Genomic DNA, 56,215 nt, shown 5'->3' on the forward strand with positions numbered 1-56,215 from the left:
GGACGGCAACAACCAATCAACCGAATAAAACATCCGGTATCAACAAACATGGCACACTATTGAGTTCTCAAACAACAGACCAGCAACCAGGCACCACACCCGGAAACCGTGTTGGAATTTTCGGTGCCCTCCGCGTTGGAACTTCGTTCCCCGCCTCAGGCAGCTCGACCATCCTACGCAGTCCGTTCTCGGCGTGTCAACTTGCGTTGTTCCGGGTTCGGACCGACCTGAACGGTCGCTCCCGCATGAACTAGGCAGCACCTCTCGGTCCTGCTGCTCTTTGCGGTGTCGTCGCCCGCCGGCCTCTCGGCCCTGCCTGACGACTCGATGAACACTACACCCCCGCCCAGGGGCCTGCAAGCTCGGCTCCCGGACGGGGGTGGTGGGCGGATCGGGCCCGGATCAGGCCTCCACGGTGACGGCGGCGAGGTGCTTCTTGCCGCGGCGCAGCAGCGCCCATCGGCCGTGCAGGAGCTGGTCGGGCCCGAGCTCGGCGTCCTCACCGACGACCTTTTCGTTGTTGACGTACGCCCCGCCCTCCTTGAGGGTTCGGCGCGCGGCGGACTTCGACTCGGACAGCCCGGTGGCCACGAGGAGGTCGGCGACCTGCAGCGCTCCGGCGGACACGCTCGCGCCGGGCAGCTCCCGGGCGACCGAGTCCAGGGTCTCGGCGTCGAGCTCCGTGAGCTCGCCGCGTCCGAAGACGGCGGCCGAGGCCGCGATCGCCTTCTCGGTCGCCGCCTCCCCGTGCACCAGCGAGTTGACCTCCCAGGCGAGGACCTTCTGGGCCTGCCTCTTGTAGGGCTCCTCCTCGACGGAGCGCGCCAGCTCCTCGATCTCGGCCCGGGTCTTGAAGGTGAAGACCTTGAGCCGGTCGACCACGTCCGCGTCGGCCGTGTTGAGCCAGAACTGGTAGAAGGCGTAGGGCGAGGTGAGCTCCGGGTCCAGCCACACCGCGTTGCCCTCGGACTTGCCGAACTTCGTGCCGTCCGAGTTGGTGATCAGCGGGGTGCCGACGGCGTGCACGGACACGCCCTCGACCTTGCGGATCAGGTCGGTCCCGGAGGTCAGGTTCCCCCACTGGTCGGAGCCCCCGGTCTGCAGGGTGCACCCGTGGTCGCGGTAGAGGTTCAGGTAGTCCAGTCCCTGCAGGATCTGGTAGCTGAACTCGGTGTAGGAGATGCCCTCCTCCGAGTTGAGCCGCTTGGCCACGATGTCCTTCTTGATCATCGTGCCGACCCGGAAGTGCTTGCCGATGTCGCGGAGGAAGTCGATGGCGGAGAGCTGGGAGGTCCAGTCCAGGTTGTTGACCATGACGGCCCGGTTCTCGCCCTCGAAGGAGAGGAAGCGCTCGACCTGGGCGCGCAGCAGGTCCACCCACTGCGCGACGGTCTCCCGGGAGTTCAGGACCCGCTCGGAGCTCTGCCGCGGGTCCCCGATCAGACCGGTGGACCCGCCCACGAGCCCGATCGGGTGGTGACCGGCGAGCTGGAGCCGGCGCATCAGCAGCAGCTGCACCAAGTGCCCGAGGTGCAGGGACGCCGCGGTGGGGTCGAACCCGCAGTAGTAGGTGACCTTCTCCTCCGCGAGCGACCGCTCGAGGGCCGCCTCGTCGGTCGACACGTGCACGAGGCCGCGCCACTGCAGCTCCTGCCACACGTTGGCGAAGGACGGATCGTTGTGCTGGAGGTCCAGGTCTATTGCGTTCGACACGGCTTCCAAGGTACCAGGACGCGGAGGGGGTTCCCCTCCGCGTCCCGGTGTCCCCGGCGGCCCGGGTTCAGAACCGGTCGAGGCCGGCCGGCAGCGGCCGGGCGGCGACGACGCGCAGCCGCTGGGTGGGCCGGGTCATGGCCACGTACAGGTTGCCGACCCCGCCGCCGACCTCCTCGACGAGCGCCTGCGGCTCGACGACCACCACCGAGTCGAACTCCAGTCCCTTGGCGTCCCACGCGGAGAGGACCACGACCTGCCGGTCCAGCCGGCGGACCCCGGCACCCACGAGCCCGGGCAGGGCCCCGGCGAGTGCCGTGCCGATCTCCTGCACGCGGTCCTCGGGCACGACCACGGCCACGAGCCCGCCGCTGACCAGGTCGAGCTCGGTGCGCACCTGCTCGAGGACGCCCTCGACCACGTCCGCGGCGCCGACCCGCTGCACGATCGGCGGCTCGCCCTCCCGGACGGCCCGCGGGGCGGAGATGTCCAGGCCGGCGGCCCGGGCGACGTCGACCGCGGCCTCGGCGATCTCGGCGGGGGTGCGGTAGTTGACCGTGAGCTCGTCGAGGACGAACCGCTCCCCCACGAAGGGCTCGAGGGCGTCCTGCCAGCTGCGGGCGGCGGTGGCCGAGCCCGCCTGGGCGATGTCGCCGACCACGGTGAACGACTTCATGGGGCACCGGCGCATGAGCACGCGCCACTGCATCGGCGAGAGCTCCTGGGCCTCGTCGACCACGACGTGCCCGTAGGCCCACGTGCGGTCCGCGGTCGCGGCCTCGGCGGCGGTCATCCGGTGCTGGGTGACCGCGTTGAAGTCCGTGAGCTGGGCCGCGGTCACGATGCCGTCCGCGCCGACGTCCTCGAGGCTCTGGTGCATGTTCGCCAGCGCGTGCTCGGCGTTGTCCGTTGCCTTGCGGTGCTCCCGGTCCGCCTCGGCCCGCCGGCGCACCCCGGCCTCGTCGAGGTCGCCCAGCAGCTCGGCGGCCTCGTCCAGCAGCGGCACGTCGGCCACGGTGAAGGGGGCGTCGGCCGGGCGCAGCAGGGCCTCGACCTGGGCGGCGCTCAGGTGCGGGGCTGCGGACTCGAGGTAGTGCCGCTTGCTGAACAGCTGCGCGACGAGGGTCTGGGGCGACAGCGGCATCCACGCGAGGTTGAGCGCGATCCGCACGTCCCGGGACTGCCGGATGTCCTCCGCGAGGTAGGAGCGGTCCATGACGTTGCCGCTGGTGGTGTTGAGGTGCTCGCCGAGCTGCTCGGTGAGCTCGCGCAGGACGATCTTCACGAACGTGTTGCGCGCCTCGTTGTGCGGCTTCCCCGTGGCACGGGCCTTGTCCCGGGCACGCTTGACGGTGCGCGGGGTCAGCGTCACGCGGTGGGAGTCGACGCGCAGGACCTGGTCCGCCGCCGGGACCTTCTGCCGGTCCCGCACGGCGCGGGCCACGACCTCGGCCATGTCGAGGCCGGACTTGAGCCGGGCGGTCCGGGGGTCGCGCTCGGGGACGGCCGCCACGCCGGGGAACAGCTCGGAGAGGGAGGACATCACGACGCCGGTCTCCCCGAGCGCCGGCAGCACCCGTTCGATGTACCACATGAACGACGACGACGGGCCGACGATCAGCACTCCCGCCTTGCGCAGCCGCTCCCGGTGCTCGTAGAGCAGGTACGCCGCCCGGTGCAGCGCCACGGCGGTCTTGCCGGTGCCGGGCCCGCCCTGCACCACGCGGACGCCGGGCAGCGGGGCGCGGATGATCTTGTCCTGCTCGGCCTGGATGGTCGCGACGATGTCCGACATCCGTCCGGTGCGCTTCTGGTTCAGCGCCGCGAGCAGAGCGCCCTCGCCGTGGAGCACGCCCTCGTCCTCGAGCATGTCCGGGTCGAGGACGTCGTCCTCGAGGGCGGCGACGTCGCGGCCCTCCAGGATGAGGTGGCGGCGGCGCCGGATGCCCATGGGGTTCTGCGCGGTGGCCTGGTAGAAGGCCGCGGCCTCGCGGGCGCGCCAGTCCACCATGAGCCGCTGGTGGTCCGCGGTGGCCAGGCCGATGCGCCCGACGTAGCGGCGGTCGCCGTCCTGGCCGTCCAGGCGGCCGAAGACGAGCCGGTGGTCCACGGCCTCGAGCTGGGCGAGCCGGTCCTCGTAGTGGGAGGCGAACGCGTCACGCTCCGCGCGGTTCTGGTGGTTGCCGAAGGACTCGCTGCGGCGCACGGCCGCGAGCTCGGCGGTCTTCTCGGCCCGCAGCTCGTCGAGCCGGTCGTAGAGCATCGCGACGTACGCGCGTTCGACAGCAAGTTGCTCGGCCGCCATCGTGGCGACGGTCTCTGCCATGGGTGGACACCTCGTTCCGGATCGAACAGACCATCGATTCTACCGGTCCGCGGGCGTTCCGACGGCGATCCGGCGGCGCGGTGCGTCACAGTGCTTCGCCGGGGTGCTTCGCCCCTGGTCAGACCCGGTACAGTGCCCGCACCCGGTGGCCGCCGAGCTGGCTGCGGCCCCGCAGGTCGGTGAGCTCCATGATCAGCCCGAACCCGGCGACGTGCAGCCCGGCCCGGTGCAGCAGCTGCGCCGTGGCCCCGAGGGTGCCGCCGGTCGCGAGGATGTCGTCGAGCACGAGCACGCGGGCCCCGCGCGGGACGTCGTCGGTGTGGATCTCCAGCACCGCCGAGCCGTACTCCAGGACGTACTCCTCGCGGAAGGTCTCCCGGGGGAGCTTCCCGGCCTTGCGCACCGGGATGAGGCCCACGCCCGTCGCGTAGGCCACGGCCCCCGCCATGAGGAAGCCCCGGGCCTCGACGCCGGCCACGTGGTCGAACTGACCGCGGAAGGCGTCGGCCAGGGCGTCGACGGTCCGCCGGAAGCCGGGACCGTCCGCGAACAGGGGCGTCAGGTCGCGGAAGAGGACCCCCGGCTCCGGGTAGTCGGGGATCTTCACGCACAGGCGCTCGATCATCTGCTCAACGGATTCAGTCACACCGCTCATGCTATCCGTCCGGGTCCCGCGGACTCAGCGGCGCCGGCGCGGGACCGCGGCGCGGTACGGGGACACGGAGGCCTCGCCGGGCAGCCACCAGCGCCAGGGGAACTCGGGGGTCCCGCCGGGTCCGGACACCCCCGTGCGGGGCCCGCGGCCGGCGGCGGGGGCGTCCCCGGGGCCGGGCAGCCGCAGGAAGAAGCCCGGCGCCGCGGCGTCCCCCGCGGTGAGCGGTGCGCCGTCGTGGGTCAGGTCGATGCCCAGGGCCTTGGCGAGGTTGCCGGGGCCACGTGCCAGCGCGGCGTCGGGCACCGGGCCGGAGCGTCCGGCGGCCCGGCGGGCGCGGGCCAGCGGCACGCCCTCGACGACCTCGCCCGCGCGGAGCAGGCACCCGCCGGCGGTGCCCTCGGGGCGGCAGACCAGGTTCACGGCGTGGTGCATGCCGTAGGTGAAGTACACGTAGACGTGGCCCGGCGGACCGAACATCGAGGCGTTGCGCGCCGTCCGCCCGCGCCACGTGTGCGCCCCCGGGTCCGGCAGGTCGGAGCCGTCCGGCCCGCCGTAGGCCTCGACCTCCGTGATCCGCAGGACCACGGAGCCCTCGGCGGTCCGGTGGCCGAACAGGCTCCCGAGCAGCCAGGGGGCCACCTCGGGAGCCGGCCGGGACAGCAGCTCGAGCAGCGCCGGCCCGGTGACGGGCCCGTTCACGCTCATCCTGCGACGATCGGCGCCCGCCGCGAGAACTCCGCGGCCTCGGCCACCTGGCGCTCGAGCTCGCCGATCTGCGCGGCCACGGCCGACGGCGCCGTGCCGCCCTGGGCGCTGCGCGAGGCCAGCGAACCCGCCACGGTGAGCACCTCGCGCACGCCGGGGGTGAGCCGGTCTGAGATGGCGGCGAAGTCCTCGTCGGAGAGGTCCCACAGCTCGATCCCGCGCTGCTCGCAGACGCGCACCGCGTCCCCGGCGACCTCGTGCGCGTCCCGGAAGGGCACGCCCTGGCGCACGAGCCACTCGGCCACGTCCGTGGCGAGGGCGAAGCCCTGCGGGGCGAGCTCGGCCATCCGCCCGGTGTTGAAGTCGAGGGTGGCGATCATCCCCGCGACCGCGGGCAGCAGCACCTCGAGCTGGTCGATCGCGTCGAAGACGGGCTCCTTGTCCTCCTGGAGGTCCCGGTTGTAGGCCAGCGGCAGGCCCTTGAGCGTGGCCAGCAGCCCGGTGAGGTCGCCGATCAGCCGGCCGGCCTTGCCGCGGGCGAGCTCGGCGATGTCCGGGTTCTTCTTCTGCGGCATGATCGAGGACCCGGTGGAGAAGGCGTCGTCGAGGGTGACGAAGGAGAACTCCTTGGTGGCCCACGTGGTGATCTCCTCGGAGATCCGGGACATGTCCACGGCGATCATCGCGGTGACCCAGGAGAACTCGGCGTAGACGTCCCGGGCCGCGGTGCCGTCGATGGAGTTGTGCACGGCGGAGTCGAAGCCCAGCTCGGCGGCGACGGCCCCCGGGTCCAGTCCGAGCGAGGACCCGGCGAGCGCCCCCGAGCCGTACGGGGAGACCGCCGCGCGGGCGTCCCAGTCCACGAGGCGCTGCACGTCCCGCAGCATCGCCCACGCGTGGGCGAGCAGGTGGTGGGACAGCAGCACCGGCTGGGCGTGCTGGAGGTGGGTGCGCCCGGGCATCGGGGCCTCCGGGTGGGCCTTCGCCTGGTCCAGGAGGGCCTGCACGACGTCGAGCACGTTGCGGGCGATGATCGCGGCGTGGTCGCGCAGGTACATCCGCCCGAGGGTGGCGATCTGGTCGTTGCGGGACCGGCCGGCGCGCAGCTTGCCGCCGAGCTCGGGCCCGGCCCGCTCGATGAGGCCCTTCTCGAGGGAGCCGTGGACGTCCTCGTCGGAGGGGGCGGGCGCGTAGGCCCCGGAGCGGACGTCGGCCTCGAGCCGGTCGAGGGCGTCGAGCATGCCCCCGAGCTCGTCGTCGGTCAGCAGCCCCGCGGTGCGCAGGACCCGGGCGTGGGCCCGGGAGCCCGCGATGTCGTAGGGGGCCAGGCGCCAGTCGAAGTGCGTCGACCGGCTCAGCGCCGCGAGGGCGTCGGCCGGTCCCCCGGCGAAGCGCCCGCCCCAGAGCGCGCCCTCGTTGGTGCCGTGCTTGTCCTGCTGCGCCATGTCTCTCCTCGTGGGTTCCGCCGGGGCCGGGGCCGCCGGGGGTCGGGTCGGCCGGGCGTGGGCGGAGGGCCCCACCGCCGGGATGGGGCCCTCCGTCGTCGTGCCCGTTCCTGCTGGGGACGAGCCTACGTGCTCGGGGGCTACTTGCCCTCGGCCGCGATCCGCTGCTCGCGGGACGCCGCGACCTTAGAGGACATGCCGAACAGCTCGATGAACCCGCGGGCCTGGGACTGGTCGAACGCGTCGCCCTCGTCGTAGGTGGCGAGGTTGAAGTCGTACAGGGAGGTGTTCGAGCGGCGGCCGGTGACCGTGGCCTGGCCGGCGTGCAGGGTCATCCGGATGTCGCCGTCCACGTACTTCTGGGTGTCCTGGATGAACGCGTCGAGGGACTGCTTGAGCGGGGAGAACCACTGGCCGTCGTAGACGAGCTCGGTCCAGCGCTGGGTGGCCATCCGCTTGAAGCGGGCCTGCTCGCGCTCGACCGTCACGTTCTCCAGCTCGCGGTGCGCGGCGATCAGGGCCATGGCGCCGGGGGCCTCGTAGACCTCGCGGGACTTGATGCCCACGAGCCGGTCCTCGACGATGTCGATCCGGCCCACGCCCTGGGCGCCGGCGCGGCGGTTCATCTCCTGGATCGCCTGCAGCGGGCTGACGGGCTGGCCGTCGAGGGCCACGGGGATGCCGCCCTTGAAGCTGATCACGACCTCGTCGGCCGGCGGCGGGAACGTGGGGTCGTCCGTGTAGTCGTAGACGTCCTTGGTGGGGGCGTTCCAGATGTCCTCGAGGAACCCGGTCTCCACGGCGCGGCCCCAGACGTTCTGGTCGATCGAGAAGGGGTTCTTCTTGGTCGTGGCGATCGGCAGGTGGTGCTTCTCGGCGTAGTTGATGGCCTTGTCGCGAGTGAGGGCGAGGTCGCGGACCGGGGCGATGCACTTGAGCTCGGGGCCCAGCGTCTGGATGCCCACCTCGAAGCGGACCTGGTCGTTGCCCTTGCCCGTGCAGCCGTGGGCCACGGTGGAGGCGCCGAAGCGCTTGGCGGCGGCCACGAGGTGCTTGACGATGACCGGGCGGGACAGCGCGGAGACCACGGGGTAGGCGTCCATGTAGAGGGCGTTCGCCTGCAGCGCCGGCATGCAGTACTCCGCGGCGAACTCGTCGCGGGCGTCGGCCACGTAGGCCTCGACGGCCCCGCAGTCGAGGGCGCGCCGGCGGATGGTCTCGAGGTCCTCGCCGCCCTGCCCCACGTCGACGGCGACGGCGATGACCTCGGCCCCCGTCGCCTCGCCGATCCAGCCGATGGCCACGGAGGTGTCGAGACCCCCGGAGTAGGCCAGCACAACACGCTCGGTCACGGTGTTCTCCTTCGTCGGTGGTCCGGGCGCCACGGCGTGGCCCCGCCTTCTGTGCATGACTATACACGTCGACTTGTATTTATGCATACTCTGCGGACCGTCCCGCGCACTCCCCCGCCGGGCCGCGCCCGCCCTCCGACCTGCGGAGGTGCCGTGCGCCACTCCGCAATTATGAATAGCTAGCAATAGCCCGGCCCTTCCGACATACTGGGGACCGGGTGTGATCCAGACCGACCGACCGCACCCCACCACGGCGGGGGCCACGCGCCCCGGCCGTCCTGCACACCCGGTCCCTACCCCGAGAGGAACCCCATGACGAACGTTCCCGAGCAGACCCTCACCACGCGTCAGGGCCACCCGGTCCACGACAACCAGAACACCCGCACCATCGGCTCCCGCGGGCCCGCGACCCTCGAGAACTACGCGTTCCTCGAGAAGATGAGCCACTTCGACCGCGAGCGCATCCCCGAGCGCGTGGTGCACGCCCGCGGCACCACCGCCTTCGGCTACTTCGAGGCCTACGGCGCCTACGGCGACGAGCCCATCGCGAAGTTCACCCGCGCCAAGGTCTTCGCCGAGGCCGGCAAGCGCACCGACGTGGCCGTGCGGTTCTCCACCGTGGCCGGCGGCCGGGACTCCTCCGAGGTGGCCCGCGACCCGCGCGGCTTCGCCGTGAAGATGTACACGGAGGAGGGCAACTGGGACCTCGTCGGCAACAACCTGGGCGTGTTCTTCATCCGGGACGCCATCAAGTTCCCCGACTTCATCCACTCCCAGAAGCCGGACCCCGTGAACTTCGAGGCCGGCGTGGCCAACCGCGCCTTCGACTTCTTCAGCCAGTCGCCCGAGGCGATGCACATGATCACGATCCTGTTCTCCCCGCGCGGGATCCCGGCGGACTACCGCCACCAGCAGGGCTTCGGCGTGAACACCTACAAGTGGGTCAACGCCGCCGGTGAGTCCCTCCTGGTGAAGTACCACTGGATCCCGAAGCAGGGCGTGAAGTCCCTCACCTCGGCCGACGCCGCGAACATCCAGGCCCAGACCCTCGGCTCGCACACCAAGGACCTCTACGACGCGATCGAGGCCGGCGACTACCCCGAGTGGGAGCTGCAGGTCCAGGTCATGGAGGACCACGACCACCCCGAGCTGGACTTCGACCCGCTGGACGACACCAAGGTGTGGCCGGAGGAGCTGTTCCCGCCGAAGCCGGTCGGGCGCATGGTGCTGAACCGCAACCCGCAGAACTTCTTCGCGGAGAACGAGCAGATCGCCTTCGGCACCGGCGTGCTGGTGGACGGCCTGGAGTTCTCCGACGACAAGATGCTCGTGGGCCGCACCTTCTCCTACTCGGACACCCAGCGCTACCGCGTGGGCCCGAACTACCTGCAGCTGCCGGTCAACGCGCCGAAGGCGCCGGTGGCCACCAACCAGCGCGACGGCCAGATGGCCTACGCCGTGGACCACGCCCCGGGCCAGAACCCGCACGTGAACTACGAGCCGTCCATCATCGGAGGCGTGCAGGAGACTCCGAAGCCCGAGGGGTACCAGCCCGAGGTCGGCCCGGAGATCAGCGCGCGCCTGACCCGCGCCCGGATCGAGCGGACCAACGACTACAAGCAGGCCGGCGAGCGCTTCCAGCTCCAGGAGGAGTGGGAGAAGGAGGAGCTCATCGACAACCTGGTCGGTGCGCTGTCCCAGTGCGACCGCCCGATCCAGGAGCGCATGGTCTGGCACTTCTACATGGTCGAGGACGAGATGGGCCGCCGCGTGGGCGACGGCATCGGCGTCTCCCTCGAGGACGTCAAGGACCTGGGCCCCCTGGCCACCCAGCGTCTCTCCGAGGAGGAGCTGCAGCGCGTGGCCAACCTCGGCAACAACGGCCCGCGCAGCGTGGCGGGTCTTACCATGACCCACTGCGTGCCCAACGAGCACGTGGCCGTGGAGCGCGAGCCCCAGCAGGCGAGCCCCGCGATGATGTCCAGCTGACCCGTCCGGGAGGCGCCCCGTCCGGGGCGCCTCCCCCGGTGTCCGTGCGGACCCATCGTGCAGGAGGGGCCGGCCGCGTCCAGCGGCCGGCCCCTTCCGTGTGCGGGCTCAGCCGCGGTGCCCGGCGCCCGCGAGGTCGAGGGAGCGCTTGAGGATCTTGCCGGTCGGGCCCTTCGGCAGCTCGTCGACCACCTTGTAGTAGCGCGGGTGCTTGTACTTGGCCACGCGCTCGCGGACGAAGGCGTCCAGCTCGTCGACCTTCGCGTCCCGCTCCGCCTCGGGCACGCCGCGGAAGGCGACGACGGCGGCGACCTCCTCGCCCATCGCCTCGTCCGGCACCCCGACCACCGCGGCCTCGGCGATGCCGGGGAACTGGTAGATCACTTCCTCGACCTCGCGGGGGTAGACGTTGTAGCCGCCGCGCAGGACCATGTCCTTCTTGCGGTCCACGATGTAGTAGAAGCCGTCCTCGTCCACCCGGGCGAGGTCCCCCGTGGCGAACCAGCCGTCACGGATCGCGGCCTCGGTGGCCTCGGGGTTGCGCCAGTAGCCGGCCATCACGTACTCCCCGGCCACCACGAGCTCGCCGATCTCCCCGACGGGGACCTCCGCGCCGAGGTCGTCCACGACCTTCAGCTGCGCGCCCCGCACCACCGTGCCGATCGAGCCCGGGCGGCGTCCCCGGTCCTTCTGGTTGAAGCACACCACCGGGGAGGTCTCGGACAGGCCGTAGCCCTCGTAGATGGGGGCGCCGAAGACCTCCTCGAAGCGCTCCAGGACCTCGACCGGCAGCGGGGAACCGCCCGAGACCCCGGCCCGCAGGTGCGGCAGCTCGACCGTCCCGCCGTCCGCGGCGGCGAGCAGCGCCACGTACATGCTCGGCACCCCGGCGAAGACCGTGACCTCGTCCCGGGCCAGGATCTCCAGCGCCTTGGCCGGGTCGAAGCGCGGCAGCAGCGTGACGGTCGCCCCCGCGTGGACGACGCCGTTGAGCGCCACGGTCTGGCCGAAGACGTGGAAGAACGGCAGGGCCCCGAACATGACGTCCCCGGGCGCCAGGTCGAAGAGGCCCGCGGACAGCGCCGCGTTGGCCCGGAGGTTGTGGTGCGTCAGGACGGCGCCCTTGGGCCGGCCCGTGGTCCCGGAGGTGTAGAGCAGGACGGCGGGCTCGTCGTCGTCGCGCTCGGCGACCCCGGGCCGCGGCGGGACGTCCGCGAGCGCCTGCAGCGTGCCGGCGGCCGAGACCTCGACCACCCGGACGTCCCGGTCCAGGTTCGCGACCGCGGCGCGGGTCGCCTCGGCCATCGCCTCCCAGACGAGCACCAGGGACACCTCGGCGTTGTCGAAGTGGTACGCCAGCTCCCGGGGGCTGAGGAGGGGGTTGAGGGGCACGACCACCCCGCCCGCGCGCAGGATCCCGTAGTAGGCGATCGGCATGTGGGGGACGTTGGGCAGGATCAGGGCCACCCGGTCGCCCTGTCCGACGCCGGCCGCGGCGAGCATCGACGCGACCCGCGCGGACAGGTCGTCGAGGGCCCCGTAGGTCAGGACCTTGTCGTCGAGGACCACCGCCCGGGACTCCGGGGAGGCCGCGGCCGTGTCGGTGAGCAGGGTGGCGAGATTCGTCATGGGGGAACTCCGGATCCCCGGTGCACGGGCACCGGCGCGAGGAACGGGCACGAGGTGAGCTGTGTCACACGAGCGTGCCAGTCGGTTACTGCAACGTCAAGACCCGGGTACTTGGGGGTGGCGCGTGTCGCGGTCCCCGCCCCCGATAAACTGGCCGGCAGGAGCTGCATCCGACCGACCGCGAAGGACCACCCGTGACCGAGAACCCCCAGCCGACCGACCAGCCGCAGGACCCGGCGGCCCCCCAGCTGACCGAGGAGGAGATGGCCTACGTGCTCTCCCTGTTCGAGATGGCCCGGACGGGGGACACGGAGAACCTCCTGCCGGCCGTGCGCGCCGGCGTCCCGGTGAACCTCACCAACGGCAAGGGCGACACCCTGCTGGTCCTCGCGGCCTACCACCAGCGCGAGGAGACCGTCGCGGCGCTGCTCGAGGCCGGGGCGGACCCGGACCGGGTCAACGACAACGGTCAGACGGCGCTGATGAGCGCGGTCTTCCGGGGCAACGAGACGATCGTGCGGACGCTGCTCGCGGCCGGGGCCTCGCAGACGGCCGGCGCCCACTCCGCCCTGGACTTCGCCCGGGTCTTCGAGCGCACGGAGCTCGTCCCGGTCCTGGAGGAGTACGCGGCCCGCTGAGCGCGCGGCGCACGGCCGGCACGGGGCGGCGCCGGGACCTCTACTCGGCGAGCTCCAGGAAGCGGCGGGCCACGGCGTGGCCGCCGTCCGCCGCCCGGCACACCACCATGATGGTGTCGTCGCCGGCGATGGTGCCGAGGACGGCGGGGAGCACGGACGTGTCGATGGCGGAGGCGAAGTACTGGGCGGCCCCCGGCGGGGTCCGCAGGACCACGAGGTTCGCGCTCGCCTCGGCGGTGACCAGAAGCTCGCGGCACAGGCTGGCCAGGCGCGCGTCGAGCACCTCCTGGGTGATCCCGGAGGCGGGCGAGCGGTCGGCCCCGGCCTGCGGGACGGCGTAGACGAGGGCGCCGGAGCCCTCGCGCACCCGGACGGCCCCGAGCTCCACGAGGTCGCGGGAGAGCGTGGCCTGGGTGACCTGCACGCCGTCCTCGGCCAGCCGGGCGGCCAGCTCGGCCTGCGAGTGGATCGCCCCTCCGGTCACGAGGGCCACGATCCGGGCCTGCCGGGCGGTCTTGGTGGCGGGGATGCTCATGCGGGTACGGCGGAGGCGTCGGCGGCGCCCAGGTCGTAGCGCCCGGAGCGCGCCATGAGCCAGACGAGCAGGGCCTTCTGGGCGTGCAGGCGGTTCTCCGCCTCGTCCCACACCACGGACTGCGGGCCGTCGATGACCTCGGCCGCGACCTCGGAGCCGCGGAAGGCGGGCAGGCAGTGCAGGAACAGCGCCCCGGGCGCGGCCTGGGCCATCGCCGCGGCGTCCACGGAGTACGCCCGGAAGACCTCCGCCCGCGCCTCGGTCTCCGCCTCCTGGCCCATGGACACCCAGGTGTCGGTGCAGACCACGTCCGCCCCGGCGAGCGCCTCGGCCGGGTCGGTGGTCACGCGCACGGATCCTCCGGTCTGCTCCGCGCGCTCCTCGGCGGCCCGCACCACCGCCGGGTCCGGGAGGTGGCTCGCCGGGCCGGCGACGCGCACGTGCATGCCGGCGGTGGCCCCGCCCAGCAGGTAGGAGTGGGCCATGTTGTTGGCGGCGTCCCCGAGGTAGGCGAAGGTGAGCCCGGCGAGACCGCCCCGGTGCTCCCGGACGGTGAGCAGGTCCGCGAGGATCTGGCAGGGGTGGTAGTCGTCGGAGAGCCCGTTGACGACGGGCACGGTGGCGGCCGCGGCCATCTCCTCCAGCCCGGACTGGGCGTAGGTGCGCCACACGATGGTCGAGGCCATGCGGGAGAAGACGCGCGCGGTGTCGGCCACGCTCTCCTTGCCCAGCTGCGACTCGCCCGGGTTGATCATCAGCGGGTTGCCGCCGAGATCGGCGATCCCGGCGGAGAAGGAGACCCGGGTGCGGGTCGACGTCTTGTCGAAGATCACGGCCACGGTCTGGGGCCCCGCGTAGGGCCGGTGGGCCCAGCGGTCGGCCTTGAGGCGGGCGGCGAGCTCGAGCACCTCGGTCTGCTCCTGCTGGGAGAGGTCGGTGTCGACGAGGAAGTGGCGGGGGGTCATGGACGGGTTCATGCTTCTTTCGGCGGGGAGTCGGGCGAGGTCGCGGCGGGGGCCGTGACCGCGGCGGCGGCGGTGCGCAGGATCTCGGGGAGCGCGTCGAGGAAGGTGCGCGCCTGCTCGGGGGTCAGGATCAGGGGCGGGGCCAGGCGCAGGGTCCCGGGGCCGGTCGCGTTGACGATGAATCCGGCGTCCCGGGCGGCCTCGACCACGGCGGGGCCGAACGGGGCGGTGGCCCCCTCGGGGACCTCGAGGTCGGCGCCGATCAGCAGTCCGTGCTGGCGCACGTCGCCGATCCCGGGGACCGCGCGCAGCCCCTCGCCGAGCACGGCGCCCACGGTGCGCGCGTGCTCCAGCAGGCCGTCCTCCTCGATGACGGTGACGGTGGCGAGGCCCGCGGCGGTGGCCGGCGGGTTGCCGCCGAACGTGGTGCCGTGCTGGCCGGCCCCGAGCAGCGCGGAGACCTCCGGGCCGACGGTCAGCATCGCGCCGATCGGGAAGCCGCCGCCGAGGCCCTTGGCCAGGGTGATCGCGTCCGGCAGGTCGTCGCCGGTGAGCTCGGCGGAGGAGGCGAACCAGCGGCCGGTGCGGCCCATCCCGGTCTGCACCTCGTCCACGACCAGCAGCGCGCCGTGCCGGCGGGTCAGCTCCCGGGCGGCCCGGAGGTAGCCCTCGGGCAGCTCGCGCACGCCGGCCTCGCCCTGCACGGGTTCCACGATGAGCGCCGCGACCGTCCCGTCGAGGTGCTCCGCGAGGGCCTCGACGGTCGCGGGGATGTGCCGGACCCCGCCCGGGAGGGGCTCGAAGGGCGCCCGGTAGGCCTCCTTGGCGGTCAGGGCGAGGGCGCCCATGGTGCGGCCGTGGAAGGCGGACTCGAGGGCGAGGACGGTGCCGCGGGGCCGGCCGTCCGGGCCGGGGTGCTCGTGGCCGTGGCGGCGGGCGAGCTTGAAGGCGGCCTCGTTGGCCTCGGTGCCGGAGTTCGCGAAGAAGACGTGGGAGCCCGCGGGCGCGCCGGCCAGGGACAGCAGCTTCCCGGCGAGGGCGATCTGCTGGGGGGAGGTGAAGAAGTTGGAGACGTGCCCGAGGGTGGCGAGCTGGCGGGAGACGATCTCCACCCAGCGCGGGTGGGCGTGGCCGAGGGCGTTGACGGCGATCCCCGCGAGCAGGTCGAGGTAGTCCCGGCCGTCGGCGTCGGTGACCACGGCGCCCCTGCCGTGGGTCAGCACGAGGGACGGGCTGCCGAAGACGCCGAGCAGCGAGTCGGCGTACTCGCCGAGCAGGGCGGTCTGGGCCGAGTAGCGGGAGGCGGTGTGCTGGGCGGTCATGACGATGCTCCGTGGTCGGGGACGAGCTGGGTACCGATGCCGGTGTCGGTGAAGATCTCGAGCAGGCACGTGTGCGGGCTGCGCCCGTCGACGATGGACGCCCGGCGCGCCCCGCCCTCCACGGCCCGCAGGGCCGCCTCCATCTTGGGGATCATCCCGGCCTGCAGGCTCGGGAGCATCGCGCGCAGCTCCGAGGCGGACAGGGACGCGATGAGGGAGTCCTTGTCCGGCCAGTTCGCGTAGAGCCCCTCGACGTCGGTGAGGGCCACGAACTTCTCGGCGCGCAGGGCCACCGCCACGGCGGCGGCGGCGGTGTCCGCGTTGACGTTGAGGATCTCCCCCGTGGGGCGGCCGTGCGCGTCGACCTCCGGCGCCACGGAGGAGATGACGGGGATCCGCCCGGCCTCGAGGAGCTGGGTGACGGGCTCGGGGTTGACGCCGACGACCTCGCCCACGTGGCCGAGGTCCACCTCCTCGCCGTCCACGACGGTGCCCCGGCGGACCGCGCGGAACAGCTCGGCGTCCTCCCCCGAGAGCCCGACGGCGTACGGGCCGGTGGCGTTGAGCAGGGAGACGAGCTCCCGCTGGACCTGCCCGGTCAGCACCATGCGGATGGCGTCCACGGCCTCCTTGGAGGTGACGCGCAGCCCGCCGCGGAACTGGGACTCGATGCCCAGCCGCTCCAGCATGCGGTTGATCTGGGGGCCGCCGCCGTGCACCACGACCGGTTTGATCCCGACGTGGCGCAGGAACACCATGTCCTCCGCGAAGGCCTGCCGCAGCGGCTCGGACACCATGGCGTTGCCGCCGTACTTGAAGACCATCACGGACCCGGCGTAGCGCTGGATCCAGGGCAGGGCCTCCATCAGGGTGCCGGCCTTCAGCTGGGCGGTCTCGTAGCGGGTCGGGTCACTCGGGTCGGTCATGGTTCTCCTGCGCCGTGGGTCGGTGCTGTGCTGGTGGGCGGGCGGGTCAGCTGGAGTAGGCGCTGTTCTCCTCGACGTAGTCGTGGGTCAGGTCGTTGGTCCAGACGGTGGCGTCGGCGTCCCCGGCCTTGAGGTCGACCAGGACGGTGACCCTGCGGTCGGCGGCCAGGTCCACGCCCTCGCGCGGGTCCCCGATCATGCCGTTGCGGCAGACCACGACGCCGTTGATGGCGACGTCGAGCCGGTCGGGGTCGAACGCGGCGTCGGTGGTGCCGACCGCGGACAGGACGCGGCCCCAGTTGGGGTCGTTGCCGTAGATCGCGGCCTTGAAGAGGTTGGAGCGGGCCACGGAGCGGCTCACGTCCTCAGCCTGCCGCTCGGTCGCGGCGTTGACGGTGGTGATCTCGATGTCGTGGGACGCGCCCTCGGCGTCCGTGATGAGCTGCTGGGCCAGCGAGTGGCACACCGCGGTCACGGCCTGGCTGAACTCGAACTCGTCCGGCGTGATCCCGGAGGCGCCCGAGCCGAGCAGCACCACGGTGTCGTTGGTCGACATGCAGCCGTCGGAGTCGGTGCGGTTGAACGTGACCTTCACCGCGTCCTCGAGCGCCCACTGCAGGGCGTCGGAGGAGAGCTCCGCGTCGGTCGTGAGCACCACGAGCATCGTGGCCAGCCCCGGGGCGAGCATGCCCGCGCCCTTGGCCATGCCGCCGACCGTCCACCCGTCGCGGACGTAGGCGGCCTGCTTGGAGACGGAGTCGGTGGTCATGATGGCCCGGGCCGCGGCGGCCCCGGCGGCGTCGTCGTCCCCGAGGGCCTCGACGACCCCGGGGAGGCCGCGCTCCATGACGTCCATGGGCAGCTGGATGCCGATCAGCCCGGTGGAGCACACCACCACGTCCCCGGCCCCGACCCCGAGCGCCTCGCCGACGAGCTCGGCGGTCCGGTGGGAGGCCTGGAAGCCCTGCGGTCCGGTGCAGGCGTTGGCGCCGCCGGAGTTGAGGACCACGGCGGCGGCCCGGCCGTCCGCGGTCGCGGCCTTGGACCACTGGACGGGCGCGGCGGTGATCCGGTTGGTCGTGTACACGGCCCCCACGTGGTGCTGGGGCCCGTCGTTGACGACGAGGGCGAGGTCCGGCCCGCCGGAGTCCTTGAAGCCGGCCTCGGTGCCGGCGGCGCGGAAGCCCTGGGCGGCGGCCACGCCGCGGGCGGTGTCGACCTGCAGGGTGCCGGCGGGCTGCTGGGAGGGGTACGTTCTCACGGTGCGACTCCTTGGAGTGTCAGGCCGGTGTCCTCCGGCAGGCCGAGGGCGAGGTTCATGGACTGGACGGCACCGCCGGCGGTGCCCTTGACGAGGTTGTCGATCACGCACGTGACGATGACCCGCCCTGCCCGGGCGTCGTGGGCGAGCTGGAGCTGGGCGTGGTTGGAGCCGGCCACCGACTTCGTCGAGGGCCACCGTCCCTCGGGCAGGACGGTGACGAACGGCTCGGCCGCGTAGGCGGTCTCCCAGGCCTCCCGCAGCTGCGCGGCGGTCACGCCCTCGGGGACCCGCGCGGTGGCGGTGGTGAGGATGCCCCGCGGCATGGGGGCGAGCGTCGGGGTGAAGGAGATCCGCACGCGGCGCCCGGCGGCCTTCGAGAGGCCCTGCTCGATCTCGGGGGTGTGCCGGTGGGCGCCGCCCACCCCGTACGGGCTCATCGAGCCCATGACCTCCGAGCCGAGCAGGTGCGCCTTGACGGCCTTGCCGGCGCCGGAAGTGCCCGAGGCCGCGACGATCACGACGTCCTCCGGCTCCAGGAGACCGGCCGCGAAGCCGGGACCCAGGGCGAGCAGGGCACTGGTCGGGTAGCACCCCGGCACCGCGATGCGGGTGGCGCCGCGGAGCTGCTCGCGCTGGCGGGTGCCCTCGGCGTCCACGACGAGCTCCGGCAGCCCGTACGGCCAGGTCCCGGCGTGCGGGGACCCGTAGAACTGGTCCCACTCCTCGGCGGAGTCGAGCCGGTGGTCGGCGCCGGCGTCGATCACGACGGTCTCCGCCGGCAGCTGCGCGGCGATCGAGGCCGAGGCGCCGTGCGGCAGGGCGAGGAAGACGACGTCGTGGCCGGCGAGGTTCTCCACCGTGGTGTCGACGAGCACCCGGTCGGCGAGGGAGTGCAGGTGCGGCTGCAGCTCCCCCAGCCGCTGGCCCGCGTTGGAATGGGCCCCCACGGCCCCGATCTCGATCTGCGGGTGACCGGCGAGGATCCTCAGGACCTCGCCACCGGCGTAGCCGGATGCCCCCGACACTGCTGCGCTGAACGTCATAGAACCCACTCTAGCTCAAAGTTATGCATGGTCTTCAATATTTATGCACGCTACGGGGGGAGGACCGGCGGAGCGGGGCGCGGGTGCGCCTCGTCGGAGCACGCCAGGATCCCCCCGCTCTGATCGACCACGGCCGCTCTCGCGCTCCCCCCGGGAACGGCTCTGCCCCCGAATCTACGCTTCCCGTCTGCAAATCTCGATGATTACGGGGGCTTTCCCGTGCCCCCTCTTGTGCACACGCTACCCCTGGGCGACCCCTGCGGGGAGGGCGCGGCGGGACTCCGTGCCTACCATGGCAGGGTTCCCGTCCGCGATGTCCAGGAGGTACCCGTCATGGTCCGTTGCGTCATGGTCGAGCGAGCCGGAGGCCCCGAGGTCCTGACCCTCGGCGAGCGTCCGGACCTCGAACCCGGTCCGCGCCAGCTGCTCGTCGAGACCCGCGCGGCGGGGGTGAACTTCATCGAGGTGTACCAGCGCGAGGGCGTCTACCCCGTGGAGCACCCCTTCACCCCGGGCTCCGAGGGCATGGGCGTGGTGACGGGCGTGGGCTCCGAGGTGCGCCACTTCGCCCTGGGCGACCGGATCACCACCTCGCAGGCGTCCCGGACCTACGCCGACGCCTTCCTCGTGGACGCCGACAAGGCCCTGCGCGTGCCCTCCGGCGTGTCCGACGAGGTCGCCGCGGCCGTCCCGCTGCAGGGTCTCACCGCGCACTACCTGGTCCGCTCGACGTACCCGGTCCAGGAGGGCGACGTCGCCGTCGTCACCGCGGGCGCGGGCGGGGTCGGAGGTCTCGCCGTGCAGCTGCTGAAGTCGCTCGGGGCCACGGTGGTCGCCCTGGTGGGCTCGCAGGCCAAGGCGGAGACCGCGCGCTCCCTGGGGGCCGACTTCGCCCTGGTGGGCTACGAGGGCTTCGCCGAGCACGTCCGGGAGGTCACCGGCGGCCGCGGCGCCGACGTCGTCTACGACTCGGTGGGCAAGGACACCTTCGACGAGTCGCTCCGGGCGCTGCGCCGGCGCGGGATGCTGGTGCTCTTCGGCGGCTCCTCCGGCCAGGTGCCCCCGCTCGACCCGCAGCGGCTCGCCCAGCACGGCTCCCTGTTCCTCACCCGCCCCACCCTCAACGACTACCTGCTCGACGAGAAGGAGCGGAACTGGCGCGCGGGCGAGCTGTTCGACGCGGTGCTCGACGGGTCGCTGACCCTCCGCGTCGCCGAGACGTTCCCGCTCGACCGGGCACGGCAGGCCCACGAGCTGCTCCAGTCCCGCGCCGCCCAGGGCAAGCTGCTGCTGGTCCCGTGAGCGCCGCACCGATGATGCACCGCTTCCTCGGCGCCGACGGCGCACGGGATCCCTACACCCCGTTCGTGGGGTGCTGCGCGGCCACCGTGGAGCACTACGACCTGGACCTCGACTACGACGTCGAGGACAACGGCCTCGAGGCGCGCGCCATCCTGTCCTGCCGCGCGCTGCACGACACGGACCGGATCGAGCTGGACCTCACCGAGCTCGCCGTGACCGACGTCAGGTTCGGCACCGGCGGACTCGGCGGTCTGCTCGGCGGCCGCCGCGTCCGCGCCGACCACCGCGGGAGCCGCCTCGTGCTGACCCTGCCGCGCGTCGTCGCCGCCGGGGAGGCGTTCACGCTCACCGTGGCCTACGAGGGGTACCCCGAGTCCCTGGACGGGCCCTGGGGCGAGATCGGCTGGGCCGAGCTCGACGACGGCGTGCTCGTCGCCGGGCAGCCCACCGGTTCGTCCACCTGGTTCCCGTGCGTGGACCACCCCTCCCACAAGGCCACCTACCGGGTCGCCGTGCACGCGGACGCCGACTACGAGGTGGTGGTCCACGGCGAGCTGGAGTCCGTGGTGGAGCGCGACGGCGAGCGCCACTGGGTGTACACGTCCCGGGTGCCGCTGCCGCCCTACCTGGCCACCGTGCAGATCGGCCCGTACGAGCGGCACGAGCTCTCGGGCTCGCGCGTCCCCCAGTACCTGGTGTGCTCCAGGAAGCGGCGCAAGAAGGCGGAGAAGACCTTCGCGGAGCAGGGCCGGATGATCGAGGTGTTCAACGACTGGTTCGGCCCCTACCCCTTCCCGAGCTACACGGTGGTGGTCGTCGACGAGTCGCTGGAGGACCCGTTCGAGTGCTACGCGTGCTCCGTGTTCGGGAAGAACCAGCTGGGCACGGACTGGGAGGAGCAGCGGCTCGTGGCGCACGAGCTGGCCCACCAGTGGTTCGGCAACAGCCTGGTCCTCTCCGCGTGGCAGGACATCTGGCTCAACGAGGGGTTCGCGTCCTACGCGGAGTGGATCTGGTCGGAGGCCTCCGGCGACAGGTCTGCCCGCTGGCACGCGGAGAAGGCGCACCGGACCCTGTCCAAGATGCGCCAGGACCTCGTCATCGGGGACCCCGGGCAGGTGCGGCTCTTCGACGACGTGGTGTACGTCCGGGGCGCCCTCACCGTCCACGCGATCCGGGAGACCGTGGGCGAGGACGCCTTCCGGGCCCTGCTGCGCGGCTGGGCCACCGCCAACCGGGACGGGTGGGTGAGCACGGCGGGCTTCCGGGAGCACCTGCGGGGCTTCGTGCCCCGGGACCGGTGGGCGGAGGTCGACGGCCTGCTCGACGCGTGGCTGCTCCGCCGGGAGCTGCCCGCCCTGCCCTGACCCGCGCCGGCCCCCGGCACCGACGGCAACGGGCCCCTGCCGGACGCTGTGCGTCCGGCAGGGGCCCGTTGCGCCGCGCGGGCGGCCGGCCGGCCGGTCAGTGCTCCCGGCGGTAGAGCCGGCGGGCGAACCAGACCCCGCCCCCGGCCGCGGCGAGACCGGCGAGCAGCAGCAGGGCCGCCTGGACGCGCTGCCACGCGATGGTGCCCGCGGTGACGCCGTCCCCGAACTCGCCCGCCTCGGCGGTCTCGACCACCTGGAGGGTGCCGTCCTCGACGGCGAGCAGCGCGTCGGCCTCCTGGTGGAAGTCGTCCTCGCCGGAGCCCGTCTGCGTGCCGCGGAAGACGATCTCCTCCCCCGCCTCCGGGACGCGCGGGTCGGCGAGGCCCGAGTCGAAGGGCTGCTCGGCGACCGCCTCGTCCGCGGGCAGCACCCCGCGGTAGATGGGGTTCCAGGTCTTGGTCTGCAGGTCGTTGGTGAGGTCCTGGTACTGCCCGGAGATCACCCACGACCGGTCCGCGTAGCCGGCCAGTCTGCGGGAGTCGTCCCAGGCGAGGGCCGCGCTCACCGCGAGGACCAGGCCCAGGAGCAGCCCCAGCAGGCCCACGGCCGTCGGCTTCCAGGCGATCGACCGGCGGGCGCGCCCGTCCTGCTCGTCCTGCTCGTCGTCGAAGGCGAAGAACGGCTCCTGGCGGTCGGTGGTCTCCTCGGTCATGCTGCGCTCCTGGAACGGGGTCGGGGAAGGGGGGTCGGTCGCGAACGCCGGGGTCGCGGCCGGGGACCCGGTGCCACAGTACCGAAGTCGACGGCGCACTCCGCGGCGTTCGCGAGTGTTACCGCCCGGGCGGGGCGGGGACGACGGACGGCCCGCCCCCCGGAGGGGGCGGGCCGTCCGGGCGGGGCCGCTCAGCCGCGGAGCACGGCGCCGTGGCGCTCGGCGGCGACGGCGACGGCCGCCTCGCGGGCGGCGGAGGCCTCGTCCGCGGTCAGCGTGCGGTCCGGGGCCCGGAAGCGCAGCGCGAAGGCGACCGACTTCCGGCCCTCCTCGATGCCGGGGCCCTGGTAGACGTCGAAGACGCGGACGTCCTCGAGCAGCTCCCCGGCGCCCTCCTCGAGCGCGGCCCGCAGCTCGGCGGCCGGCACGGAGGCGTCCACCACGAGTGCGACGTCCTGCGTGGCGGCCGGGTAGCCGGAGATCGCGCGCGCCTGGACGACCCCGGACTCGGCCGCGGTGAGCGAGCTGAGGTTCAGCTCCATCGCCACGGTCCGCTCGGGGAGGTCCTGCGCGGCGACGAGCTGCGGGTGCAGCTCGCCCGCGTAGCCCAGCGGGGTGCCGTCGGCGGTGGCGAGCACCGCGGTGCGGCCCGGGTGGAACGCCTGGTGGGTGCCCTGGCGGACGGTCAGCTCGACCCCCAGCACCTCGGCGGCCAGCCGGGCGGCGTCGAGGGCGTCCTGCCAGTCGAACGCGCGCGGCGCGGTCCACGGCCCCTCGGCCGCGTCCTTGCCGGCGAGGACCGCGGCGAGGTGGCGCGGCTGGGCGGGCAGGCCGGCCTCGAGCTCCTCGAGCACCGCCGGGTCCGGGCGCGCCCCCAGCGGCGGGATGCTCGCGCTGCCGAGCTGCTCGCCGGGGCGGAAGACGCGCCCGACCTCGTAGAGCGCCAGGTCGCGGAAGCCGCGGGAGGTGTTGCGCCGCAGCACCTCGAGCAGGCCCGGGAGCAGGGACACGCGCAGCATCCCCTGGGCCTCGCTGATCGGGTTGGCCAGCTTCACCGACGGCACGGGCACCCCGGGCTCGGGGGCGCCCCACAGCTCGTTGTCCGCCTGCGCGACGAACGGGTAGGCGAGCACCTCGGTCAGCCCGGCGGCCGCGAGCGCGTCGGCCACCCGCTTGCGGGCCTGTTGCTCAGCGGTCAGGCCGCGCCCGGGGGGCGCCACGGGCAGCCGCGAGGGGATCGCGTCGTAGCCCACGAGGCGGGCGATCTCCTCGACCAGGTCCTCCTTCTCGACCAGGTCGGGCCGCCACGACGGGGGCACGACGCGCCAGCCGTCGTCGGTGGCCTCGACCTGCGCGCCGAGCTCGGTGAGGGTCGCGACGACCTGCTCCGCCGTGTACTCCACGCCCGTGCGGCGGCTCGGGTGGTCCCAGGGCAGCTCGATGGGCGCGGGGGCGGTGGTGGCATCCACGTCGGTGACCCCGGGCCCGGCCGTGCCGCCGGCCAGATCCACGAGCAACTCCACGGCGCGCTGGGCGGCCACCGGGGCGATCTGCGGGTCCACGCCACGCTCGAAGCGCTTGGACGCCTCGGAGGGCAGCCGGTGCCGGCGGGTGGTGCGGGCGATCGAGACCTCGTCGAAGCGGGCCGCCTCCACGAGGACGTCGACGGTGGCGTCCGAGACCTCGGTGGCCGCCCCGCCCATGACCCCGGCCAGGCCGATGGGCCCGGACCCGTCGGTGATCAGCAGGTCCTCGGGGTCGAGCGTGCGCCGCTTGCCGTCCAGGGTGGTCAGGGTCTCGCCCGGCGCCGCCCGGCGGACCCCGATGCCGCCGGTCAGCGTCCCGAGGTCGTAGAAGTGCAGCGGCTGGCCGAGCTCGAGCATCACGTAGTTGGAGACGTCCACCGGCAGGGAGATCGAGCGGATCCCCGCCAGGCGCAGCCGCGCCGACATCCACGGGGGTGTGGGGGCGCTCGCGTCGATGCCGGTCACCGTGCGGGCGACGAAGCGGGTGCACCCGGGGTTGCCGTGGATCGGGGCGTCGTCCTCGACGGCCACGGGGAAGCCGTCCGCGGTGGGGGCGGGCACCCGGGGCGCCACGGTCCCGGCCGGGTCGGTGAAGAGTTCGTGCACGGCGTGGCAGTACTCGCGGGCCACGCCGCGGATCGAGAACGCGTAGCCGCGGTCCGGAGTCACGTTGATCTCGGCGGCCTCGTCGTGGAGGCCGAGCAGCTCGAGGGCGTCCGTGCCGAGCTCCGGGTCCAGGCCGAGGGTCGAGAGCACCAGGATGCCGTCGTGGTCCTCGCCGATGCCGAGCTCCCGGACGGAGGCGATCATCCCGGCGGAGGTGTGGCCGTAGGTCCTGCGCGCCGAGATCCTGAAGTCCCCGGGCAGGACGGCGCCGGGCAGGGTCACGACGACCTTGTCCCCGACCTCGAAGTTGTGGGCCCCGCAGATCACGCCCTGCACGCCGGAGGGGTCGATGCCCTCGCCGGTCAGGGTCTGCTCCTGGCCCTCGGGGACCACGCGGACGGTGCACCAGTTGACGGTCTTGCCGTTGGAGTGGGTCTCCGGCTCCTTGGACAGCACCTGGCCGACCACGACCGGGCCCTTCAGGTGGTCCGCGGGACGGTGCACGTCCTCCTCCTCGAGGCCCACCGTCACCAGGGCGGCCAGGACGTCCTCGGCGGTCGCGTCCGCCGGGACGGGGGCGTGCTCGCGCAGCCATGACAAAGGAACTCGCATGTCTTAGATCTCCATCCCGAAGTGCTCGCTGAAGCGGACGTCGCCCTCGACCATGTCGCGCATGTCGGGGACGTTGTTGCGGAACATCAGGGTCCGCTCGATGCCCATGCCGAACGCGAAGCCCGAGTACACCTCGGGGTCGATGCCGGCCGCGCGCAGCACGTTCGGGTGGACCATGCCGCAGCCACCCCACTCGATCCACTGCGGCCCGCCCTTGGCGTTCGGGTGCCACACGTCCAGCTCGGCGGACGGCTCGGTGAAGGGGAAGTAGTTGGGCCGCAGCCGGATCTTCGCCTCCGGGCCGAACATCTGCCGGGCGAAGTGCTCGAGCGTGCCCTTGAGGTCGGCCATCGACAGCCCCTTGTCCACGGCCAGCCCCTCGACCTGGTGGAAGACCGGGGTGTGCGTGGCGTCGAGCTCGTCGGTGCGGTAGGTGCGCCCCGGGACGACCACATAGACCGGCAGCTCGCGGCTGAGCAGCGTGCGCATCTGCACCGGCGAGGTGTGCGTGCGCAGCACGAGGTGCGCCCCGGGCGGGTCCACGAAGAACGTGTCCTGCAGCTCCCGGGCGGGGTGGTCCGGCTTGAAGTTGAGGGAGTCGAAGTTGTACCACTCGGACTCGACCTCGGGGCCGTCGGCGACCTCCCAGCCCATGGCCACGAACGTCTCGCCGACGCGCTCCATGAGGTTGGTCAGCGGGTGCCGCCCGCCCAGGCGCCGGCGCCGGCCGGCGGCGGTGACGTCCACGGCCTCCTCGACGAGGATCCGGGCGTCCCGCTCCTCCTCCAGCACCGTGGTGCGGGCGGCGACCGCCTGGTTGACGCGGCCGCGGGCCTGGCCGACCAGCTTGCCGGCCGCGGACTTCTGCGACTTGTCCAGGGAGCCGATCTGCCGGTTGGCCAGCGCCAGGGGGGACCGGTCCCCCGCGTGGGCGAGGCGGACCTCCTTGAGCTCGTCGAGGTCCTGGGCGTTTCCGACGGCGGCCAGGGCCGCCTCCACGGCCGCGGCGACCGCGGCCTCGTCGGTCGGGTCGACCGCGCCGCTCGGGGCGGTCTCGGGTGGCAGTTCAGACATCAGCTGGCGACTTCTTCGGCTCGGGGACGGTGTCGTCCGCGCACGCCGTCCCACGGTCCGTGGGACATGGAGCACGGGAAAGCCCGGATCGGCACGGATCGCGGGCGTGTTCCAGTCTATGGCACGGGCCGCAGGGTCCGCCCACCGCTTCTCCGGCACGTCGACGACCCGGTGGTACCGGAGCGCGGCGCGGTCCGGCGCGGAGGAGTGCCGGCGCTGCCCCGCTGCTTCCGTGCCCGGGTGATCACAGGCGTGGCGATCGTCGACCCGGACGGGGTGCCGAGCGGATCTAGGCTGGTGCCATGACACCCGAACCGAGCCGGGCGGCGCGCCTGCGGCAGGTGTGGAACATGGCGAACCTGTCCACCCCGCTGGGGCTGCTGGTCGCCGCGGCCTCCCGGACCAAGGTGGTCCACGGCCCGGAGGGGCTGCTCCTGGGCTTCGGCTACCGGCCCCGGCTGCCCCGGGCCGGGGCGTTCACCGTGGGCAACGTGGTCCTGTTCCGCGCCGGGATCGACGACGTCGCGGCCCGCCCCCGGCTCGTGGCCCACGAGTCCCGCCACGCGACCCAGTGGGCGCAGTGGCTGGGCCTGCCCTTCCTGCCGGCCTACCTCCTGGCCGCGGGGTGGTCGGTGCTGCGCTGCGGGCACCCGGCGCACCGCAACCCCTTCGAGATCGGGGCCGGTCTCGCCGACGGCGGCTACGCCCCCGCCCCCCGGCACCACGGCTGACCCGAGCGCCGCCGCCTGACCCGCTCCGGCCGGCACGGACCGGGTCAGCCCCGCAGCTGGTCCAGCAGGGCGCGCACGATCGGCAGGTCGGCCGGGATCCAGGGGAGCTCGAGCGCGGCGGCGGGGTCGGCGACCGGGAGCCACCGCACGGCCAGATGGTCCTCCCCCACCACGGGCCGGGGGTCGCCGCCGGCGGCCACGGCCGTCCAGACCCGCATCGCCGCCGTGTCCTTGAGCGGCCAGCCCTGGGCGTGCGGTCCGCGCACCTCCGCGAGCAGCCGGACGTCCACGCCGAGCTCCTCGGCGCACTCCCGCACCAGGGCCTGCTCGCAGCTCTCGTCCGGCTCCTGCTTGCCGCCGGGGAACTCCCACAGGCCCCGCAGGGTCTCGGGGTAGGCCCGCTGCGCGGCGAGGAAGGCCGTGGGGCGGCGGTCGTCGTCGAGGAGGGCGGCCCCGACCACCTGGGTGCGGTACGCGGCGGGCAGCGGCGCGGTCACGGGCTCAGCGCCCGTCCCCGGCGCCGGGGCGCCGCTGGGCCCGGGCCGAGGCGTAGAGGCACACGGTGGCGGCGGTGCCCACGTTGAGGGACTCGGCCCGGCCGTGCACCGGCACGGCGACGCGGTGGTCGGCCAGCACCTTCTCCTCCTCGGACAGCCCCCGGGCCTCGTTGCCGAAGAGCCACACAGTGGGCCGGGCCAGGTCGTAGGCGGTGTCGACGCCGTCCGCGCCGGCGGCCCGGGCGGCGGAGGCGTCCTGGAGGCGGTCGAGGTCGACGTCCCCGTGGCCGTCGGCGGCCAGCACGCCGCACCCGGCGGCGCGGGCGGCCCCGAGCAGCGCGGGCAGGTCGGCGCCCACGACGACGGGCAGGTGGAAGAGGGAGCCGGCGGTCGAGCGCACGGTCTTGGGGTTGTAGACGTCCACGCTGCCGGCGGTGAGCACCACCGCGTCCGCGCCGGCGGCGTCCGCCGCGCGCAGCACGGTGCCGGCGTTGCCGGGGTCCTGGACACGGGCCAGCACGGCCACGAGCCGCGGCCGGGCGGCGAGCACGGCCCCGAGGTCCGCGTCGAGGGGACGGCACACGACGACGACGCCCTGCGGGGTCACCGCGTCGCTCATCGCGGCGAGGACCTCCCGCGTCACGAGGCGCACGAACACGGAGCGGTCCTCGGCCACGCGCTCGAGGAGGGCGGCGATGTCCGGGTGGCGGCCCAGGGCGTCCTCGGTGACGTAGACGGCGTCCACGCACGGGGACTCCGGGTGCCGGGCGAGGGCCTCGCGGGCGTTCTGCGGGCCCTCGGCGAGGAACAGCCCGCGCTTGGAACGCGCGGAGCGCCCGGCCAGTCCCGCGACGTCCCTGACCCGATCGGCTCGGGGGTTGGACATCGGCTGGGCGGCCAGGCGCTCCGTGAGGTTCACTGCTCCGACTGTGCTCAGGCGGCGGCTTCGCGCGGCGCGGAGGTGTCCTCCGGCAGGGCGTTCTTCGCGATCTCGACCAGACCGGCGAACGCCTGCTGGTCGTTCACGGCCAGCTCGGCGAGCATCCGGCGGTCGACCTCCACCTCGGCGGCCTTGAGGCCCTGGATGAAGCGGTTGTAGGTCAGGCCGTTGGCGCGGGCCGCGGCGTTGATGCGCTGGATCCACAGCCGGCGGAAGTCGCCCTTGCGCTTCCGGCGGTCGTTGTAGCTGTAGACGAACGAGTGGGTGACCTGCTCCTTCGCCTTGCGGTACAGGCGCGAGCGCTGGCCGCGGTAGCCGGAGGCCTGCTCGAGGATTTCCCGGCGCTTCTTGTGGGCGTTGACCGCCCGCTTCACACGTGCCACGTGTGTACTCCTTCACTTCGGTCCCGGCCGCTCGGCCGGGAGGTCAAATCTGTGCGGGGCGGGGAGTCGGACTCCCCGGGGGATGCGGTGGGGACTACTTGCCCAGCATCTTCTTGATGACCTTGGCGTCGCCGGGGGCCACGATCTGGTCGGAGGCCAGGCGGCGGGTCAGCCGCGAGGACTTGTGCTCCAGGTAGTGGCGGCGGTTGGCCTGCTGGCGCTTCACCTTGCCGGTACCGGTGAGCTTGAAGCGCTTCTTCGCCCCGCTGTGGGTCTTCATCTTCGGCATGTGGCCGCTCTCCTTGCGTTTCTTCCGGTGGTGGCCACCGGAGGGCACGGCGACGTCCGCCGCACCTCCACGGTGCCCCTGGACGCAGCCGGGACCGGCTGCGCGCCGCGGGGCGCTGTCAGTTCTGCTCCGCTCGCGCGGAAGGTCGTGCGCCGCTCAGGCCTGGGGCCCGGGCTTGGCGCCCGGCTTGGGACCGGGCCGGGGGGCCTTCGGCGCCGCGGCCGGGGCCTTGGGGGCCGGCGGCTTCGGGGCGGCCTTCGGCGCCGGGGCCTCGACGACCTCGGGCGCCTCCGCGACCTCAGGCTCCGGGGTCTCGACGGCCTCGGGCTCGGCGGCGGCGGCCTGCGCCGTCTCCGGGACCTCGGGGGCCGGTGCCGGCTCCTGGACCTCGGGCTCCGGGGCCGGCTGCTGCACCGGCTCCTCGGCCTGCCCGGCCCGTTCGCGCAGCTCGGCCGGGAACGCGTCCCCGATCGACTGGGTCACGGGCGCCGCCGAGGACGTGTCGATCTTGTCCTTCGCCTTGCGCTCGTTCTCGGCCTTCGCCTCGTCGCGCTGCTTCTGGCGGCGCGCCTCGGCCTTGGCCTCGGCCTTGTTCTTCAGCGGGCCCACGACCATCACCATGTTGCGGCCGTCGACCCGGGGGCTCGACTCGACCGCGCCGACCTCCGCGACGTCGTTCGCGAAGCGCTCGAGCAGGCGGACGCCCATCTCGGGGCGCTGCTGCTCGCGGCCGCGGAACTGGATCATGGCCTTGACCTTGTCGCCGGCCCCGAGGAACCGCTTGGCGTGGCCGACCTTGGTCTCGTAGTCGTGGGTGTCGATCTTGAGCCGGAACCGGACCTCCTTGAGGACCGTGTTCGTCTGGTTCTTGCGCGACTCCCGGGCCTTGACCGCGGCCTCGTACTTGTACTTGCCGAAGTCCATGAGCTTGGCCACCGGCGGCTTGGCGTTGGGCGCCACCTCGACCAGATCGAGATCCGATTCGCGGGCCAGCCTCAGTGCGTCCTCGACGCGGACGATGCCGACCTGCTCGCCTGCGGGTCCGACGAGACGGACTTCGGGGACTCGGATTCTGTCATTGATACGTGGATCGCTAATGCCGTGCTCCTGATGTTCTGCGTGGTCGCCCGGAGGTTTCCGGGGACCTCATGGTTCGGTCCGGTCCGCAACGACAAAAAGCCCCCGCTGCGGTCGGCAAGCGGAGGCTCATCGGTGCGCCACCCGGGGGTGGCGCGCTGCGTGACGGAGCGGACGCGGGAACTCCCGGCCGTGCCGTCGTGCGGACGATGTCGTCGCGGACCCGGCGGCCGTGATCAGGTCGTCCGAGCGGATCGGGGACCGTGGCCGGCGCGGGTGGGAGTTTCCTCCACTTGCACACTGCCGACCAGTCTAGCCCATGGGCCGCCGGTTCGGGAAACGCCGGGCGTGCGCGCTGTCACTCGTCCTCGGTGCTGTGCAGGGCCCGGCGGGCCGAGAGCAGCTCCGTCTCCGGGCGGGCGGCGACGAAGCGCTCGACGTCGTCGAGGACCTCGACGAGGCGGGCGGCGTCGGCCGCGACCACGGCGGTGCCCACCAGGGCCCGGCGGTGGAGCTCCAGGTGGCCGACCTCGGCCGCGGTCACGGGAAACCTGCGGCGCAGCTCCGCGACGAGGGGCCGCACCACGGAGCGCTTGCCCTTGAGGGAGTGCACGTCCCCCAGGAGCACGTCGAACTCGATCCACCCGATCCACACGGCGTCCCCGCCTCCTCCCGGCCGTCCCCCGGCCTCCCCAGCAGGATAGTGCCGGCGGGGCCGGGACGGTCCGGGCGGCGGACAGCGGTGTGGCAGAGTTGGGACATGACTTCCGAGAACACCTTCCGCTTCGACGACGACGCCGCACGGTCCGGCCAGGAGATCCCGCAGGAGACGGTCAGCGCCGTCGACGAGCAGATGCGCGACATCGCGGAGGTCCCCGCCATCGAGGTCATCACGACCGCGGCCGTGCACCTCATGAGCGCCGCCGCCGTGAAGTGCGGTCTCGCCGCCGGCGAGGACGCGGAGGAGCTCAAGGACCTCGACGAGGCGCGCAAGCTCATCACCGCGCTGGCCGGCTTCGTCACCGCCGCGGCCCCGGAGATCGGCTCGCAGCACGCCGCTCCGCTGCGCGACGGCCTGCGCACCCTGCAGCTCGCGTTCCGGGAGGCCTCGCGCTACCCGGACGCCCCCGGCCAGGGACCCGGCGAGCGGTTCACGGGTCCCGTCACCTGAGGACCGTCACCACGCGTGCCGCGGGCTGATCCGGGTTCCCCGGGTCAGCCCGCCGTCGTGAGACGCAGCTGCATCGAGTCCACGTCCTCCGCGAGGGCCGGCTCGACGCTCAGCCGGGCCTGGAAGCGGGCGACGACGTCGTCCAGCTGCGCCCGGTCGAGCCCGGCGCGCAGGGACAGCACCACGGCCAGCTCGGGGCCCGCCCCGCCGCCCCGGACGACCGCCCCGTCCGCGGCGCGCACGGCCACCCCGTCGCCGGGGGCCGTCCCCACGCCGAGCACCCCGGGCAGGTCCTCGGCGCAGCGCCGCACGGCCGCCCCGACCGCCGGGCTGCGGTAGGAGGGCGTCCAGGTCCTGCCCTGGGCCAGCGCCCAGAGGGCCGGGCGGCGCACGACGAACGGGAGCTCCGTGCCCGGGTCGAGCACGAGCAGCTGGGTGCCGTCCTTGACCGCGGCCACGGCCGCCCGGCGGACGTCCGTGGCCACCGGCCGCGCCCGGTCGTGCCAGTGCGCGAGCGCCGCGGTGGACGTGAAGACCGGCAGCACCTGCCGGCCGTCCGCCGCCCGCAGGGACACGAGGGCCATGTCGGCCTCCTTGTCGGCCACCAGACCGGCCTCGGTCACGGTCGAGGCCGAGACCTCGGCCACGACGGGCACGAACACCCGGGTCCCGGCCAGCGCGGCGACCACCGCGGACTCGTCCCCCCTCCCCGCGCGCAGGTCCTCGAGGGCCTGCAGCACGGCCGGGGCGGCGGCGCCGTCGTCGTCGGGGAAGCGGTGGGTGTGGCTGGTGCCCTCCCCCAGGTCGCGCCCGGCCCAGGCCTGGCCGCCGGTGTCCTCCGTGCCGCCCGCGCCCGCGAGCTGGGCGGCGATGTGCGCCGGCAGGGGCCGCTCGGTCACCGCGCTCCCGGCCGGCCCGCCACGTCGAGGGCCTCCTCGAGGGTGAAGCGGCCCGCGTAGAGGGCCTTGCCCACGATCGCGCCCTCGACGCCGGAGGGCACCAGGGTGCGCAGGGCGGCGAGGTCCTCGAGGGAGGAGATCCCCCCGGAGGCGACTACGGGCTTGTCGGTGCGGGTCGCAACCTCCTGCAGCAGCTCCAGGTTGGGGCCCTTGAGGGTGCCGTCCTTGGTGACGTCGGTGACCACGTAGCGGGCGCAGCCGTGCTCCTCGAGGCGGTCCAGGACCTCCCAGAGGTCCCCGCCCTCCTCGGTCCAGCCGCGGGCGGCGAGCACGGTGCCCCGCACGTCGAGGCCCACCGCAATGACGTCGCCGTGCTCGGCGATGACCTTCTGCGTCCACTCGGGGTTCTCGAGGGCCGCGGTGCCCAGGTTGATCCGCGCGGGGTCCAGGGACAGCGCCCGCTCCAGCGAGGCGTCGTCGCGGATGCCGCCGGACATCTCGACCTTCAGCTCCAGCTCGGCGGCCACGCGGCGGAGGACGTCGATGTTGTCGCCGCGACCGAAGGCGGCGTCGAGGTCCACGAGATGGATCCACTCGGCGCCGGCCTCCTGCCACGCGAGGGCGGCCTCGAGCGGGTCGCCGTAGCCGGTCTCGGAGCCGGCCTCGCCCTGGACCAGGCGCACGGCCTGGCCGTCCGCGACGTCGACGGCGGGCAGCAGCTGGAGGCGGGGGGTCTCGCTCAGGGACATGGGTTCTCTTCTCTCGGTGCTCGGGTGCGGGTGTGCGGGAGTTCGGGGTGGGCCCGGGGCTCAGCGGCCCTGGAACCAGGCGTACCAGCCGTAGCCGACGAGGGCCGCCGCGACGGCGGCCAGGAGGACGACCGTCCACAGCGGCTTGCGCTGCTGGTGGAACGAGATGGCGCCGCCGGCGACGAACGCCCCGAGCACCATGACGACGACGGCCGCGCTCACGCGGCGCCGTCCTGGCTCTCCAGGGTCGGCCGGCCGGCCAGGGTGTCCCCGCCGAGGGGGTCGCCGGCCTTGAGGTGGTCGAGGCGTCCCGTGCGCGGCAGGGTGCCGAGCCAGTTGCGCAGCAGCTGGATGCCCGCCTCGGAGGACTTCTCGGGGTGGAACTGCGTGGCGCACAGGGCCCCGTTCTCCACGGCGGCGATGAAGCGCCCGCCGTGGTCGGACCAGGTGACCTGCGGCGGCCGCATCTTCTGGATGCTCTGCGGGAAGTCCCACTCCTGCACCCCGTAGGAGTGCACGAAGTAGAAGCGCTGGTCCTCGATGCCCCGGAACAGGACGCTGCCCTCGGGCGGGTCGACCGTGTTCCAGCCCATGTGCGGGACGACGTCGGCCTTCAGCCGTTCGACGACGCCGGGCCACTCGCCCATGCCCTCGGTCTCCTGGCCGTGCTCCACCCCGGAGTCGAAGAGGACCTGCAGGCCCACGCAGATGCCCAGCACGGGCCGTCCGCCGGCGAGGCGGCGGCCGATCAGGCGCAGCGCGTCCACGGAGCGCAGACCGTCCATGACGGCGGCGAACGCGCCGACGCCGGGGACCACGAGGCCGTCGGCGTCGAGCACCGCCTCGGGGTCGGCGCTGAGCACCACGTCCGCGCCGGCGGCCTCGAGGGCGCGCACGGCCGAGCGCACGTTGCCGGCGCCGTAGTCGAGGACCGTGACGGTGGGCCGGCCGGCGCCGTCGGTCGCGGTGGTGCCGTCGGTGCTCACAGGGCCCCCTTCGTGGACGGGATGCCGCGGACCCGGGGATCGGGCTCCACGGCCTGGCGCAGCGCGCGGGCCAGGGCCTTGAACTGGGCCTCGGCGATGTGGTGCGGGTCCCGGCCGGCCAGCAGCGTGACGTGCAGGCAGATCCCGGCGTGGTGGGCCAGGGACTCGAAGACGTGCTGGACCATGGAGCCGGTGAAGTGCCCGCCGATGAGGTGGTACTGCTGGCCCTCCGGCTCGCCGGTGTGCACCGCGTAGGGCCGGCCGGAGATGTCGACCACGGCGTTGGCCAGGGCCTCGTCCAGCGGGACGGTGGCCTCGCCGAACCGGCGGATCCCGGCCTTCTCGCCCAGCGCCTGGCGCAGGGCGTCCCCGAGGACGATCGCGGTGTCCTCGACGGTGTGGTGGACGTCGATGTGGGTGTCCCCGGTCGCCCGGATCCGCATGTCGATCAGGGAGTGCTTCGACAGCGCGGTGAGCATGTGGTCGTAGAAGGGCACCGAGGTGTCGATGTCGTTCTCGCCGGTGCCGTCGAGGTCGATCTCGACGGACACCGTGGACTCGCTCGTGCGCCGCTCCAGGGCGGCGCGGCGGGGCGCACGGGTGCCGGTGGTGGTCTGGTCGCTCATTCGGTGGGAACTCCTCGCGGGCGCGGCACGGCCGTCGGTGGGCCGCGGATGGTCCGGGCCGGGACGCACGGCGGCGCCCCGGGCCCGGTGGTGGTGGTCTGCCTCCATGCTATCCGGGTCGGGAGGACCCGGCCCCGGGGCCCCTCAGCCGCCGGAGACGATCCGCTCCATGCTGGTCAGGAACGCGGTGGTCTCCTCCTCGGTGCCGGCGGTGACGCGCAGGTGGCCGGGGATCCCGACGTCCCGCACGAGCACCCCGTCCTCGAGCAGCTCCCCCCACACGGCCCGGGAGTCCTCCATGCCGCCGAAGAACACGAAGTTGGAGTCCGACTCGGCCGGCTCCAGCCCGATCCGCTTGAGCTCGTCGACGATCCGGTCGCGCTGGACCTTGATGTCCTCCACGTTGGCCAGCAGCGACTCCGAGTGGCGCAGGGCCGCCAGGGCCGTGGCCTGGGTGACGGCGGAGAGGTGGTACGGCAGCCGGACCAGGCGCACGGCGTCGGCGACCTCCGGCGCCGCCGCGAAGTAGCCGAGGCGGGCGCCGGCGAGCGCGAACGCCTTGCTCATGGTGCGGGAGACGATCAGCCGGGGCCGGCCCTCGAGCAGCGTGAGCGCGGTGGGGGTGCCGCCGTGGGAGAACTCCGCGTACGCCTCGTCGACCACCACGACGGTGCGGAACTCCTCCCCCGCCTCGTACACGGCGGTGACCACGTCCGAGCCCAGCGCGGTGCCGGTCGGGTTGTTGGGCGAGCAGAGGAAGACCACGTCGGGGCGGTGCCGGCGCACCTGCTCGGCCGCGGACTCCGCGGACAGGCCGAAGTCCGCCGCCCGCTCCCCGGCGACGAAGCCGGTGTGCGTGCCGGAGGCCAGCAGCGGGTACATCGAGTAGGTGGGGATGAAGCTGAGCAGGGTGCGGCCCGGGCCGCCGAAGGCCTGCAGGATCTGCTGCAGGATCTCGTTGGACCCGTTGGCCGCCCACAGGTTCCCGGGCCCGAGCCCGTGGCCGAGGTACGCGGCGAGCTCCTCGCGCAGGGCGGTGAACTCGCGGTCCGGGTACCGGTTGAGGGTCCAGGCCGCCTCGGTGACCTCCCGGACGATCGCCGCGTGCACGTCCGCCGGGACCGGATGGGTGTTCTCGTTGGTGTTGAGCGCCACGGCGACGTCGAGCTGCGGGGCGCCGTACGGCGTCTTGCCGCGCAGGTCGTCGCGGAGCGGGAGGGCGTTGAGTCGGTCCAGGTTCTGCGTCACCCGGACAGTTTAGTGCTCCGCCCGGGGCGTACAGATCGGGGTGTACAGATCGGGGCGTGCTGATCGGGCGGGCGGCTCAGGCGGCCGGGACCTCGAGGAGCTGGCCGGCCACGAGCACGGAGCTGTCCAGGTCGTTGAGCTCCACGATCTCGTCCATGACCTCCCGCGGGTCCCGGTCCGGGTCGGCCACCACGGCGAGCTCCCACAGGCTCTGCCCGGGGAACACGGTGGTCTGCTCGGTCCCGGAGCCCGGGGCGGGCGCGCTCGTGGCCGTGGCCGTCGAGGGAACGAGGAAGATCACGGCGAGCACCACCAGGGCGGCGGAGCCGGCCAGGACGGGCAACCCCAGGAACACCAGGCGGCCGCGGCGGGTCAGGGTCAGCGGGGTGCGGGACGCGGAGCGGGCGGGACGGGCCCGCCGGAGCGCACGGCCGAGCCCCCGGGCGGATCCTGCGGACTCGCGGCGGCGGGCGACGACGGGGGTGAGGGTGGCACTGGCACTCATGACATGAACTCCTTGACGTTCCCGCACGGAGCGGGCGATCTCGAACACCGGTCCGGTCGACGACCCTCGCGGGCCTCCATTCGATCGAACATACTTTCGAATACCGATGACCCATGTCTAGCACGTGTCTGCGAATGCTGTCGACAGCGGGTCGTACATATGTTTGAACACACACGGCGTGTCGCCTAGGCTGAGGACAGGTTCGAGCCCCCGGCCGGCGCGCGCTGCGGACCCTCTGCGCCTGCCGACCGGGACCCATCGAACCACCCGGGTCCGACATCGGAACCGGGACCGCGCAGACCGGCTGCGGCACCTGCAGCCGGACGGGAAAGGACGACGCTCCCATGGCCCAGCCCCCCACCCCCGAGGAGCCCCGCGCCCGGGGCGCCCGCCCCGGGGCACGCTCGCGCAGCCGCGGGCTCACCGTGCGCCAGCGCACCATCCTCGAGGCCATCCAGCGCTCCATCGCCGAGCACGGCTATCCGCCGTCCATGCGGGAGATCGGGGACCTCGTGGGCCTGGCCTCGCTCTCCAGCGTCACCCACCAGCTCGCCCAGCTCGAGAAGCTGGGCTATCTGCGCCGCGACCCCAAGCGCCCGCGGGCCATGGAGGTGCTCACTCCCCTGCAGCTGCGCGGGACCGCCGGGGCGGAGTCCGCCGAGCCGTCGCAGGAGGCCCCGGTGGCACCGGCGGGCCGGACCGCTCGTCCGGCCGCCCAGAACGCCGTGGCCGAGCTGTCCACCTCGGCGGACGTGACGATGGTCCCCCTGGTGGGCCACATCGCCGCCGGCGGGCCGATCACGGCCGAGCAGTCCGTGGAGGACGTCCTCGCGCTGCCCCGCCAGCTGGTCGGGCACGGCGAGCTGTTCATGCTGCGCGTCAAGGGCGACTCGATGATCGACGCCGCGATCTGCGACGGCGACTGGGTGGTGGTGCGCCGGCAGAGCGCCGCCGACAACGGGGACATCGTGGCCGCCCTGCTCGACGACGAGGCCACGGTCAAGACCTTCCGCCAGCGGGACGGCCACACCTGGCTGCTGCCGCAGAACACGCGCTACGAGCCGATCCTCGGCGACCACGCCACCGTGATGGGCAAGGTCGTCTCGGTGCTGCGCAGCCTCTGAGCCGCCGCACGCCCAGGCACCCGGGCCCTCCGCCGCCGGGGGGGGCCCGTTGCCGTCCGGGCCGGCCGCCGTCCGGACACCTCCTGCTGTCCGCATCCCGTGCGGGCCCGGCGCGGTCCGGGGAGACCCCGGGCGTCCGCCGGACGTGCTCAGCCCACGGAGAGCCGCTGCAGGGCGCCGAGCACCACCTGGCGGTCCGTGGTGGTCCACAGCGGCGGCAGGGACCCGCGGAGGAAGCCGCCGTAGCGGGCGGTCGCGATCCGGGAGTCCAGGATCGCCACGACGCCCCGGTCCCCGCCCGCGCGGATGAGCCGCCCGGCCCCCTGGGCGAGCCGCACGGCCGCGTGCGTCGCGGACACGGACATGAACCCGTTGCCGCCGGCCCGTTCCGCGGCGCGGCTGCGGGCGCTCGCCAGCGGGTCGTCCGGGCGCGGGAAGGGGATCCGGTCGATCATCACGAGCCGGCACGAGGCCCCCGGGACGTCGACGCCCTGCCACAGGCTCATCGTGCCGAACAGGCTCGTGGACGGGTCGTCGGTGAACTCCTGGACGAGTCCCGCGAGCGAGGACTCCCCCTGGCACAGGATCGGCAGGTCGGTGCGCCCGCGGAGCGCCTCGGCCGCCTCCTCCGCCGCCCGGCGGGAGGAGAAGAGCCCGAGGGCCCCGCCCCTGGAGGCCTCCATCAGGGCCAGCATCTCGTCCAGCTGGGCCTCCGTGAGCCGGCGGCCGGGCTTCTCCAGGTGCTTGGCGAGGTAGAGGATGCCCTGCTTCGGGTAGTCGAACGGGCTGCCGACGTCCACGCCCTCCCAGCGCGGGGCGCCCTCGCCCCGCAGGCCGAGGGCGCCGGCGGCGGAGTCGAAGGACGAGCCGACGGACAGGGTGGCGGAGGTGAGGACCACGGTGCGCCCGTCGAAGAGCCCCTCCCGCAGGGTGCCGGCCACGCTGAGCGGGGCCACGTGCAGGGTCGCCGGGTCGGTGTCCTCCGCGGGCACGTAGCCGCGGCCCGGCTCCCAGCCGCCCTGGCGCGAAATCCACAGCACCTCGCGGTGCTCCTCGGCGGCGAGGATCCGCTCGGCCAGGTCGAGGACGTCGCTCACCCGGGAGCGGGCCATCTGCCGGCCGGCGTCCCCGTCCTTCTCCCCGGGACCGGCCTTGGACTCGGTCATCACGGTGCGGGCGGCGTCCCGGATCTGGGCCACGGCCGCCGCCTGGGCGTCCCCGAGGCCGCGGTGCAGCAGCTCGGCGGGAGCGCCCATCAGGGCGGCCTCGAGGTTGGCGGCCCCGGCGGTGAGCGAGTCGGGGCTCGCGGAGGTGTGCTTGCGCGCGGACGCGGCGGCCGAGCGGACCATCGCCGCGGAGAGCTGTCCGGTGACGGCGCCCGTCACCCGGTCCTGGAGCTCGTGGGCCTCGTCGATGACCACGACGTCGTGCTCGGGCAGCACCGTGATGCCCTCGAACGCGTTGATCGCGAGCAGGGCGTGGTTGGTGATGACGATGTCGGCCTCACCGGCCCGCTGCTTGGCGAGCTCCGCGAAGCAGTCCTCGACCAGGGGACAGCTGCGGCCCAGGCACTCCTTGGCCGTGACCGACACCTGGCGCCAGGCGCGGTCGCTGACCCCGGGGAGCACCTCGTCCCGGTCGCCGGTCCCGGTCTCGCGGGCCCACTCGCGCAGGCGCTGGACCTCCTGGCCCAGCCGCCCGGGGTTCTCGGCGGCCTCGGGCTGCGGCGGACCGGGGTGCGGGGCGGCGTCGGGCAGCGCGAAGAGCGCGCCGGGCTCGTCGTCGGACGGGTAGCCGCCCTCGATCTTGTGCAGGCACGCGTAGTTGCTGCGGCCCTTGAGCAGGGCCACGTCCACGTCCCGCTCGAGCTCGCCCTCGAGGGCGGCCAGCAGGCGCGGCACGTCCCGGCCGACGATCTGCGACTGCAGCGCCAGCGTCGCGGTGGCCACGACCACCGGCTTGTCCGCGCGCTGGGCGTGCTCCACGAGCGGGGCCAGGTACGCGAGGGACTTGCCGGTGCCGGTCCCCGCCTGGACCAGCAGGTGCCGGCCCCGGTCCAGGGCCTCGGCCACCTTGGCGGTCATCAGCCGCTGCCCGTCCCGGACCTGCCCGCCCATCGCGGTCACGGCGGTGTCCAGCAGGGCCAGGGAGTCCTTGGCCCCGGGCAGGGTCTCCGGGCGCACGCCCGAGACGTCGTGCCCGGACTCGTCCACGAATGCGGCGGCCACGCGCTCAGGCGCTCTCGGCGCCGAAGCCGGGAGCGCGCTCGGGGGCGAACTCCGCGAGCTCGGCCGCGAGGTCCTCGCGGACCTTCACGAGCAGGTGGGTGCCCTCGGGCAGGTGCTCGGTGCGCAGGATCTCCGCGTCCCAGTCGTGCAGCCGGCTGACCACGTCGCCGCGCTGGTAGGGCACGAGCAGGTCCAGCACCGTCTCGGGCCGCGGGATGGACTCGCTGATCCGCTGCCGGAGCTCCTCGATGCCCTCCCCGGTGCGGGCCGAGACCACCACCACGTTGCGCTCGCGCTGCTTGATCCGCTCGACCACGAACGGGTCGGCGGCGTCCACCTTGTTCAGGGCGATGATCTCGGGGATGTTCTGCGCGTCGATGTCCGTGAAGACCTGGCGCACCGCGCGGATCTGGCCCTCCGGGTCCGGGTGGGAGGCGTCCACCACGTGCAGGATGAGGTCGGAGTCGGCGACCTCCTCCAGGGTGGAGCGGAACGCCTCGACGAGCTGCGTGGGCAGCGAGCGGACGAAGCCGACCGTGTCCGAGAGCGTGTAGCCGATGCCGTCCGGCGTCTGCGCGCGGCGGACCGTGGGGTCCAGCGTGGCGAACAGGGCGTTCTCCACGAGCACGCCCGCGTCCGTGAGCCGGTTCAGCAGCGAGGACTTGCCCGCGTTGGTGTAGCCGGCGATCGCCACCGAGGGCACGGAGTGGCGGCGGCGGTTGAGCCGCTTGGTCTCGCGCGCTGGCTTCATCGCGGCGATCTCGCGCCGCAGCTTGGCCATGCGGGTGCGGATGCGCCGGCGGTCCAGCTCGATCTTGGTCTCACCGGGGCCGCGGGAGCCGATGCCCTCACCGGCGGCGGCGCGACCGCCGGCCTGGCGGGACAGGGACTCGCCCCAGCCGCGCAGGCGCGGGAGCAGGTACTCGAGCTGGGCGAGCTCGACCTGGGCCTTGCCCTCCTTGGACTTGGCGTGCTGGGCGAAGATGTCGAGGATCAGACCCGTGCGGTCGATGACCTTGACCTTCACGACGTCCTCCAGCCCGCGCCGCTGGGAGGGGGCGAGCTCGGAGTCGACGACGACGGTGTCCGCGCCGGTCGCGGCGACGATGTCCCGCAGCTCCTTGGCCTTGCCCGAGCCCAGGTACGTGGCCGGGTCCGGCTTGAGCCGGCGCTGGACGATGCCGTCCAGCACCTCGGAGCCCGCGGTCTCGGCGAGCGCGGCCAGTTCGCGCAGGGAGTTCTCGGCCTCCGCGAGCGTGCCCTCCGTCCACAGCCCGGCCAGCACCACGCGCTCCAGGCGCAGCTGGCGGTACTCGAGCTCGGTGACGTCCTCGAGCTCGGTGGACAGGCCCGCGACGCGGCGCAGGGCGCGGCGCTCCTCGAGGTCCTGCTGGTCGCCGTCGTGGACGGTGTGCCCGTCCTCGGCGTCGGCCAGCTCCCGGGCCCGGCCGGAGAACCTGCCCGGCGCGGTGGAGTCGTCCTCGGGGGCGGTGTCCTGCCCGGCGGCCTGCTCCCGGGCACGGGCCCGGGACAGCACGCGCTCGACGACGTCCTCCAGGTCCTGCCGGCTCAGGCCGTTCTCGGGCTCCGCGGCGTCGCGGGGCTCGGCAGGGGTTTCACGGGGGTGGGTCATGGTTCCTTTCGGACGGGATGCTGATCAGTACATTCTAGTGGCGGAGCCGGACATCCCGGCGTCCTAGTGGCGGAGCCGGACATCCCGGCGTCGGAGCCGGGCGTCCCGGCGGGGTCCGCGCCGGTTCCCGGTGCGTGCGGGGCGGGCGCTGTCGGTAGCATGGGGCGCTATGGCACCGCCTCCCGACTCCCCCGATCCCGTGGCCGGCCCGGCGACCCCCAACCCGGGGACCGAGCACTACTTCTCCGAGGACCCCTCGGTCCCCGAGGTGCGGCGGTCCGTGGCCGTGCGGCTGCGGGGGCGGGAGGTCTCGCTGCAGACCTCCAACGGGGTGTTCAGTCCGCGGGGTCTCGACAAGGGAACGTCCGTGCTGCTGGAAAATGTTCCCGACCCCGCCGGGGCGGAGCTCCTGGACATCGGTTGCGGGTGGGGCCCGATCGCGCTGAGCCTGGCCGGGGCCGCCCCGGGGGCCCGGGTCACGGCCGTGGACGTCAACGAGCGCTCGCTCGGGCTCACCCGGGACAACGCGGCGGCCCTGGGCCTGACCGGCGTGGAGGCGCTGCTGCCGGAGCAGGTGCCCGCGGAGCGGCGCTTCGACACCATCTGGTCCAATCCGCCCATCCGGATCGGCAAGCAGCAGCTGCACGAGCTGCTCCTCCAGTGGCTGCCGCGGCTGGCCGAGGGCGGCACGGCGTGGCTGGTGGTGCAGAAGAACCTCGGGGCGGACTCGCTGCAGAAGTGGCTCGGCACCGCGCTGGGCGCCGCCTTCCGGGTCTCCCGGCACACGACCGACAAGGGGTTCCGGGTCCTGCTCGTCGAACGGCGGGACTGAGCGACCGGCACCGGGCCGCCCCACAAACCTCAGGCCTCAGGCCTCAGGCCTCAAGCCTCAGACGAAGGTGCCGTCGGCCACCAGCACGGCCGGTCCGGCCAGCACCACGTGCTCGGCGCCGTCGGGCGCGGGGACGAACGTCACGGAGACGATGCCGCCGGGCACCTGCACGAGCCACTGGTCGGGGGCCGTGGCGCCGCCCCAGAAGCGCGTCGCGGCCGCCGCGGCGCACGCGCCCGTCCCGCAGGACTGCGTCTCGCCCACGCCGCGCTCGTGCACGCGCATCCGCACCCGGCCCACGCCGTCGTCGTCGCCGTCGGCGGGGACCACGAACTCGACGTTGGTCCCGTCCACGGGCTCCGGGCGCACGACGGGAGCAGTGTGCAGCCCGAGCTGGTCGAGCTTCTCCCCCTCCGCGAGCGCCACGACGGTGTGCGGGTTGCCCATGCCGATCGACAGCGCGGGGCGGGGCACCTTCAGCCCCTCGGCGGTCACGACGGCGTCCGAGCCGCGGGACCGGGCCGCGTCCCCGTCGAGGAAGGTCCACGGCCCCATGTCCACGGCGTAGCCGGAGTCGGTGCGGGCCACGGTCTTCACCCCGGCGCGGGTGCCGATGCGCAGCACGTCCCCCTCGGGGACCGCGGCGAGACCCCGCTGGAGCAGGTAGTGGACGAAGACCCGCACCCCGTTGCCGCACATCTCGGCGACGGAGCCGTCGTTGTTGCGGTAGTCCATGAACCACTCGGCCTCCGGCGCCGCCTCGAGGACGGCCCGCCCCTCGGGGATCGCCTCTGAGCGCACGGCGCGGATCAGCCCGTCCCCCCCGATGCCGCGGTGGCGGTCGCACACCAGGGTCACCAGCTCGGCGTCCAGGGCCAGCTCCGCGTGCGGGTCGGTCAGCAGCACGAAGTCGTTGCCCGTGCCGTGGCCCTTGGCGAAGTCGCGGCCCCGGAGCTCCCCCCAGGGGCCGGCGTCGGCGCCGGGGGCGGTGTCCGGGGCGGGGCGGGTGTCCTCGTGCTGGGCGGTGGGGCTCTGGGCGGAAGTCACCCGGCCATGATACGCGGACCCGGCCGCCGGTCCGCGGCCGGGTCCGCGGTTCAGCCCCCGGCCGCGACCCGTTCGACGACGTCCGCGGCGCGCTCCGCGAGGCCGGGCGCGGACGGGTCCAGCCAGTGCACCCGGGGGTCCGCACGGAACCAGGTCCGCTGGCGGCGGGCGAAGCGGCGGGTGGCCACCACGGTGGCCTCGACCGCCTCCGCCACGGTGGCGCGGCCGTCCACCACGTCCAGGAACTGGCCGTAGCCCAGGGCACGGGAGGCCGTGCGCCCCTCGCGCAGCCCGCGGGCCGCCAGGGCGCGCACCTCGGTCTCCAGGCCGGCCTCGACCATGGCCCCGACCCGGCGGGCGAGCCGGTCGTGCAGCGCGGCACGCTCGAGGTCCAGGCCGATCTGCACCGTGGGCTCCACGTGCTCGCGGCGGGGCATGAAGGACGTGAACGGGCGGCCGGTGAGCTCCCACACCTCCAGGGCGCGCACCAGCCGCCGTTCGTCCTGCAGCCGGGCGGCGGACGCCGGATCCACCTGGCGCAGCCGCTCCCGCAGGGCGCCGGGGCCCCGCGCCGCGAGCTCGTCCTCGATCCGGGCCCGCACCGCGGGGTCGGTGCCGGGCAGCTCGAGCACGTCCAGGGCCGCGCGCACGTAGAGTCCCGAGCCGCCCACCAGGACGGGGACCCGGCCGCGGACGCGGATTTCTGCGAATCGGGTCCGGGCGGCGCGCTGGAAGTCCGCGACCGAGGCCTCCTCGGTGACGTCGAGGACGTCGAGGAGGTGGTGGGGCACCCCGCGCCGCTCCTCCGCGGTCGCCTTGGCGGTGCCGATGTCCATCCCGCGGTAGAACTGCATGGAGTCGGCGTTGACGACCTCCCCGCCCAGCCGCAGGGCGAGCTCGACGCCCAGGGCGGTCTTGCCGGTGCCCGTGGGCCCGACGACGGCGACGACCGGCAGCTCCGAGCGGGTCACCGGACGGGGAGGCCCGGCATGCCCAGGCTCACGGGCCCGGGGCCGGCGGCGCCCGGGGCGGCGGGGACCCCGCAGGACTCGGCCTGGCGGCGGTCCCAGGCGTCCCCGGCCCGCGAGCGCCGCAGCGCGTAGTCCTGCGGGGACCGGGGGTCGGCGACGAGGTGGTAGGCGGCGGCGCCGGTGACGACGACCGTCACGAAGTCGCCGGGCCGCGGGACCTCGGCGCCCTCCGGGACGGAGAAGTGGACGAGCCGCTGGTCCCGCGCGCGGCCCGAGAGCCGGTGGGTCTGCTCGGACTTCTTGCCGGCCTCCGCGGTGACGAGCAGCTCGACCTGCCGGCCGACCACCGCCCGGTTCTCCTCCGCGGCGATCCGGTCCTGCAGCGCCACGAGCCGCTCGAAGCGCTCCTGCACCACGGCCTTCGGCACCTGGTCCGCCATCTCCCCCGCGGGGGTGCCGGGCCGGACGGAGTACTGGAACGTGTACGCCGAGGAGAAGCGGGAGGCCGCCACGACGTCGAGGGTGGCCTGGAAGTCCTCCTCGGTCTCCCCAGGGAAGCCCACGATGATGTCCGTGGTGATCGCGGCCTCCGGGATGCGCTCGCGGACCGTGTCCAGGATCCCGAGGAACCGCTTCGAGCGGTAGGAGCGGCGCATCTCCTTGAGGATCCGGTCGGAGCCGGACTGCAGGGGCATGTGCAGCTGCGGCATGACGTTGGGGGTCTCCGCCATGGCGTCGATGACGTCGTCGGTGAACGCGGCCGGGTGCGGGCTGGTGAAGCGCACGCGCTCCAGGCCCTCGATCTGCCCGCACGCCCGCAGCAGCTTGGCGAACGCCCCGCGGTCCCCGAACTCCACGCCGTAGGAGTTCACGTTCTGCCCCAGGAGCGTGACCTCGACCGCCCCGTCGTCCACGAGGGCCTGCACCTCGGCGAGGACCTCCCCGGGCCGCCGGTCCTTCTCCTTGCCGCGCAGGGACGGGACGATGCAGAACGTGCAGGTGTTGTTGCAGCCCACGGAGATCGAGACCCACCCCGAGTAGGCGCTGTCCCGCTTGGTGGGCAGCGTCGAGGGGAACACCTCGAGGGCGTCGAGGATCTCCAGCTGCGCCTCGGCGTTGTGCCGCGAGCGCTCCAGCAGGGCGGGCAGGGAGCCGATGTTGTGGGTGCCGAAGACGACGTCCACCCACGGCGCCCGCTCGAGGATGGTGTCCTGGTCCTTCTGCGCGAGGCAGCCGCCGACGGCGATCTGCAGGTCCTTGTTGCGCTTCTTGGCGGGCACGAGCTGGCCGAGGTTGCCGTAGAGCTTGTTGTCGGCGTTCTCGCGCACGGCGCACGTGTTGAACACCACGAGGTCCGGCTCGCCGCCGGCGGCGGGGACGTAGCCGGCGGCCTCGAGCAGGCCCGTGATCCGCTCGGAGTCGTGGACGTTCATCTGGCACCCGAACGTGCGCACCTCGTAGGAGCGCGGGGCGGGCGCGCCGGAGGACGCGGTCGGGTCCGGGGAAAGGGCTGCGGGGGTCGACATCACCGGACAATTGTACGGGGCGGTCCCGGTCACGGGGTCTCCGGGTGTTCCTCGCCCATCTCGTCGTCCCGGACCGCGGCACCGGAGCGCGCCTCGAGCTCCTCCTTCACCACGGCGAAGGCCAGCCCGGGCGGGTAGCCCTTGCGCCCGAGCATCCCGACCAGCCGCCGCACGGCCTTGTCCCGCTCGGCGCGGTCGGTGAGCTCGGCCCCGGCGGGGAGCTTGCGGCGCACCAGCTCGGCGGCGTCCGCCCGCTCGTCCTCGTCGGTGCGCTGCTCGAGCGCCGACTCGGCGATCTCCCCCGTGACGCCGCGGGTGGCCAGCTCCCGCCGGATCGCGGACCGGGAGAGCTTGCGGGAGCCGGCCCGGGAGCGGACGTAGAGCTCCGCGAACTGGGCGTCGTCGACGAGGTCGACCTCCTCGAACCGGTCCAGCACCTCCCGGGCAACGTCCTCGGGGACGTTGCGGTCGGCGAGCTTGTCCTCGAGCTGCTTGCGGCTCTTCGCCGAGGCGGTGAGCTGGCGCAGGACGATCGCCCGGGCCACCTCCCGGGCGTCCGGCTCGGGGTCCTGGGCCGGGGACGACGACGCCGCCGGGCCCTCCGGCCCGCGGTGGCGGGCGGAGGACCGGCGGCGCCGGCGGTCGTACGGGCTCTCGGTCACGGACCCGCTCAGAAGGCCGGGCCGGCGACCTCGGTGGGCAGCCCGGTCACGGGCTGCTCCTCCGCGGTCTCCTCGGCGGTCTCCGGCTCCTCGACGACCCCGAGCTTCACCAGGATCCGGCGCTCGATCTCCTCGGCCAGCTCCGGGTTGTCCTTGAGGAACCGGCGCGAGTTCTCCTTGCCCTGCCCCAGCTGGTCGCCCTCGTAGGTGAACCACGCCCCGGACTTCTTGACGATGCCGTGCTCCACGCCCATGTCGATGAGCCCGCCCTCGGTGGAGATGCCCTCCCCGTAGAGGATGTCGAACTCGGCCTGCTTGAAGGGCGGCGCCATCTTGTTCTTGACGATCTTGGCGCGGGTCCGGTTGCCCACCGGGTTGGCCCCGTCCTTGAGGGTCTCGATGCGGCGCACGTCCACGCGGACCGAGGCGTAGAACTTCAGCGCCTTGCCACCGGTGGTGGTCTCGGGGCTGCCGAAGAACACCCCGATCTTCTCGCGCAGCTGGTTGATGAAGATCGCGGTGGTGTTCGAGTGGGAGAGCCGGCCGGTGATCTTGCGCAGCGCCTGGCTCATCAGGCGGGCCTGCAGGCCCACGTGGCTGTCGCCCATCTCGCCCTCGATCTCGGCCTTGGGCACCAGGGCCGCCACCGAGTCGATGACGATGATGTCGATGGATCCGGAGCCGACGAGCATGTCCATGATCTCCAGGGCCTGCTCACCGGTGTCCGGCTGCGAGACCAGCAGGCTGTCGGTGTCCACGCCGAGCTTCTCGGCGTAGGAGGGGTCGAGGGCGTGCTCGGCGTCGATGAAGGCGGCGATCCCGCCGGCCTTCTGGACGTTGGCGACCGCGTGCAGGGCCACGGTCGTCTTGCCGGAGGACTCCGGGCCGTAGATCTCCACGACGCGCCCGCGCGGGAACCCGCCGATGCCCAGCGCGACGTCCATCGCGATGGACCCGGTGGGGATGGTCTCGATCTTGGTCGCCGGACGGTCGCCCAGGCGCATGACCGAGCCCTTGCCGTAGTTCTTGTCGATCTGCGCGAGAACGGTCTCGAGAGCCTTCTCGCGGTCGCTGCCGAACTGCTGGTCGGCGCTCTGCTTGTTGCTGCCCTTGGCTGCCATGGTCCACCTCGTGTTCGGGAGGTTCCGCCGGTGCGGCCGGAACCGTTGCTGCTGGTCTTTTCGTGTTCCACGGTATCGCCGTGGTCGGACACCGTAAGGCTTCGCGCGGGGCCTGGGGAGGAGCGGGAACCACTCTCCCGGGACGGACCGGGCTGTGCAGTCCGCGACCCGCTGCTTCGAATATACCTTCGAAGCGGTCGCGGGTCCACGGGCGCGCCGGGAGCCCGGCGGGTGTCAGTCCCGGGGCGGGCGGTCCACGCCCCACCAGCGGGACTCGGGGACGTCCTGGGCCCGGCAGAGGGCGAACCACACGGTCCGCGGGTCGACGCCGGCCTCGATGGCCTCGGCGGCCGTGCGGTGCTCGAGCTCCCCGAGCACCAGGTCCCGGGCCAGGACCCTGCTGTAGCCCGCGCCGAACTCGTCGGCCATGAGCTGCCAGAAGCTGCTCAGCCTCATCCGCGTCCTCCTTCGTCGTGCTGCCGGCCGGGGGTCGTGCCCGTCCATCCTGCCATCCGGGCGGCGGGGCCGGCACAGGCCGGAGGGCCCGGCGGTCCTGGGACCGACGAGCCCTCCGGGACGTCGTGGGCGGGCGGCGGGCCGCCCGGGCGGATCAGCGGGCGCCGGCCGCGGCGGCCTCGCCGCCGTTGACCCGGCCGAACTCCCGCGAGTACTGCTCGGTGAGGTCGCTGGGCACGGTGTCCGGGACCAGGAGGCCCTCGGCGTAGGCCAGCCGGTCCGCGACCTCGCGCAGCATCTGGGACATCGGGATGTCGAGCGCGGCGCAGATCGACGCGAGCAGCTCGGAGGAGGCCTCCTTCTGTCCGCGCTCCACCTCGCTGAGGTAGCCGAGGGAGACGCGGGCGCTGTGCGAGACCTCTCGGAGGGTGCGTCCCTGGCGCTGGCGGACGCTGCGCAGGACCTCACCGATCTCCTGGCGGAGTACACCCATCTTCATGTCCTTCGTCTCGGTGCTGTCGTCCTCGTCGAGGCCCACGTCCTTCCAACGGACGACGCCATTGACGGACACGGGTTGCTTGGTCATGTGAATCGCTCGTCTCCTCGTGTGTGCGGCAGCTTCACCGCCTGCTGCGGGCGGTGCCTCGGCGCCGGCCGGTCGACATCTTGACTTCGATCGGCTCAACTCGAGCCTGCGATCATTGCTAACCCCGCTGACGGTTCCATTCTTCCCCGCAGGAGGCGGTTTTTCACTGTGAGTTGGCTGGGAGCACCAGGGCCGCCGTGAGCCGCTCGAGGGCGGCGCGCACGGCGGCCGCCCGGATCTCCGCCCGGCCCCCCGCCGCGGCCAGCTCGTGGACGGTGGACCCGCCCGGTCCGGCGACGCCCACGTAGACCGTGCCCACCGGCTTGCCGTCGTGCGGCTCGGGGCCGGCGGCGCCCGTGGTGGAGACGGCCCAGTCCGTGCCGAGGCGGCGGCGGGCGCCCTCCGCCATGGCGACCGCGACCTCGGGGTCGACGGAGCCCCGCTCGGCGAGCAGCCGGGCCGGCACGCCGAGGACCTCGGTCTTGACCCGGTTGGAGTAGGAGACGACCGCGCCCTCGAAGCAGGCCGAGGCCCCGGGGACGTCGACGACGGCGGCGGCCAGCGCTCCCCCGGTGAGGGACTCCGCGGTCGCGACCGTCAGCGCCCGGCGGACGGCCTCCTCGACGAGCGCCCGGGCGGCCGGCTGCGGCTCCGTCACGCCGCGTTCCGCCCGGCCAGCGCCCGGCGGCGCAACTGGACCGCCTTGACCACGTAGTCCACGCCGGTCACGACCGTGACCACGAGGGCCGCCCCCATCGCGATCCAGCCCAGCCACGGCCACCACGCGCCCACCAGGGGCACCAGCGGGAGCAGCAGGAGCAGGAGCGCCACGGTCTGCAGGACGGTCTTGAGCTTGCCGCCCTTTGAGGCGGCCATGACGCCGTAGCGGATGACGACGAAGCGCAGGAGCGTGATCCCCCACTCGCGGACGAGGATCACCACGGTCACCCACCACCACAGCTCGCCGAGCATCGAGAGCACCACGAACGCGGCGCCGGTCAGCAGCTTGTCGGCGATGGGGTCGGCGATCTTGCCGAAGCTGGTGATCAGCCCGCGGGCCCGGGCGATGTCGCCGTCGAGCTTGTCCGTGTACATGGCGACCGCGAAGACCGCCAGGGCGGCCCACCGCATGCCCAGGGAGTCCTCCCCCTGGGTGCCTCCCACCCACAGGAACCACACGAAGAAGGGCACCAGCACGATGCGCAGGGCGGTCAGCGCGTTCGGCAGGTTGAGGTTGGACGCCGGGTCCGCGGGGCTCATCTGGTGCTCGCTTCCTGGTGGGTGGGACGGGGTCGGCTCAGCGGCCGGTCAGCTGCCAGGCGTCCTCGGACTCCTCGGGGTCCTCGGCGCCGTCGCCGTGGTCGGTCGCGGTCCGGGCCAGCGAGGCCTCGACCGGGTCCTCGCCGTAGTCGACCGACCCGCCGGCGCCGGCCGGCGGCGCGGGCGGCTCCTCGCCCCGGAGCACGGCGAGGGTCGCGGCGAGGTCGTCGGGCTTGACGAGCACGTCCCGCGCCTTGGACCCCTCGGAGGGCCCGACGACGCCGCGGGACTCCAACAGGTCCATGAGCCGGCCGGCCTTGGCGAAGCCGACGCGCAGCTTGCGCTGGAGCATGGAGGTGGACCCGAACTGCGTGGTCACCACGAGCTCGGTCGCCTGCAGGAGGACGTCGAGGTCGTCCCCGATGTCCTCGTCGATGGTCTTCTTGGGGGCCTCCTGCACCACGTCCTGGCGGTAGTGCGCCTTCATCTGGCCCTTGACGTGGTCGACGACCTCGTGGATCTCCGACTCGGTGACCCACGCGCCCTGCACGCGCATCGGCTTGGAGGCGCCCATGGGCAGGAACAGGGCGTCGCCCTGGCCGATGAGCTTCTCGGCGCCCGGCTGGTCCAGGACCACGCGGGAGTCGGTGACCGAGGACGTCGCGAACGCCATCCGGGAGGGCACGTTGGCCTTGATCAGACCGGTGACCACGTCCACGGAGGGCCGCTGGGTGGCGAGCACCAGGTGGATGCCGGCGGCACGGGCGAGCTGGGTGATCCGCACGATCGCGTCCTCGACGTCGCGCGGGGCGACCATCATCAGGTCCGCGAGCTCGTCGACGATCACGAGGAGGTACGGGTACGGCCGGATCACGCGCTTCGAGCCGGGCTCGGGCTGGACCTTGCCGTTGCGCACGGCCTTGTTGAAGTCGTCGACGTGCTTGTACCCGTAGTGCGAGAGGTCGTCGTAGCGGGCGTCCATCTCCCGCACGACCCACTGCAGCGCCTCGGCGGCCTTCTTGGGGTTCGTGATGATGGGGGTGATCAGGTGGGGCACGCCCTCGTAGGCGGTCAGCTCGACCCGCTTCGGGTCGACCATGACCATCCGCACCTCGTCCGGGGTGGCGCGCATCAGGAGCGAGACGATCATCGAGTTCACGAAGCTCGACTTGCCCGCGCCGGTGGCGCCGGCGACGAGCAGGTGCGGCATCTTCGCGAGGTTGGCCACCACGTAGCCGCCCTCGACGTCCTTGCCCACGCCCATGACCATGGGGTGCTCCGTCTTGCGGGCGTTGTGCGAGCGCAGGACGTCGCCCAGGGACACGGTCTCGCGGTCGGTGTTCGGGATCTCGATGCCGATCGCGGACCGGCCGGGGATCGGCGAGAGGATGCGCACGTCCGCGGAGGCCACGGCGTAGGCGATGTTCTTGGACAGCGCCGTGACGCGCTCGACCTTGGTGCCGGAGCCCAGCTCGATCTCGTACCGGGTGACGGTGGGCCCGCGGGAGAAGCCGGTGACCACGGCGTCCACGTTGAACTGCTCCAGCACGCTCGTCAGGGAGGCGACCACGGCGTCGTTGGCCTCGGAGCGCTCCTTGGGCGGCGGTCCCTGCACGAGCGCGCCGGCCGCGGGCAGGGAGTAGGCGATGTCGCCCTCGAGCTTGAGCTGCTCCGCGCGGGCGGGGATGGGCGACTCGGGGGTGTGGGTGCGGGCGGTGACGGACGTGGAGCCGGTGGGCTCGGCGGCCACGTCCTCCAGCGCCGGGGAGCCGGAGCCCGCGGCGGTGTCCGCGGCCGGCTCGAGGCCCTGCTCCCGGCGCAGCCGGCGGGCGGCGAGCTGCTCCTGGGTGGGCCGCTTCTGCCCCGGCCGGGGGACGTCGCCCCCCTGCTCCGCGGCGGCGGCCGGCTCGGCGGATCCCGCCGCCCCCGCCGTTCCCGCCGCGGCGGCCCGCTGCCGGGCGGCGCGCGCGGAGTCGACGTCGAAGACGCGGGTGGGCGCCTGGCCGTCGGCGGCCTCCTCGGCGACGACGGCGCGCTCGAAGGCCTCGTCCCCGCGGTAGCCGTCGAGGGCGCGGCGCTCGGCCTCGGCCGCCTTGCGCTCGCGGCGCTTCTCGCGGCGGGTCTTGGCCGCCTCGGCGCGCGCGGCGTGCTCGTCCAGGTAGGAGCGGTCGTGCCGGGCGGCGGACACGTCGGTCGCGGAGACGGGCCCGTCCTGGCCCATGAGCCGCCAGTAGCCCTGCCGCAGTCGCGGCAGGATGAGGTTGACGGGCGTCGCGGTGACCACGAGCACGGACAGGAACAGGGCCGCGACGAAGATCGCGCCGGCGCCGACCGGGGTGATGAGGGCGCTCAGCGGGTCGGCGGCGAGGAATCCCACGTAGCCGCCGGCGCTCCGGAGCGCCTCCTGGCCCTGGCTCGGGGACGGCTGCCCCAGGAGCACGTGCGCGAGGCCGGAGCCGGCGACGACGGCGGCGCCCAGCCCGATCGCGATGCGGTTGTTGGCCGAGGTGTCCTCGGGGTGGCGGAAGCGGCGCAGGGCGAAGCCCACGAGGGGCAGCGGCAGCACCAGGGCCGTCCAGCCGAAGGTCCCCGCGAGGACCTCGTGCACCGCCACGGCGGGGACCGCCAGCCACGGCGCGGACGCGCCGGGCAGGTTCCACCACTCGACGGCCGCGGCGAGGAGGCCCAGCATCAGCAGGAAGAGGGCGCCGCCGTCGCGCAGCGACTCCGCGGGCACGTCCGTGCGCAGGGTGCCCATGCGGCGCACGGCGCCGCCGACCACGTGGGCGAGGGCCGTCCAGACGCCTCCGACGGCGCGGGCGCACCAGGCCAGGGCGGCGCCCGTGCCGTGCAGCACCCGCGGGGAGCTCGCGGCGGGCGCCGCGGAGCCCCGTCCGGCGGTCGACGGACGGCGGGTGGAGGTGGACCGGCTGGATCCCGACGACCGCGCAGAAGACGTGCTGTTCTTGCCACGCGACGTCGAGGCGCCCTTGCGGGCGGGGGAAGTACGAGTCGCCATGCTCCCAGGGTAGACCACGGCCTCCCCCCGTCAGCGGTGCCGCACGGGGGGAGGGACCGGGGGCTCAGGCCTCGATGACGACCGGGACGATCATGGGCTTGCGGCGCAGCCGGCGGCTGACCCAGGAGCCGATGGTGCGGCGCACCACCTGCTGGAGCTGCTGGGTGGTGTGGTTCTTGCCCGAGTGGTTGATGGCGTCCTCGAGCGCGGCGGTGATCCTCGGCTTGATCTCGTCGAACACGCTGTCGTCCTCGGCCACGCCGCGGGCGTGCACGTCCGGGCCTGTGACGACCTTGCCGGTGTCCCGGTTGACCACGGTGATGACGGAGATGAAGCCCTCCTCGGCCAGCACGAGCCGGTCCTTGAGGTCGGCGTCGGTGATCGTGCCCACGGAGGAGCCGTCCACGTAGACGTAGCCGCACTCGACCTGGCCGGTGATCCGCGCCTCGCCGTCGGCCATGTCCACCACGGTGCCGCCCTCGGCCAGGAGCACGTGGTCGGTGGGCACGCCGGTCTCCTCGGCGAGCTTGCCGTTGGCGATGAGGTGGCGGACCTCGCCGTGCACCGGCATGACGTAGCCGGGCTCCACGATGTTGTAGCAGTACAGCAGCTCGCCCGCGGCGGCGTGCCCGGAGACGTGCACCCTGGCGGTGCCCTTGTGGACCACGGTGGCGCCCAGCCGCATGAGCCCGTTGATGATCCGGAAGACCGAGTTCTCGTTGCCGGGGATGAGAGAGGACGCGAGGATCACGGTGTCGCCCTCGGTGAGCTGGACCTTGTGGTCGCCGTTGGCCATCCGGGACAGCGCGGCCATCGGCTCCCCCTGCGACCCGGTGCACATGATGACCAGCTCCGAGTCCGCGTGCTCGTCGATCCGCTTCTGGTCGATCAGGGTGTTCGGCGGGACCTCCAGGTAGCCCAGCTTCTCGGCGATGGTCATGTTGCGCACCATGGACCGGCCCATGAACGCGACCTTGCGCCCGTGCTCGGCGGCGGCGTCCAGCACCTGCTGCACGCGGTGGACGTGCGACGAGAAGGACGCCACGACCACGCGCTTCGGGGCGCGCCCGATCACGTCCGCGAGGACGGGGCCGATGTGCTTCTCCGTGGGGGTGAACCCGGGGACCTCGGCGTTGGTGGAGTCGGTGAGGAACAGGTCCACGCCCTCCTCCCCCAGCCGGGCGAAGTGGCGCAGGTCGGTGATCCGGCCGTCGAGCGGCAGCTGGTCCATCTTGAAGTCGCCCGTGTGCAGGACGGTGCCGGCCTTCGTGCGCAGGAACACCGCGAGGGCGTCCGGGATCGAGTGGTTGACGGCCACGAACTCGCACTCGAACTCGCCGAGCCGCTCGACCTGCCCCTCCCGCACCGCCATGGTGTAGGGCTTGATCCGGTGCTCCTGGAGCTTCGCCTCGATGAGCGCGAGCGTCAGCCGGGAGCCGATCACGGGGATGTCGGGGCGGCGCTTCAGCAGGTACGGGACGGCGCCGATGTGGTCCTCGTGGCCGTGGGTCAGCACCACGGCCACGACGTCGTCGAGCCGGTCGACGATGTGGTTGAGGTCCGGGAGGATGAGGTCCACGCCCGGCTGGGTCTCCTCGGGGAAGAGCACGCCGCAGTCGACCACGAGCAGCTGCCCGTTGATCTCGAACACCGTCATGTTCCGTCCGACCTCGCCCAGCCCGCCCAGCGGGACGACGCGCAGGACGTCCTTGCCGAGGGCGGGGGGAGCCGCCAGGTCGGTGTGCCACTGGGTCATGGGACCCCTTTCGTCAGTCGATGGTCTCGAGGAGGGTGTCGGCGACGACCGAGCCCCGCAGGTCCGCGCGGATCAGGGCGGCCTCGGCCTCCGTGGGCGGGACGTGCGGGAGCCGCACGGTGTTGTGCGGCAGCCGGCCCTGCCACATGAGGATCGTCTTCGCCGCGACGGCGCCGGGGGCGCGGGTCATCGTGGCGCGGACGACGGGCTCGAGCTCGGCGTTGATCCGCCGGGCCGTGGCGAGGTCCTGGGCACGGACCGCGTCGACGAGCTCGCGGTACCGGGCGGTGGCCACGTGGGTGGTGACGCCGATGAGCCCGGCGGCGCCGATGGCCATCCAGGGCAGGGTCAGGCCGTCGTCGCCCGAGTAGTAGAGCAGGTCGGTCTCGGCCAGCACCCGGGTCGCGGCGACCAGGTCCGCCTTGGCGTCCTTGACGGCCACGATGTTGGGGTGCCCGGCCAGGGAGATGAGGGTCTCGGTCGCGATCGGGATGCCGGCGCGGCCGGGGATGTCGTAGAGCATGATCGGCAGGTCCACGGAGTCCGCGAGGCTGCGGAAGTGGGCCTCGACACCGGCCTGGGAGGGCTTGTTGTAGTAGGGGGTGACGATGAGCAGCCCGTCCATGCCGAGCTTCTCGGCCGCGCGGGAGAGGTAGCGGGAGTGCTCGGTGTCGTTGGAGCCGGTGCCCGCGAGCAGCGGCACGCGGGAGCCGACGGCCTCCTTGACCGCGCGGAACACGGAGAGGTTCTCCTCGTCGGTCATGGTGGAGTACTCCCCCGTGGTGCCGCACACCACGAGGCCGTCGCAGCCGTCGTCGACGAGCTGGACGGCCATGGCCGCGGTGGCGTCCAGGTCCACGGACCCGTCCGCGGCGAAGACGGTGATCATCGCGGTGAGCAGCGTCCCGAACAGGGGCTCGGACCGGGTCGCGGGGAGGTCGGCGGCGGAGGGCGAGGCGTTGGCAGTCATGGGTGCCAGGTTACCGCCTCCGCGGCGGGGGCACCGGCGGGCGGGCGGCGGGGGCTCGCCACCACGGTCAGGCCCGGCCCTCGCCCGGGGGGTCGGCGGGCTCCACGTTGCGGGGGGTGCGCCCGCGGGAGAGGGCCACGGCGTCGCGCATCGCGGAGCGGGCGCGGGTCCGGTCCCCGGCGGCCGCGTAGGCCAGGGAGAGCCGGTACCAGTTGCGCCAGTCGCCCGGGTCCGCCTCGGTCTGCGCCCGGACGGCCCCGAAGCGCTCGTCGGCGGCCTCGCGCACGATGCGCCCGCCGGGGGTGCGCGGGAGGTCGTCGGGCGGCAGCCCGCCCTCCTCGTGCAGCGTCCGGCCGAGCTGCTCGGTCCGGACCCCGAACAGGATCTCGCGCACGAGCGCCCACACGCCCACGGCCGGGAGCACCAGCATGGCGACGCCGAAGGCCTTGGCGATCCAGCCGTCCGTGCCCAGCAGCAGCACCGCGCGGTGCAGGCTCAGGCCCAGGTAGACGACGAGCAGCGTCACCATGGCCGCGGCGAGCATCTTCGCCTTGCTCGTGGACTCCAGGAGCGTGAAGACGCCCGCGAAGACGAGCACGGCGAGGATCCACAGCTTCGAGCCGCCGGGGACGGGCAGCAGCCACAGGGTCAGCAGGGCCGCCGCGAGCAGGCCCCAGATCCAGGCCCGGATGGAGTCCATCGGCGCTACAGCCCCAGGTCGAGGTAGCCCTCGAGCCCGTGCGTGAGCCCCTGGTGGGAGCCCACCTCCCGGACGCCGAGCACCACGCCGGTCATGAAGGAGATCCGGTCGAAGGAGTCGTGCCGGATGGTGAGCTGCTCGCCGACGCCGCCCAGCAGCGTCTCCTGGTGGGCGACGAGCCCGCGCAGGCGCACGGAGTGCACCCGGACGTCCTCCACGAGCGCGCCGCGGGCCCCGCCCGGGTCCTGCTCCGTGGCGTCCGGCGACGGCGCGACCCCCGCGGCCCGCCGTGCCTGCCCGACGAGGGCGGCGGTGCGGGCTGCGGTGCCCGAGGGGGCGTCCACCTTGTCCGGGTGGTGCAGCTCGACGATCTCGACGGACTCGAAGAACCGGGCGGCCTGCGCGGAGAAGCGCATGGCCAGCACCGCGCCCACCGAGAAGTTGGGGGCGACGAGCACTCCCACCCCGGGGTGCTCGGCCAGCAGCGCCTCGAGCCGGTCCAGCCGCTCGGCGT

At 73.5% G+C, this 56,215-nt stretch carries 53 protein-coding genes (1 of these 53 cut by a window edge); 8 read left to right on the forward strand and 45 right to left on the reverse strand.

The window, feature by feature from the left end; genetic code table 11:
- Positions 1–402: 402 nt before the first annotated feature.
- From tyrS to ACP7CD_RS17665, 6 genes are all read right to left on the reverse strand, one after another.
- The gene (tyrS, locus tag ACP7CD_RS17640) at positions 403–1,713 is read right to left on the reverse strand and encodes a tyrosine--tRNA ligase (RefSeq protein ID WP_017832867.1); all 1,311 of its coding nucleotides are present in this window, start codon (positions 1,711–1,713) and stop codon (positions 403–405) included.
- 67 nt (positions 1,714–1,780) lie between these two features.
- Positions 1,781–4,039, reverse strand: a complete 2,259-nt coding sequence (locus tag ACP7CD_RS17645) for a HelD family protein (protein ID WP_126346400.1) — start codon at positions 4,037–4,039, stop codon at positions 1,781–1,783.
- 118 nt (positions 4,040–4,157) lie between these two features.
- Entirely contained in the window at positions 4,158–4,664 is a 507-nt protein-coding gene (locus ACP7CD_RS17650; protein ID WP_017832869.1) for an adenine phosphoribosyltransferase, read from the reverse strand.
- Between the two features lie 54 nt (positions 4,665–4,718).
- On the reverse strand, positions 4,719–5,399 hold the full coding sequence (locus ACP7CD_RS17655; protein WP_167508886.1) for a DNA-3-methyladenine glycosylase: 681 nt from the start codon (positions 5,397–5,399) through the stop codon (positions 4,719–4,721).
- Complete coding sequence (gene argH / locus ACP7CD_RS17660; RefSeq protein ID WP_017832871.1) at positions 5,396–6,844, reverse strand: argininosuccinate lyase; 1,449 nt, start codon at positions 6,842–6,844, stop codon at positions 5,396–5,398. The genes ACP7CD_RS17655 and argH overlap by 4 nt, the downstream gene beginning before the upstream one ends.
- Before the next feature lie 140 nt (positions 6,845–6,984).
- On the reverse strand, positions 6,985–8,196 hold the full coding sequence (locus ACP7CD_RS17665) for an argininosuccinate synthase (RefSeq protein WP_031282696.1): 1,212 nt from the start codon (positions 8,194–8,196) through the stop codon (positions 6,985–6,987).
- Between the two features lie 312 nt (positions 8,197–8,508).
- Here ACP7CD_RS17665 and ACP7CD_RS17670 point away from each other — a divergent pair, with 312 nt between their 5' ends.
- Positions 8,509–10,185 (forward strand): catalase, encoded by a 1,677-nt coding sequence (locus ACP7CD_RS17670; protein WP_017832873.1) that lies wholly within the window; start codon positions 8,509–8,511, stop codon positions 10,183–10,185.
- Positions 10,186–10,293: 108 nt separating this feature from the next.
- Here ACP7CD_RS17670 and ACP7CD_RS17675 read toward each other — a convergent pair whose 3' ends face one another.
- Positions 10,294–11,814 (reverse strand): long-chain-fatty-acid--CoA ligase, encoded by a 1,521-nt coding sequence (locus ACP7CD_RS17675; RefSeq protein WP_426120787.1) that lies wholly within the window; start codon positions 11,812–11,814, stop codon positions 10,294–10,296.
- Positions 11,815–12,008: 194 nt separating this feature from the next.
- Between ACP7CD_RS17675 and ACP7CD_RS17680 the strand changes: the two genes are divergently transcribed.
- Positions 12,009–12,452, forward strand: a complete 444-nt coding sequence (locus ACP7CD_RS17680) for an ankyrin repeat domain-containing protein (protein WP_017832875.1) — start codon at positions 12,009–12,011, stop codon at positions 12,450–12,452.
- A gap of 40 nt (positions 12,453–12,492) precedes the next feature.
- Here the strand turns inward: ACP7CD_RS17680 and ACP7CD_RS17685 are convergent, their stop codons facing one another.
- Genes ACP7CD_RS17685 through argC form a run of 6 tightly spaced genes read right to left on the reverse strand, consistent with a single transcriptional unit; the run spans position 12,493 to position 18,507 of the window.
- Positions 12,493–12,987: an arginine repressor gene (locus tag ACP7CD_RS17685; RefSeq protein ID WP_017832876.1), complete on the reverse strand. Its 495-nt coding sequence runs from the start codon at positions 12,985–12,987 to the stop codon at positions 12,493–12,495.
- A complete protein-coding gene (argF, locus tag ACP7CD_RS17690; protein WP_035929611.1) occupies positions 12,984–13,964 on the reverse strand; it encodes an ornithine carbamoyltransferase in 981 nt (326 codons plus the stop codon). The genes ACP7CD_RS17685 and argF overlap by 4 nt, the downstream gene beginning before the upstream one ends.
- Positions 13,961–15,274, reverse strand: coding sequence for an acetylornithine transaminase (locus ACP7CD_RS17695; RefSeq protein ID WP_426120788.1), 1,314 nt, complete (start codon positions 15,272–15,274; stop codon positions 13,961–13,963). Before ACP7CD_RS17695 ends, argF begins: the two co-directional genes overlap by 4 nt.
- Entirely contained in the window at positions 15,271–16,200 is a 930-nt protein-coding gene (argB, locus tag ACP7CD_RS17700) for an acetylglutamate kinase (protein ID WP_426120789.1), read from the reverse strand. Before argB ends, ACP7CD_RS17695 begins: the two co-directional genes overlap by 4 nt.
- Positions 16,201–16,246: 46 nt before the next feature.
- Positions 16,247–17,461: a bifunctional glutamate N-acetyltransferase/amino-acid acetyltransferase ArgJ gene (gene argJ / locus ACP7CD_RS17705; RefSeq protein WP_017832880.1), complete on the reverse strand. Its 1,215-nt coding sequence runs from the start codon at positions 17,459–17,461 to the stop codon at positions 16,247–16,249.
- Positions 17,458–18,507 (reverse strand): N-acetyl-gamma-glutamyl-phosphate reductase, encoded by a 1,050-nt coding sequence (gene argC, locus ACP7CD_RS17710; RefSeq protein WP_426120790.1) that lies wholly within the window; start codon positions 18,505–18,507, stop codon positions 17,458–17,460. Before argC ends, argJ begins: the two co-directional genes overlap by 4 nt.
- 333 nt (positions 18,508–18,840) lie before the next feature.
- Between argC and ACP7CD_RS17715 the strand changes: the two genes are divergently transcribed.
- Positions 18,841–19,809 (forward strand): quinone oxidoreductase family protein, encoded by a 969-nt coding sequence (locus ACP7CD_RS17715; RefSeq protein ID WP_336649996.1) that lies wholly within the window; start codon positions 18,841–18,843, stop codon positions 19,807–19,809.
- Positions 19,806–21,176 carry a M1 family metallopeptidase gene (locus ACP7CD_RS17720; protein WP_426120791.1) on the forward strand — a complete coding sequence of 457 codons (1,371 nt, stop codon included), beginning with the start codon at positions 19,806–19,808 and terminating at the stop codon, positions 21,174–21,176. Before ACP7CD_RS17715 ends, ACP7CD_RS17720 begins: the two co-directional genes overlap by 4 nt.
- A gap of 97 nt (positions 21,177–21,273) precedes the next feature.
- Here the strand turns inward: ACP7CD_RS17720 and ACP7CD_RS17725 are convergent, their stop codons facing one another.
- The 3 genes from ACP7CD_RS17725 to pheS all read right to left on the reverse strand — a co-directional run bounded on the left by ACP7CD_RS17725 (position 21,274) and on the right by pheS (position 25,709).
- On the reverse strand, positions 21,274–21,891 hold the full coding sequence (locus ACP7CD_RS17725) for a hypothetical protein (RefSeq protein ID WP_336649998.1): 618 nt from the start codon (positions 21,889–21,891) through the stop codon (positions 21,274–21,276).
- Positions 21,892–22,082: 191 nt separating this feature from the next.
- Positions 22,083–24,635: a phenylalanine--tRNA ligase subunit beta gene (gene pheT, locus ACP7CD_RS17730; RefSeq protein WP_426120792.1), complete on the reverse strand. Its 2,553-nt coding sequence runs from the start codon at positions 24,633–24,635 to the stop codon at positions 22,083–22,085.
- A 3-nt stretch (positions 24,636–24,638) separates the two neighbouring features.
- On the reverse strand, positions 24,639–25,709 hold the full coding sequence (gene pheS, locus ACP7CD_RS17735) for a phenylalanine--tRNA ligase subunit alpha (protein ID WP_115162550.1): 1,071 nt from the start codon (positions 25,707–25,709) through the stop codon (positions 24,639–24,641).
- Positions 25,710–26,011: 302 nt separating this feature from the next.
- Between pheS and ACP7CD_RS17740 the strand changes: the two genes are divergently transcribed.
- On the forward strand, positions 26,012–26,440 hold the full coding sequence (locus tag ACP7CD_RS17740; protein ID WP_426120793.1) for a hypothetical protein: 429 nt from the start codon (positions 26,012–26,014) through the stop codon (positions 26,438–26,440).
- A gap of 44 nt (positions 26,441–26,484) precedes the next feature.
- Here the strand turns inward: ACP7CD_RS17740 and ACP7CD_RS17745 are convergent, their stop codons facing one another.
- The 6 genes from ACP7CD_RS17745 to ACP7CD_RS17770 form a co-directional block, all read right to left on the reverse strand.
- Entirely contained in the window at positions 26,485–26,937 is a 453-nt protein-coding gene (locus ACP7CD_RS17745) for a (deoxy)nucleoside triphosphate pyrophosphohydrolase (protein WP_284562427.1), read from the reverse strand.
- Between the two features lie 4 nt (positions 26,938–26,941).
- The gene (locus ACP7CD_RS17750; protein ID WP_426120794.1) at positions 26,942–27,856 is read right to left on the reverse strand and encodes a TrmH family RNA methyltransferase; all 915 of its coding nucleotides are present in this window, start codon (positions 27,854–27,856) and stop codon (positions 26,942–26,944) included.
- A gap of 14 nt (positions 27,857–27,870) precedes the next feature.
- Entirely contained in the window at positions 27,871–28,260 is a 390-nt protein-coding gene (rplT, locus tag ACP7CD_RS17755; RefSeq protein ID WP_031282709.1) for a 50S ribosomal protein L20, read from the reverse strand.
- 94 nt (positions 28,261–28,354) lie between these two features.
- The gene (gene rpmI / locus ACP7CD_RS17760) at positions 28,355–28,549 is read right to left on the reverse strand and encodes a 50S ribosomal protein L35 (RefSeq protein WP_017832891.1); all 195 of its coding nucleotides are present in this window, start codon (positions 28,547–28,549) and stop codon (positions 28,355–28,357) included.
- Between the two features lie 156 nt (positions 28,550–28,705).
- The gene (gene infC, locus ACP7CD_RS17765; protein ID WP_426120801.1) at positions 28,706–29,647 is read right to left on the reverse strand and encodes a translation initiation factor IF-3; all 942 of its coding nucleotides are present in this window, start codon (positions 29,645–29,647) and stop codon (positions 28,706–28,708) included.
- Between the two features lie 337 nt (positions 29,648–29,984).
- The gene (locus ACP7CD_RS17770; protein ID WP_017832893.1) at positions 29,985–30,281 is read right to left on the reverse strand and encodes a DUF503 domain-containing protein; all 297 of its coding nucleotides are present in this window, start codon (positions 30,279–30,281) and stop codon (positions 29,985–29,987) included.
- Positions 30,282–30,386: 105 nt separating this feature from the next.
- On the opposite strand from ACP7CD_RS17770, the gene ACP7CD_RS17775 reads away from it, so the two are divergent.
- Entirely contained in the window at positions 30,387–30,797 is a 411-nt protein-coding gene (locus tag ACP7CD_RS17775) for a DUF1844 domain-containing protein (protein WP_017832894.1), read from the forward strand.
- A 44-nt stretch (positions 30,798–30,841) separates the two neighbouring features.
- Here ACP7CD_RS17775 and ACP7CD_RS17780 read toward each other — a convergent pair whose 3' ends face one another.
- From ACP7CD_RS17780 to ACP7CD_RS17810, 7 genes are all read right to left on the reverse strand, one after another.
- Complete coding sequence (locus ACP7CD_RS17780) at positions 30,842–31,696, reverse strand: SseB family protein (protein ID WP_035929647.1); 855 nt, start codon at positions 31,694–31,696, stop codon at positions 30,842–30,844.
- Positions 31,693–32,445: a bifunctional 1-(5-phosphoribosyl)-5-((5-phosphoribosylamino)methylideneamino)imidazole-4-carboxamide isomerase/phosphoribosylanthranilate isomerase PriA gene (gene priA / locus ACP7CD_RS17785; RefSeq protein WP_017832896.1), complete on the reverse strand. Its 753-nt coding sequence runs from the start codon at positions 32,443–32,445 to the stop codon at positions 31,693–31,695. Before priA ends, ACP7CD_RS17780 begins: the two co-directional genes overlap by 4 nt.
- A gap of 60 nt (positions 32,446–32,505) precedes the next feature.
- On the reverse strand, positions 32,506–32,667 hold the full coding sequence (locus ACP7CD_RS17790; RefSeq protein WP_017832897.1) for a hypothetical protein: 162 nt from the start codon (positions 32,665–32,667) through the stop codon (positions 32,506–32,508).
- Positions 32,664–33,431 (reverse strand): imidazole glycerol phosphate synthase subunit HisH, encoded by a 768-nt coding sequence (hisH, locus tag ACP7CD_RS17795; RefSeq protein ID WP_109243423.1) that lies wholly within the window; start codon positions 33,429–33,431, stop codon positions 32,664–32,666. The genes ACP7CD_RS17790 and hisH overlap by 4 nt, the downstream gene beginning before the upstream one ends.
- Entirely contained in the window at positions 33,428–34,057 is a 630-nt protein-coding gene (hisB, locus tag ACP7CD_RS17800; protein WP_017832899.1) for an imidazoleglycerol-phosphate dehydratase HisB, read from the reverse strand. Before hisB ends, hisH begins: the two co-directional genes overlap by 4 nt.
- A gap of 144 nt (positions 34,058–34,201) precedes the next feature.
- A complete protein-coding gene (locus ACP7CD_RS17805) occupies positions 34,202–35,305 on the reverse strand; it encodes a histidinol-phosphate transaminase (RefSeq protein ID WP_426120795.1) in 1,104 nt (367 codons plus the stop codon).
- 76 nt (positions 35,306–35,381) lie between these two features.
- Positions 35,382–35,810: a LysM peptidoglycan-binding domain-containing protein gene (locus tag ACP7CD_RS17810; protein ID WP_426120796.1), complete on the reverse strand. Its 429-nt coding sequence runs from the start codon at positions 35,808–35,810 to the stop codon at positions 35,382–35,384.
- 344 nt (positions 35,811–36,154) lie between these two features.
- Here ACP7CD_RS17810 and lexA point away from each other — a divergent pair, with 344 nt between their 5' ends.
- Complete coding sequence (lexA, locus tag ACP7CD_RS17815; RefSeq protein WP_426120797.1) at positions 36,155–36,934, forward strand: transcriptional repressor LexA; 780 nt, start codon at positions 36,155–36,157, stop codon at positions 36,932–36,934.
- A gap of 149 nt (positions 36,935–37,083) precedes the next feature.
- On the opposite strand, the gene ACP7CD_RS17820 is transcribed toward lexA, so the two are convergent.
- Together ACP7CD_RS17820 and hflX are read right to left on the reverse strand one after the other, a co-directional pair.
- Complete coding sequence (locus tag ACP7CD_RS17820) at positions 37,084–39,162, reverse strand: ATP-dependent DNA helicase (RefSeq protein ID WP_426120798.1); 2,079 nt, start codon at positions 39,160–39,162, stop codon at positions 37,084–37,086.
- Positions 39,163–39,166: 4 nt separating this feature from the next.
- On the reverse strand, positions 39,167–40,795 hold the full coding sequence (hflX, locus tag ACP7CD_RS17825; RefSeq protein ID WP_017832904.1) for a GTPase HflX: 1,629 nt from the start codon (positions 40,793–40,795) through the stop codon (positions 39,167–39,169).
- 169 nt (positions 40,796–40,964) lie between these two features.
- On the opposite strand from hflX, the gene ACP7CD_RS17830 reads away from it, so the two are divergent.
- Positions 40,965–41,627 carry a class I SAM-dependent methyltransferase gene (locus tag ACP7CD_RS17830; RefSeq protein ID WP_017832905.1) on the forward strand — a complete coding sequence of 221 codons (663 nt, stop codon included), beginning with the start codon at positions 40,965–40,967 and terminating at the stop codon, positions 41,625–41,627.
- Between the two features lie 57 nt (positions 41,628–41,684).
- Here the strand turns inward: ACP7CD_RS17830 and dapF are convergent, their stop codons facing one another.
- The 14 genes from dapF to dapB all read right to left on the reverse strand — a co-directional run.
- The gene (gene dapF / locus ACP7CD_RS17835) at positions 41,685–42,674 is read right to left on the reverse strand and encodes a diaminopimelate epimerase (protein ID WP_426120799.1); all 990 of its coding nucleotides are present in this window, start codon (positions 42,672–42,674) and stop codon (positions 41,685–41,687) included.
- Between the two features lie 50 nt (positions 42,675–42,724).
- On the reverse strand, positions 42,725–43,645 hold the full coding sequence (miaA, locus tag ACP7CD_RS17840) for a tRNA (adenosine(37)-N6)-dimethylallyltransferase MiaA (protein WP_017832907.1): 921 nt from the start codon (positions 43,643–43,645) through the stop codon (positions 42,725–42,727).
- Complete coding sequence (gene miaB / locus ACP7CD_RS17845; RefSeq protein ID WP_115162546.1) at positions 43,642–45,171, reverse strand: tRNA (N6-isopentenyl adenosine(37)-C2)-methylthiotransferase MiaB; 1,530 nt, start codon at positions 45,169–45,171, stop codon at positions 43,642–43,644. Before miaB ends, miaA begins: the two co-directional genes overlap by 4 nt.
- Positions 45,172–45,200: 29 nt before the next feature.
- Positions 45,201–45,833: a regulatory protein RecX gene (locus ACP7CD_RS17850; RefSeq protein ID WP_035929674.1), complete on the reverse strand. Its 633-nt coding sequence runs from the start codon at positions 45,831–45,833 to the stop codon at positions 45,201–45,203.
- An 8-nt stretch (positions 45,834–45,841) separates the two neighbouring features.
- Positions 45,842–46,954, reverse strand: a complete 1,113-nt coding sequence (recA, locus tag ACP7CD_RS17855; protein ID WP_017832910.1) for a recombinase RecA — start codon at positions 46,952–46,954, stop codon at positions 45,842–45,844.
- Between the two features lie 234 nt (positions 46,955–47,188).
- Positions 47,189–47,410 carry a DUF3046 domain-containing protein gene (locus tag ACP7CD_RS17860; RefSeq protein WP_017832911.1) on the reverse strand — a complete coding sequence of 74 codons (222 nt, stop codon included), beginning with the start codon at positions 47,408–47,410 and terminating at the stop codon, positions 47,189–47,191.
- Between the two features lie 154 nt (positions 47,411–47,564).
- The gene (locus ACP7CD_RS17865; protein WP_017832912.1) at positions 47,565–47,996 is read right to left on the reverse strand and encodes a helix-turn-helix domain-containing protein; all 432 of its coding nucleotides are present in this window, start codon (positions 47,994–47,996) and stop codon (positions 47,565–47,567) included.
- A gap of 163 nt (positions 47,997–48,159) precedes the next feature.
- Entirely contained in the window at positions 48,160–48,654 is a 495-nt protein-coding gene (locus ACP7CD_RS17870; protein ID WP_017832913.1) for a CinA family protein, read from the reverse strand.
- Entirely contained in the window at positions 48,651–49,256 is a 606-nt protein-coding gene (gene pgsA / locus ACP7CD_RS17875; protein WP_017832914.1) for a CDP-diacylglycerol--glycerol-3-phosphate 3-phosphatidyltransferase, read from the reverse strand. Before pgsA ends, ACP7CD_RS17870 begins: the two co-directional genes overlap by 4 nt.
- A gap of 37 nt (positions 49,257–49,293) precedes the next feature.
- Positions 49,294–52,275 (reverse strand): DNA translocase FtsK 4TM domain-containing protein, encoded by a 2,982-nt coding sequence (locus tag ACP7CD_RS17880; RefSeq protein ID WP_426120800.1) that lies wholly within the window; start codon positions 52,273–52,275, stop codon positions 49,294–49,296.
- A 64-nt stretch (positions 52,276–52,339) separates the two neighbouring features.
- On the reverse strand, positions 52,340–54,031 hold the full coding sequence (locus ACP7CD_RS17885; RefSeq protein WP_017832917.1) for a ribonuclease J: 1,692 nt from the start codon (positions 54,029–54,031) through the stop codon (positions 52,340–52,342).
- A 13-nt stretch (positions 54,032–54,044) separates the two neighbouring features.
- Complete coding sequence (dapA, locus tag ACP7CD_RS17890; RefSeq protein WP_109243414.1) at positions 54,045–55,001, reverse strand: 4-hydroxy-tetrahydrodipicolinate synthase; 957 nt, start codon at positions 54,999–55,001, stop codon at positions 54,045–54,047.
- A gap of 67 nt (positions 55,002–55,068) precedes the next feature.
- Positions 55,069–55,701 carry a hypothetical protein gene (locus ACP7CD_RS17895; RefSeq protein ID WP_193365121.1) on the reverse strand — a complete coding sequence of 211 codons (633 nt, stop codon included), beginning with the start codon at positions 55,699–55,701 and terminating at the stop codon, positions 55,069–55,071.
- 5 nt (positions 55,702–55,706) lie between these two features.
- Positions 55,707–56,215, reverse strand: the 3' portion of a protein-coding gene (gene dapB, locus ACP7CD_RS17900; RefSeq protein ID WP_017832920.1) for a 4-hydroxy-tetrahydrodipicolinate reductase. 295 nt of this gene lie beyond the right edge of the window; the window shows 509 of its 804 coding nt (coding positions 296–804); its start codon lies off the right edge, out of view; its stop codon occupies positions 55,707–55,709.

The organism is Kocuria sp. LHG3120, from assembly GCF_049897445.1.
In the GTDB taxonomy this organism is placed as follows: Bacteria; Actinomycetota; Actinomycetes; order Actinomycetales; family Micrococcaceae; genus Kocuria; species Kocuria rosea.

Coding starts and splice junctions, on each gene's coding strand:
- ACP7CD_RS17880 (WP_426120800.1), bottom strand. CDS start 52,275: ATGGCGACTCGTACTTCCCCCGCCCGCAAGGGCGCCTCGACGTCGCGT.
- pheS (WP_115162550.1), bottom strand. CDS start 25,709: ATGTCTGAACTGCCACCCGAGACCGCCCCGAGCGGCGCGGTCGACCCG.
- miaB (WP_115162546.1), bottom strand. CDS start 45,171: ATGTCGACCCCCGCAGCCCTTTCCCCGGACCCGACCGCGTCCTCCGGC.
- ACP7CD_RS17650 (WP_017832869.1), bottom strand. CDS start 4,664: ATGATCGAGCGCCTGTGCGTGAAGATCCCCGACTACCCGGAGCCGGGG.
- argB (WP_426120789.1), bottom strand. CDS start 16,200: ATGACCGACCCGAGTGACCCGACCCGCTACGAGACCGCCCAGCTGAAG.
- ACP7CD_RS17895 (WP_193365121.1), bottom strand. CDS start 55,701: ATGGACTCCATCCGGGCCTGGATCTGGGGCCTGCTCGCGGCGGCCCTG.
- priA (WP_017832896.1), bottom strand. CDS start 32,445: ATGTCCCTGAGCGAGACCCCCCGCCTCCAGCTGCTGCCCGCCGTCGAC.
- ACP7CD_RS17655 (WP_167508886.1), bottom strand. CDS start 5,399: ATGAGCGTGAACGGGCCCGTCACCGGGCCGGCGCTGCTCGAGCTGCTG.
- argF (WP_035929611.1), bottom strand. CDS start 13,964: ATGAACCCGTCCATGACCCCCCGCCACTTCCTCGTCGACACCGACCTC.
- recA (WP_017832910.1), bottom strand. CDS start 46,954: ATGGCAGCCAAGGGCAGCAACAAGCAGAGCGCCGACCAGCAGTTCGGC.
- ACP7CD_RS17645 (WP_126346400.1), bottom strand. CDS start 4,039: ATGGCAGAGACCGTCGCCACGATGGCGGCCGAGCAACTTGCTGTCGAA.
- ACP7CD_RS17675 (WP_426120787.1), bottom strand. CDS start 11,814: ATGACGAATCTCGCCACCCTGCTCACCGACACGGCCGCGGCCTCCCCG.
- hisB (WP_017832899.1), bottom strand. CDS start 34,057: ATGAGCGACCAGACCACCACCGGCACCCGTGCGCCCCGCCGCGCCGCC.
- ACP7CD_RS17740 (WP_426120793.1), top strand. CDS start 26,012: ATGACACCCGAACCGAGCCGGGCGGCGCGCCTGCGGCAGGTGTGGAAC.
- ACP7CD_RS17860 (WP_017832911.1), bottom strand. CDS start 47,410: ATGAGGCTGAGCAGCTTCTGGCAGCTCATGGCCGACGAGTTCGGCGCG.
- dapA (WP_109243414.1), bottom strand. CDS start 55,001: ATGACTGCCAACGCCTCGCCCTCCGCCGCCGACCTCCCCGCGACCCGG.
- hflX (WP_017832904.1), bottom strand. CDS start 40,795: ATGACCCACCCCCGTGAAACCCCTGCCGAGCCCCGCGACGCCGCGGAG.
- ACP7CD_RS17715 (WP_336649996.1), top strand. CDS start 18,841: ATGGTCCGTTGCGTCATGGTCGAGCGAGCCGGAGGCCCCGAGGTCCTG.
- argC (WP_426120790.1), bottom strand. CDS start 18,507: ATGACGTTCAGCGCAGCAGTGTCGGGGGCATCCGGCTACGCCGGTGGC.
- argH (WP_017832871.1), bottom strand. CDS start 6,844: ATGGCGCAGCAGGACAAGCACGGCACCAACGAGGGCGCGCTCTGGGGC.
- ACP7CD_RS17830 (WP_017832905.1), top strand. CDS start 40,965: ATGGCACCGCCTCCCGACTCCCCCGATCCCGTGGCCGGCCCGGCGACC.
- lexA (WP_426120797.1), top strand. CDS start 36,155: ATGGCCCAGCCCCCCACCCCCGAGGAGCCCCGCGCCCGGGGCGCCCGC.
- ACP7CD_RS17725 (WP_336649998.1), bottom strand. CDS start 21,891: ATGACCGAGGAGACCACCGACCGCCAGGAGCCGTTCTTCGCCTTCGAC.
- rpmI (WP_017832891.1), bottom strand. CDS start 28,549: ATGCCGAAGATGAAGACCCACAGCGGGGCGAAGAAGCGCTTCAAGCTC.
- ACP7CD_RS17865 (WP_017832912.1), bottom strand. CDS start 47,996: ATGACCAAGCAACCCGTGTCCGTCAATGGCGTCGTCCGTTGGAAGGAC.
- pheT (WP_426120792.1), bottom strand. CDS start 24,635: ATGCGAGTTCCTTTGTCATGGCTGCGCGAGCACGCCCCCGTCCCGGCG.
- ACP7CD_RS17810 (WP_426120796.1), bottom strand. CDS start 35,810: ATGAGTGCCAGTGCCACCCTCACCCCCGTCGTCGCCCGCCGCCGCGAG.
- pgsA (WP_017832914.1), bottom strand. CDS start 49,256: ATGAGCCCCGCGGACCCGGCGTCCAACCTCAACCTGCCGAACGCGCTG.
- ACP7CD_RS17695 (WP_426120788.1), bottom strand. CDS start 15,274: ATGACCGCCCAGCACACCGCCTCCCGCTACTCGGCCCAGACCGCCCTG.
- ACP7CD_RS17775 (WP_017832894.1), top strand. CDS start 30,387: ATGACTTCCGAGAACACCTTCCGCTTCGACGACGACGCCGCACGGTCC.
- ACP7CD_RS17885 (WP_017832917.1), bottom strand. CDS start 54,031: ATGACCCAGTGGCACACCGACCTGGCGGCTCCCCCCGCCCTCGGCAAG.
- ACP7CD_RS17685 (WP_017832876.1), bottom strand. CDS start 12,987: ATGAGCATCCCCGCCACCAAGACCGCCCGGCAGGCCCGGATCGTGGCC.
- ACP7CD_RS17670 (WP_017832873.1), top strand. CDS start 8,509: ATGACGAACGTTCCCGAGCAGACCCTCACCACGCGTCAGGGCCACCCG.